Raw genomic sequence first — 56,122 nt, 5'->3', positions numbered from 1 at the left:
GGACTCGGCGTGCAGCTCGTCGACCTTGTCCCGGGCGTTGGCCATGAGCCGCTCATCGCTCAGGCCCCAGTCCGGGCGGAAGCTGTCGGCCGGTTCGCCGGCGGCCCGCCAGTCGTTCAGGCCCTTCACCTCGGAGTAGCCGTGGCTGGCCAGGAAGGTGTCCTTCGCGGCGAAGGAGGAGCTGGCGCCGCCCAGGAACACGTTGGTGTAGCCGTGCTCGGCCAGCACGTCGCCCAGGCACGTGGTGCCGCCCATGTAGGTGTCGACGCCGCCGACGCCGCGGCCGCCGTCGCCGCCCGCGCTTTTCAGCGGCACCCCGCACTGGGTGGAGACCAGGCCGGCCATGGTCCAGCCGCCGCCGGCGTACTGCTGGAAGTTCTCCACGCTCTGCCAGCCCTCGGCGGCCGGGGTGGCCTCCTTCAGCGGCAGGAACGCGTCCTTCTCGAACAGCTCGTCATCGGCAAGGGTGCCCTCGCCGGATTCGAGGTAGATCAGCACCAGGTTCCGGGCGCCGTCGGCGCTGGTGACGGTCGGCTCCGCGTAGTAGTCGCCGACGTCGTACTTGGAGTTGCCGGACTTGATGTAGTCGGCCATGTTCACGGTGGTGGCGAAGGCGGTGGTGCTGCCCACCACGAGCGCGGACACCGCGACCGTGGAGACGGCCCGGGTGATCCACTTGGTGCGCGGCGACGGACCCTCGCCCCCGCGGCGGCGCCGGCGGCGGCGGTGCTGCCAGTACGCAAGCGCCAGGGTGACGAGCAGCGGCGCCACGCCGATGCCCAGGATGCCCTTCCAGACCAGGTCTCCGCCGCCGCCGTCGGCCTCCACCGAGACCAGGTTCAGCAGCATCTGGCCCACCGAGATCTCGCCGAAGTAGAAGCGGATGCCGACGGCGGCCACCAGCAGCGCGAGGGACAGCCAGATCAGGGCGTAGACCAGGACGTGTCCCAGGACGACGCCGCCCCGCCGGGCCGTATGCAGAAGCCGACCGGACATTGGCAATACCTCACGTTCCGGGCCCCGCGTTGGCCGGGCACCCTTGACATCCACCCCGTTTTTGGGTCCGTAGAAGAGTAATACCGATACGTTACCCGTTCAACCTGCGTTCATCGCCGTGTAACCCGCCGCGGCGCCCGGCCGGACGCAACGCGGCGGCGTGTCCCCGGCGGAGGTCGGCGCGCAGCGGCCGGGCGGGGTCCGGTGGCTGAGTAGGCTGGGAGGATGCGCAAGGAAACCCTCTGGGAAGCCAAGAAGAAGCAGAATCCGGGACACTCCGCCTGGTACATCCAGCGGTTTGAGCAGATGCGCGAGCAGGGCGCGGACCTGCACGGGGAGGCGAGGATGATCGACGCGATGGTCCAGCGCGGGGCGCGGATCCTCGACGCCGGTGGCGGGCCCGGCCGGGTGGGCGGGGAGCTGGCGCGGCGCGGTCACGCCGTCGTCGGCGTCGACGTCGACCCGGAGCTGATCGAGGCGGCCCGGAAGGACCACCCCCAGGCCACGTGGCTGGTGGGGGACCTGGCGGAGCTGGACCTGCCCGCCGAGGGCATCCGTGAGCCGTTCGACGTGATCGTCTGCGCCGGCAACGTGATGACGTTCCTGGCGCCCGGCACCGCCGGCGAGGTGCTGGCCCGGATGCGCTCGCATCTGGCGCCGGAGGGCCGCGTGGTGATCGGCTTCGGCGCCGGACGCGGCTACGACTTCGGACAGTTCTTCGCCGACGCCGAGGCCGCGGGGCTGCGCGTGGACCTGCAGCTGTCCACCTGGGACCTGCGCCCGCTCACGCCGGAGTCAGGGTTCCTGGTGGCGGTGCTGTCGGCAGCGTAAGAGGGCGCCGCCTGGCCGGCGTGCGGGCTGGGTCGCCGGTTCCGTGACGCAGCCGCTTGACCTCAAGCGCGCTTGAGCTTGTTCAGTGAGGACATCACTCACCCGAACAAGGAGCAGGCATGGGACACAGGGACCGGCAGGAGAAGAACAGGCGCCGAAGCCGGCGCGGTCAGGCGGAGGAAACCCGGCGGCTGCCGCCGACCCCGAGCGTGTGGGAGGAGTTCCTGCCGGAAAGCCGGCACCTGATGTTCCCGCCGCGGTAGGTGCAGTAAGGAGATGCGTTTTTAGGTTCGCCGTCTGGTGGGAACCGGGCCGGCTAGCAGCGCGACGGTGCCGTCACGCGAAAGCCTGATCGGGGGTTAGGCATGACGCTTCGGGAGCAGGGGCGAAGCGCCTAGCTGGGACGCAGTCCCACCTAGGCGTAGAGTTCGGCTGCGAGATCGATCATGGCGGCCACGCTTTGCGACGGCCGGACGGCGGCCGGCCAGACGATCGAGACCGGAACGGTACGGACAGCCGGCCGGATTGGCCGCACCACCAGCGGCCGGCCCTCATAGGATTGGTTGCCCACCGGTTGCTGGACCAAAATGGCGTACCCCATCCCGCGGCCGACCAACGAACGGGTGACTTCATAATCCGTGGTGCGAAAGCGGATATGAGGTTGCAAGCCAGCCGCGTCAAACATGCTGATCGTGTTCTCCCTGCTGGGCGGCACATCGAGCAGGACCATTGGCTCGCCCGCCACCTCTGCCAGGGACAGCTCCGGGCGTGCTGCGAGGGGGTGGTCTGCGCTCAGCACGATCGATGGCTCTGCCTCATACAGCCGGTGGCGGTTGAGGCCTGCAGGCACGGAGAGGTCATAGGCGATTGCGACGTCGAGCTGCCCTGACGCCAGGCGGTCCTGAACCTCGGTCTGGGAGCCGTCAAAGAAATCCAGCTCTACCAGCGGATACCGCCGTCCGTAATGGTCCATCAACCGGGCCAGCACGGTGGGTGCCAGTGTCAAATAGCAACCGAGCGTCAGAGACCCGCGGATCTGTTCACCTGCGTCAACGGCATGCAGCTCCAGGTCGGAGGCCTCAGTGAGCAGGTTCCGTGCACGGTCCAGCACATAGCGACCGGCCGCGGTGAGCGTCACGCCGTGGGCCTTGCGCCGGATGGTCAGCTGGGCGTCGAACACCCGTTCCAACCCGTTGAGCGCGCCCGACACCGCAGACTGGGACACGTGGAGCCGAGCTGCTGCCGCCGCGATACTGCCGCTTTCTGCAACGGCAATGAACGCCTCCAGCTGCCGGAGGGTATACCGGGCCATTTAAACCTCACAATAACCGTGGATGTACGGCGAATAATTGTTCTTTTCCTGATGATATGGCACGGGTCACACTGGCTGGGCACGCTTTCCCGAGTCAGGAGATCAACGATGACCGCCCCTGAGACCACACCGCCCGCCGCCTGTCCGTTCAGCGGCGCGGCCCCGGCCGCCTCGGCCGCCGAGCCCCAGGCCTCCCCGCCGTCGACGGCATCCGCAGGAGCGGTGCGCGAGGCTCCGGTGGCGGACTGGGTAACCATCGCGGACCTCTACCGCAACCCCTTTCCCTTGTACCAACGGATGCGGCAGGAGGCTCCGGTGCACTGGGTGCCGGCTGTCAACCGCTACATGGTCACCAGCTACGCGGCATGCCATCAGATCGAGCAGGACGCGGAGACCTTCAGCGCCAATGAAAACGGCTCCCTGATGAAGCGCTCGATGGGTCATTCCATGCTGCGCAAGGATGATCCGGAGCACGCCGTCGAGCGGGATTCCTACGGCAGCACCCTGCGGCCAGGCACCATCAAGAAGCACTGGAACGCCATCTTCGCGGCGAACAACGACACCTACCTTGCCGAGCTGCAGGCCAAGGGCCCCCGCGCGGACTTCATCTGGGACTACGCTGCCCCTTACGCCGCCGAAAACCTGCGCCTGATCTGTGGTTTCCACAACGCCACGCAGCAGGACATGCAGCGGTGGAGCCAGACCATGATCGACGGGACCGGCAACTACGCCGACGACGCCGAGATCTGGGCCAAGAGCGCCCGATCCTCCGCCGAGGTGGATGCTGCGATCGATGAGATGCTGCCGTACCTGCGGGCCAACCCCGACCATTCGCTGCTCTCCGGGCTCGCATCGCTGCCCATTCCGCTGGAATCAGTGCGTGCCAACCTCAAAATGACCATCGGCGGAGGCCTCAACGAGCCGCGCGACGTGCTCGGCACCACTGTCTGGGCGCTGCTGAGCAACCCGGAGCAGCTGGCCGACGTCCTGGCGAATCCCAAGCTGCACGCCGTCGCCTTCGAGGAATCCGTCCGCTGGGTGGCGCCTATCGGCATGTACCCGCGGGAGACCACCCGGGACACCGTCCTTGAGGGTGTACATCTGCCGGCCGGGTCGCGGCTGGGCGTGGTCCTCGGAGCGGCCAACCGTGACCCGGCAGTGTTCGAAGACCCTGAGACCTTCAACATCCATAGGCCGAAGAAGCCCCACCTGGGCTTCGGCGGCGGGGCGCACTTCTGCGCCGGCACCTGGGTGGCCCGCGCCCAGGTGGCCCAGGTGGCGATGCCCGCCCTGTTCGAGCGCCTGCCCAACCTGCGGCTGGATCCGGACAACGCCGCCGTCGACGCCGGGTGGGTCTTCCGCGGCATGACCAAGATGCCCGTCCTCTGGGGCTAGTCCGACCTTCAAGGAGAAAACATGAACACTGTTACCTTTGTCCAGCCGTCCGGAGCAGCCAAGGCCGTCACCGTGGAAAGCGGCACCTCGCTGATGCGCGCCGCCGTGACCAACGGCATCGACGGGATCGTGGGGGAGTGCGGCGGCCAGGCCATGTGCGCCACCTGCCACGTCTATGTGCGACCCGAGTACGCCTCCGCGCTGCCGGACATCAGCGAAGACGAAGACGAGATGCTTGACTGCACCACCGCCGACCGGACTGAACGGTCGCGGCTTGGCTGCCAGATCCGCGCCGCCGCGGACCTGGACGGCATCGTCGTGGACATCCCGTCGGAGCAGGTCTAGCCATGGGTGTCGTCATCATCGGCGGCGGGCACGCCGGGCTGCAGGTAGCCGACTCGCTGCGCAGCGGCGGCTATGCAGAGGGCATCACCGTGGTCAATGAGGAACCGGGGCTGCCCTACCAACGGCCGCCGCTGTCCAAGGACTACCTGCTGCCGGGCAAGGACCCTGCCAGCCTGCCCCTGCGTGGCGCGCAGTTCTACTCGGAAAAGGGCATTGACCTGTTGGACGGCGTTGCCGCGCTCCGCATCGACCGCCGGGCGCGGGAGGTCGCCCTCAGCAACGGGGCCTTTCTTTCCTATGACCATCTGGTGCTGGCCACCGGGGCGGCCAACCGGGTGCTGGCCTGCCCCGGGGCGGCCCTGCCGGGCGTTCACGGATTGAAAACCCTGGGCGACGCCGAGGAGCTCCACGGCGAACTGGCCGCCGCTCGCAACGTGTTGGTGGTGGGGGCCGGATTCATCGGACTGGAGTTCGCCGCCGCAGCCCGGGCACACGGCTGTGCCGTTACCGTGCTCGAGTTCGCGCCCCGGCCGATGGGGAGGGCTCTGAGCCCTGTCATGGCGGACTTCTTCGCCGCCGCGCATTGCGAGAGGGGCGTGCAGCTGAGACTGAATGAAGGCATCGAGGCCTTCGAAGCGGCGCCGAACGGACGGGTGGGCGCCGCCGTCTCCACGGCGGGAACCCGCTACCCGGCCGACCTGGTGGTCGTCGGCGTCGGCGTGGTGCCCAATGACGCCCTTGCCGCGGCGGCGAACTTGGACACGGGCAACGGGATCCTCGTGGATGAAGCCCTGCGCACCTCTGACCCGGCCATCCTCGCGGTCGGCGACTGCGCTAACTTCGTCAGCCCCCACGCCGGGGGGAGGATTCGCTTGGAGTCGGTCCAAAATGCCACGGACCACGGGCGTCATGCCGCCCGGACCATCCTCGGCGCGCCGGAGGCCTACTCCGACCTGCCTTGGTTCTGGAGTACCCAGGGCGGCCTCCGGCTGCAGATCGCCGGGCTGTCCGCACCGGGCGACCAGACAGTGGTCCAAGGGGACCCTGCCTCGGGCCGGTTCTCCGTCCTGTGCTTCCGAGGGGGCCGGCTGGCGGCGGTGGAATCTGTTAATTCCCCGGCTGACCATATGGGCGCCCGCAAAGTGCTCGCCTCCGGTAAGGGCCCCAAGCTTGAGCAAGCGGCGTCCCCGGACTTCAGTCTTAAGGCTCATGCTCGCCACGTGCTCCCAAGTTTTGCCTAATCCAGTGCCCGCCTAGGGACACTATTCCACCTCCAGGAGAAATCATGAGCACAGCACTCTCCGACACCAAGGTAGGAAGCACGCAGCGTCGTGTGGCCTTCGCTACCATTGTCGGGACAACAATTGAGTGGTACGACTTTTTCATATACTCAACAGCGGCAGGGCTCGTATTCGCTCACTTGTTCTTTGCCCCTGCAGGCGAGTCGATCGGCCTTTTGCTGGCGTTCGCATCGGTAGGCATCAGCTTCCTCTTCCGCCCGTTGGGAGCCTTCCTTGCGGGGCATTTCGGAGATAAGCTTGGTCGGCGTCCCATGCTGGTTTTCACGCTTATCCTTATGGGGATTTCCACCTCGCTCATCGGTGTTCTGCCCACCTACGAAACCGCCGGGCTGCTGGCACCAGTCGTACTGCTTTTGCTGAGGATTCTCCAAGGAATCTCTGCCGGCGGTGAGTGGGGCGGCGCCGTACTGATGTCCGTGGAGCACGCTGCCCCGGCCCGTCGTGGACGCGCGGGTGCCCTCCCGCAACTAGGCGTCCCTCTGGGGATGCTCCTCGCCTCGGGTGTCACTGCCGTTATGACCGGCTGGATTGCCCCTGGGGAAGCGTTCGTCGAGTGGGGGTGGCGTGTGCCGTTCCTGCTCAGCATCGTCCTGGTGGGGGTCGGTTATCTGGTGCGCCGGGCCGTCGACGAGTCACCGGTCTTCATGGAGATTGCCGAGAAGAAGAAGCAGCCCAAGGTCCCGGTCGTAGAGTTGTTCCGCAGGCACTGGCTGTTAGTACTCCTAGCCGGGCTGGTATTCGCTGGCAACAATGCTGCTGGTTATATGGCTACGGGTGGATTCATACCCAGCTATGCAACCGGGGACGCAGTAGGCCTCGACCGCACTGACGTGCTGCTGAGCATTACCTTCGCCGGAGCCATGTGGTTTGTTTTTACCCTGCTCAGCGGTTTCCTCGCGGATATGATTGGCCGGAAGCGCACCTACCTGATCGGCTTCGCGGCGCAGGCGTTGATGGTTTTCCCGCTGTTCTGGCTTATCAATACAGGTTCCTTGCCGCTGCTATATCTGGCACTAGGACTGTTCACCTTCGGGCTGGGAATGAGTTACGGTCCGCAAGCTGCTTGGTACAGTGAAATCTTCCCCGCCTCAGTTAGGTTTTCGGGTGTCTCCATCTCCTATGCGCTTGGAGCCATCCTTGGAGGTGCGTTCGCCCCCACGATTGCCCAAGCGCTTCTCAATGCGACGGGCACGAGCACAGCGGTCTCGCTATACCTGTTGGTCATGACCCTCATATCGATCGCGGCAGTCCTGATTCTGCGGGATCGGCCTGGAATCGACCTGTCTGTCAGCAACCAAGCTGAACAGGAAGTGGGCGCAACCATCTTCGATAAGCGGGGGACGTCCACCTTTGACCGGGCGCTAGCTGAATGACAGAAGAGGTCCTGCGTTTCTCAGAGCCTTCATGAAAGCCTGAGCGACCTAGGGGCCTCGAACAAACAAACACGACGGCGCCGCCCGGCTGAACAGCCGGGCGGCGCCGTCGCACTGTGTGAAAGGCTCTGACCCTACTTCTTGGTCAGCAGGTGCGGGTGGTGCAGCTCGGCGACCTGCGGGTGCGCACGCAGCCAGCCCTTCAGGACGTTGTTGCCGTAGGAGGCCAGCATCGGGTTCTCCGGATCATCGGTGATCCCGCGGGACTGCTCGGCCAGGGCCGGCGGCAGCTGTACCGGGTCGATGACCGAATCCAGGCGCGGGGACCAGAAGAACGGGATGGCGTACCGGTCCACGCCGGGTGCCGGCGCCAGCACCCGGTGGATGGTGGCGGACAGGTAGCCCTGCGTGGCGACCTCGAGCATCTCGCCGAGGTTGACCACCAGGGCGCCCGGAATCGGTTCCACCGGAATCCAGGTGTCGGTGCCGTGCGGGCGCACTTCGAGGCCGCCGACCTCGTCCTGCAGCAGCAGGGTCACGAAGCCGTAGTCGGCGTGCGAACCCACGCCCTGGGTGCCGGCCTCCTGCACGACGCCGCCGACGTAGTGAATCAGCTTGGCCATCCAGGCCGGGGTGCCCTCGAACGGTTCGCTGAAGTGGTCTTCGGGCAGCTCCAGCGAGACGGCGATGGCGCTCAGCAGCTCCGCGCCCACCCGGCTCATCTCCTCGGCCCAAGCCATGGACGCCTCTCGCAGCTCCGGCAGCTTGGTGTCCGGGAACAGGTTCGGGCCCTGGACCAGCCAGTACGGCTGGTCCGCGGGGTACTCGGCCACCGGCTCGCGCTCCGGGCCGAAGTCCACCTGCTCGCGGGCGTCGGGGCGGCCCTGGGTGATTTCGGTGCCGAGGCGGGTGTAGCCGCGGAAGTGCGGCGAGCGGCGGTTGTCCAGCTCCAGGCGGTCCTCCAGCGGCAGGTCGAAGAACCGCTTGGTGACCTCGAACAGCGGCTCCACCATCTGCTCGGCGGGGCCGTAACCGACCAGCTGGAAGAAGCCGATGCGGTGCGTGGCCTCACGCAGCTGGTCAATGAAATCCGGGTTGAACGTGCCGTCGGGGCGGCGGGCGGTGCTCAGGTCAAGGACAGGGATCGACTGGGGAATCGCGCTCATTCCGGCAACGTATCACCGGGTGAAATCAACTATGAAGCGAATGTTACGAATTGCTGTGCCGCGCGGTTTCGGCCTTCTCCAGCGTCTCCGGCGGGGCACCCAGCGGGCCCAGACCGGCGTCGTCGTCCGCCTCCCCGGCCGCGACGGCGGCCCACCGGGCAATGAACACCGCGCCGGCGTCGTCGTGCACCAGCTCCCCGGCGGTGAGCACCGGATACGGCACCGCGGGCACCCCGTCCGCCGGGCGCACATCCACGTGCGCGACGTCGAAACCCCGGGCATGCAGTTCATCGGCCATCGCGTAGTCGGTCCGGGAATCGCCGATGGTGCGCCACACCGCCGGCACCGGCGCCCCGGCCTGCTCCAGCAGCTCCAGCACCCGGCGCACGCCGAGGTCCTTGCCGGCCTCCACCGCCTCGATGTCGGTGGAGATGATCGTCGGATCCACCCGGTAGGGCACCGAACCGTCGACGGCGGGCAGCACCTGCCCGAGCCGGCGGATGCCCAGGCCGCGGCGGGCGGCAAGGCCGAGGACGGCGAGTTCGAAGTCCTCCTGCACAGCCAGATAGTCGGCATTGGCCACGTCCACCCGCTGCTCCACGGAGAGCATCGCGAGCTTGGTCTCGTCGAAGAACATCCGGTCCGCGAACCGCTCCGCCACCAGGACCCGCACGTCGGCGGCGAACTCGCCGGGCAGCCGGTGCCCGGGATCGACCTGCGGCTGGTCCGGGCCGTCGCCGGTGAACGTGAACCACACGCCGCCCTTCTCGCACACCGCGAGCACCCGCACGTCAGCGGGCAGCCCGGCGGCGATCATGGGGTTCATCACCTGCTCCACGATGAAGTCCACCGAGCGTCCCGTGTTGAAGGCCACCGGCCAGCCGGCAACGGCCAGGCGGACCAGGTTCTCGATGATCTCCGGCCGTACGGTCCGGGACTCGGGGCTGGCCACCGGCCCGTCGACGTCGAGCAGCAGGCCCCAGGTGTTCGCGGAAGTCATGCCTCCAGTATTCCCGGTTTCGTCCCGGGGCTGCGACGGAGGCCAGCGCCGGAGCCCCGGGGGATGGCGCGCGGGACGGCGCGGGCCGTGTCCGCTGGGTCTGCGGGCGGTTCGTCTCGTACTCTTGATTGGTGATCTTCAAAGCTGTTGGCGATGGCCGCCCCTACCCCGAGCACGGATACGAGACGCCCAAGGACTGGGCGTCCGTTGCCCCGCGGCAGGTCCGGCTCGATGAGCTGGTGACCACGAAGTCCACCCTGGATCTCGGGGCCCTGCTGGCCGAGGACTCCACCTTCTTCGGTGACCTGTTCCCGCACGTGGTGCAGTGGAAGGGCACCATGTATCTCGAGGACGGGCTGCACCGCGCCGTGCGCACCGCGCTGCACCAGCGCACCATCCTGCACGCCCGCGTGCTGGTGCTCGACGAGTAGGGCACGCACCGCTTAAACATCGGAGGGCCGTGCAGGTGCACGGCCCTCCGGCGTTTAAGCTCCCGGCTGCTCCGGCTCAGCAGCCGTCCGGCCCGCAGGCGGGTCCGTCGGTGCCGGGCGCGACCATCTGCAGCGGGTTGGCGTCCTGCCAGGCCTTCTCCAGCGCGCCGGTGAACACCTCCGCCGGCTGGGCTCCGGAGATCCCGTAGCGGCGGTCGATGACGAAGAACGGCACCCCGCTCACGCCCAGCGCCCTGGCCTCGGCGATGTCCTGCCGGACGTCGTCGGCGTAGTCGTCGCCGGCCAGCGCTGCCCGCACCCGGCCGGCGTCCAGCCCGGCGTCGACGGCGATCGCGGCCAGCACCTCGACGTCGCCGATGTTCCGGCCCTGCTCGAAGTGGGCCGAGAGCAGCGCCTCCTTGACGGCGTCGGCCGCCGCGGGGCCGCCCAGCTCCCGGGCGGCGTGGATCAGCCGGTGCGCGGTGAAGCTGTTGGCCACCACGAGGTTCTCGAAGTCGTAGGCCAGGCCCTCGCCGCGGGCCTGCTCGGCCACATGGGCGAGCATGCCCGACATCTGCTGCGGGTCCATGCCCTTGCGCTCGGACAGGTACTGCAGCTCGGTGCCGTCGTAGTGCTCCGGCAGCGACGGGTCCAGCTGGTAGCTGCGCCACTGCACGTCCACTTCGTCCTTGTGGGCGAAGCCCTCCAGCGCCGTCTCGAAGCGGCGCTTGCCGATGAAGCACCAGGGGCAGGCGATGTCGGACCAGATCTCGATTCTCATGCCGGAAAGAACCTCCGCCGGGCCCGAATCATTCCGCCGCGGAGCGGGCCGGAGCGGCCGCGGGCGCCGCGCCGTCGTCGGCTCCGGTTTCATCCGCGAGCTCCGCGCGGAGCCGCCCGTCCCCGCGCACCCAGAGGCGGTAGGCGACGAAAAGCAGCGCGATCCAGGCCGCGCCCACGATCAGGGCCACCCGGGTGCCGGGCATGACGCCGAGCAGCACCACGATAAAGACCATGAACGCCAGCGCCGCGTAGGAGGCCACCGGCCAGAACGGCACGCCGAACTCCGAGGCGGGCAGGCCGCGGCGCTTGATGTCCCGCTTCATGGCGATGTGCGAGAGCAGGATCATCACCCACACCCACACCGTAGCGAAGGTGGCGATCGAGGCGATGATGGTGAACAGCTCTTCCGGCAGCAGCGCGTTGAGCACGACGCCGACCAGCAGCACCACCGCCATGACGGAGACCGTCAGCCACGGCACCCCGTGCCGGGACACCCGGGCGAAGGCGGCCGGGGCCTGGCCCTGCCGGGCGAGCCCGTACATCATGCGGCCGGCGCCGAAGGTGTCGGCGTTGATGGCGGACAGGGCCGCGGTGATGACCACCGCGTTGAGGATGTGCGCGGCGGCAGGAATGCCCAGCGAATCGAAGATCTGCACAAACGGGCTGGTGGAGCCGTCAATGTCCTGCCAGGGGAAAATCATCATCAGCACGGACAGCGCACCGACGTAGAAGATCAGGATGCGCAGCGGCACCGTGTTCACGGCCGCCGGGATGGCCTTCTTCGGCTCTGCGGCCTCGCCGGCGGTGATGCCAATGGTCTCGATGCCGCCGAAGGCGAACATCACGATGGAGAAGGAGGCCAGCAGGCCCCAGAACCCGTTGGCGAAGAAGCCGCCCGAGCCGAGCATGGTGTCCAGGCCCGGATTGGCGCCGTCCTCCAGCCCGAAACCGAACAGGATGATCGCCGCGCCGCCGAGGATCATGGCGATGATGGCGCTGACCTTGATGATCGACAGCCAGAACTCGGTCTCGCCGAACACCTTCACCCGCATCAGGTTCAGCGCGCCGATCAGCAGCACGACGGCGAGGATCCAGATCCAGCGCGGCACGTCCGGGAACCAGAAGCCCATGTAGATGCCGAACGCGGTGACGTCGGCGATGGCCACGATCGCCATTTCGAAGGCGAAGGTCCAGCCGGTGATGAACCCGGCGAACGGGCCGAGGTAACGGCTGGCGTACTGGCCGAAGGAGCCGGAGACGGGATGCCGGACCGCCATTTCACCCAGGGCCCGCATGACCAGGAAGACGGCGGCGCCGCCGATCATGTACGCGAGCAGGACGGCGGGACCGGCGGACTGGATGGCGGAGGCGGATCCGTAGAACAGGCCGGTGCCGATGGCCGAACCGAGCGCCATGAAGCGGATGTGCCGGACGTTCAGCCCGCGGGCCAGTGCCTGGGCGAAGGAGGACTTCAAGAAAAACGCACCTTGGAGATCGGGGAAGGGCAGCTGAAGAAGCGGCCAATCCATGGTACGCCTGCGCGGCGGGGCGGGCTGTTCGGGGAGGATTGGGGGGGCCCGACCGACCGTCCGGAAAGCCGCGTACTAGGATGGCCGGGTGGAGGTACATAAGGCGGCTGCTTTCCTCGCCGTAGCCGAGGAACTGCATTTTGGGCGGGCTGCCCAGCGCCTGCACATGGCCCAGCCGCCGCTCAGCCGGCTGATCCGCCAGCTGGAGGCCGAGCTGGGGGCCGACCTCTTCATCCGGAACACCAGGCACGTCACCCTCACCCCGCAGGGCAAGGCTCTGCTGGATCCGGCCCGGGAACTGGTGCGCCTGGCCAAGCAGATGAAGGACGTGGTCCAGAAGTCCAAGAACGGGGAGATCGGGCACGTCCGGCTCGGTTTTGCCGGGGCCTCCGTCAACCAGGCGGTGGGAGAACTCGCCCGCCGCATCAAGCGGCAGCGGCCTGGAATATCCCTGGAGTTGTTCAGCTCGCAGTTCTCCCACCTGGGCCTGCAGAAGGTCCTCGACACGTCCCTGGACCTCGTCATCGGCCGCTGGGACTTCCTGCCGGCTGAAATCGACTCCCGTCTCCTCGCCCACGAGGAGCTGCTCATTGCCCTGCCGGAGAGCCACCGGCTGGCGGGCCAGGAGGATGTGGCCGCCGCGGACCTGGCCGAGGAACCGTGGCTGGTCCTGCCCGGCGGTGCCGGCGCGACCCTGCCAAACCGCCTGAACACACTGGCCATGACCGCCGGCTTCGTGCCGCGGATCGTGCAGGTGGCGCCCGACTCGTCGACCCAGGTGGTCCTGGTCGGCGCGGAAATGGGTGTGGCGCTCACGCTCTCCAGCGTCCGGGAACACGTGCCCTCGCGGGGCGTGGTCTACAAGCCGCTGCGGCAGGAGCAGAAGCCGGTGGAGGTCAGGCTGATTTGGCGGCGGGGAGATCCCAACCCGGCCCTCCGCGCGGTGATCGATGTGTCCCGCAGCGTTTTCCCCGCCGAGCAGGTGCCGGCCCCGGCGGCGGAACCGCCGGGGCCGGGACCGGCTTAGGGCCGCTCGAGCAGCAGCGCGGTGCCCTGGCCGACGCCCACGCACATGGTGGCCAGGCCCTTTGAGGCTCCCTCGCGCTCCATGCGGCCGAGCAGCGTCACCACCAGCCGGGACCCGGAGGATCCCAGGGCGTGGCCCAGGGCGATCGCGCCGCCGTCGCTGTTGACCACCGCGGGATCCAGCCCCAGCTGGCGGACGCAGGCGACGGACTGGCTGGCGAAGGCCTCGTTGAGCTCCACCGCACCCAAGTCTTCGACCTTCCAGCCGGCCCGGTCGAGCACCTTGCGGGTGGCCGGCACCGGGCCGATGCCCATGACCTCCGGGCGGACACCCACCGAGGCGCCCTGGACAATCCGGGCCCGGGTCGTCAGTCCGTACTTCGCTGCGGCGCGCTCCGAGACCACGAGGATCGCTGAGGCGCCGTCGTTCAGGCTGGAGGAGTTGCCGGCGGTGACCACCGAGCCGCCCTCCACGACCGGCCGCAGCCGGGCCAGCACCTCGGCGGTGGTGCCGGGGCGCGGGCCTTCGTCCGTGTCGACGACGCGGGTGCTTCCCTTGGGGCCCGGGACCGTGACGGGCACGATCTCGTCCCGGAAACGGCCCGCCTCGATCGCGGCCAGGGCCCGTTCGTGGGAGGCGACGGCAAACGCATCGGCGTCCTCGCGGCTGACTCCCTCGACCTCGGCGACTTCCTCGGCGGTCTCCGGCATGGAGTAGGTCAGCTTGTCCCGTTCGAAGAACCGGGGGTTGGTGAAGCGCCAGCCGATGGACGTGTCGTACATCCGGCCCGGCTTCGCGAACGCCGTCGTCGGCTTCGACATCACCCAGGGCGCCCGGGACATGGATTCGACGCCGCCGGCCACCACGATGTCCGCGTCGCCGCTGCGGATCATCTGCGAGGCGAGGATGATCGCGGACAGCCCCGACGCGCACAGCCGGTTGACCGTGATGCCGGGGACCGTGTCGGGGAACCCGGCCAGCAGCCATGACATCCGCGCCACGTTGCGGTTGTCCTCGCCCGCGCCGTTGACGTTGCCCATGATGACCTCGTCCACGTCGGCGGGGTCCACCCCTGCGTCCTCGACGGCCCGCCGGATCACCAGGGCGGCCAGGTCATCCGGGCGGACGCCGGACAGGGCGCCGCCGTAGCGGCCCACCGGGGTGCGGACGCCGCCGGCCAGATAAGCTTCCTGCATTTTCGTTTCCAATCCGTGGGTTGGCCCGATGCGTGCGCCCGGGGCTTAGTTGAACGCGGAGATGCCGGTGATGTCCCGGCCGACCAGCAGCGACTGGATGAAGTCGGTGCCCTCGTAGGTGGAGACGACTTCCATGTCCGTCAGGTGGCGGGCGACGTGGTGCTCCAGGAGCATGCCGTTGCCGGCCAGCAGGTCCCGGGCCTCGTTGCAGATCCACTTGCCCTTCTGGGCGGTGGCCATCTTCACCATCGAGGCCTGCGCGCCGGTCAGCTGCCCGCGGTCGGCCAGCTCGGCCATGCGGTTGCAGAGCAGCTGCATGGCGGTGAGTTCGCTGAGCATGTTGGCCAGCCGGTTCTGGACCAGCTGGTAGCTGCCGATCGGGTGGCCGAACTGCACCCGGCTCGCGGCGTAGTCCCGGGCGATTTCGAAGGCCGCCATGGCGTGGCCCACCGCTTCCCAGGAGGCACCGCCGCGGGTTGCCTTCAGTACCCGGGACACGCCCTTGAAGGACTCGCACCGCTCCAGCCGGTTCTCCGCCGGGATCCGCAGCTCCTCGATCACGATGTCGGCCTGCTGGATGGCGCGCTTCCCCACCTTGCCGGTGATGACCTCGGGCCGGTACCCCTCCGGGTGCTTCCCGTCGGCGCCCTTCTCCACCACGAAAGCGTTGACCTGTCCGTCCTCGGTGTTGCGGGCGAAGAGCACGACGACGTCGGCGGCGTGGCCGTTGCCGATCCACCGCTTGTGCCCGTTCAGGACCCAGGAGTCGCCCTCGCGGCGGGCCGAGGTTTCCAGGGCCACGGAGTCCGATCCGTGGTCGGGTTCGGTCAGGGCGAAGGCACCGGTCTTCTCCAACCGGGCCATGGCAGGCAGCCACCGGGCCTTCTGCTCGTCGCTGCCGAGCACATTGATCGCGCCCATGCACAGATTGCCGTGGACGCCAAGGAAGGTGTTGATGCTGCCGTCCACGCGGGACATTTCCCGCGCGACCATGCCGGCGGCCTTCCGGCTGAGGCCCGGGCAGCCGTAGCCTTCGATCGTGGTGCCGATGATGCCCAGCTCCGCCAGCCCGGGCAGCAGCTCCCAGGGGAACTCGGCCCGCTCCCAGTACTCATTGATCAGCGGCTTGACCTGCTCCTCGGCGAAGGCCCGCACCTTGTCCCGGATGGCCAGCTCTTCGGGCGTCAGGTCCTCGTCCAGCATGAAGTAATCGGATGTTGCAGCGCCCATACGGGCGGCAGCGGCGGCAGGTGCGGCTGCAGCGGCGGGGGTGGAAGTCATGGAAGGGATCCTTTCGTCAGGTGCAACAGAATCGGAGGGAAGCTCAGTCGGAGAAACAGTTAGGGGTGGGCGGGTGGGGCCGGGCCGATGATCCGCAGTCCCGCCAGCAGGCCGGCAGCCGCCACGGCCAGCGCCGGGAAGATCAGCAGCGGAAGGTCAGCGGCGTAGGCGAGGGACACCAGGGAGTAGCCCGCGGCCATGGCCAGGAAGCGGATCATGTTGTGGATGCCCACGGCCGTTCCGGACCCGCCGGCCGGCGAGGACACCAGTTCGGTGGCCGCCGCGCTCTGGGCGAAGGCGATGCCCGCGCCGGCGAGCACCAGGCCCGCGAGCACCAGCGGAATGGTCCACGTTCCGGCGGCGTCCGGCTGCTGCCCGGCCGGCAGCATCATCGCCGCGGCGACGAGGCCGGCGGCCGCGATCAGCAGCCCGGTGCCGGCGGCCAGCTGCCCGGAGGTGCCCACCCGGGCCCCGAGCCGGGCCGCCAGAGGGCCGGCCACGATCATGGTGAGCGCCAGCGGCAGGATCAGCACGCCGATCTCCGCCGGTTCCCGCCCGAGCTTGGAGGCGAGGAACAGTGGAACCGCCACGATGAACACGGCCAGGGAAGCCATGGACAGCCCGGCTCCGGCGGCGGCCAGGGCGAAGCCGCGCCCGCGCAGCAGAGCCGGATCCAGCAGCGGCCGCAGCGGCCCGGGCAGGGCGGTGTCCCGGCGCAGCCGGCGCCGGGTCAGGTGGGCAAAGAGCGCCCAGCTGGCCACGGCACCGAAACCGAGCAGCACGGCCGCCAGCCACACCCCGCCCTGCCCGGCCAGCACGATCGCGGTGGCTGCCGTCCCGCCGCCGGTCACCAGCCAGAACAGGGCCGAGGCATGCACCGGCGGGCGCTGCCGCCGTGCCGCCGGCACCGAAAAGGCGAGCAGCACCATCAGCACCAGGACCGCCGCGGCGTGCACCAGGAACACGGACCGCCAGCCGAACGCCTGGGTGACGAAGCCGCCAAACGGAGGCCCGATGGCCTGGCCCAGGCCGATCGCCGAGGCCCAGGCGCCCATGGTCGCTCCGCGCCGGTCCGGCCACAGATGCACCAGGGCCGCCTGCACGGCGGGAGGAATGGCGCTGCAGGCGGCACCCTGAAGCGCCCGGGCGCCGATCAGCGCCGCGGTTCCGGAGGCCAGCGAGCCCAGGACGCCCGCGGCTACCAGCACCCCCAGGGCCGTGATGAGCAGCCTGCGAGTTCCAAACCGGTCGCACAGCCAGCCGGCCAAAGGCACCGTCGTGGCCATCGCGACCGTGAACACGCTGACCGCCAGCACCGCTTCGGGCGCGCTCATGCCCAGCTCGTTCTGGATGCGGTACAGCGGCGCATTGATCATGTTGGCCGCGAGCGTGCCCATGGTCGTCGTCGCCAGCAGGGCGGGATAGGCGATGCGCCGCCTGCCCTCCTCGGGCACCCACCGGGCCGGCCGGCTCATGCACGCCGGGTCCCGGCGGGGGCGGCCGGCGCCGGGGCCCGGCTGCCGTCGTCGTCGTCCCCGCCCGGTCCCGCACCGTCATCCTGAACCAGAAGCCCGGACAATACCTCGCGCACGGTCGCGGGCAGCGGCACGGCCCGTCCGGTCTGCGGATCCATATGGACAAGCACGGTTTGGGCCCGGGCCGCGACCTGCCCGTGCTGCACCAGTTCGCAGAGCAGGGTGAAGGAGGTCCGGCCGACGCGCAGGACCGTGAGCCGTCCGGTCAGCTGCGGTCCGTGGTCCACGGGCCGCAGGTAGTCCAGGTGCAGCGAGACCACCACGCGGGGCTGGGCCGGATCCGGCACGCCGTCGGCTCCCAGCCAGTGCGCGAGCGCGGCCAGGCGCGCCTCTTCGATCAGCGTGACAACGCGCGCGTTGTTCACGTGCCGGTTCACGTCCTGGTCAGACCAGCGCACCGCCACGTCGGTGGTGAAGACCCGGTTCATGACGCCCGGGAGACGGCGGTCCGGCCGGTCCCGAGCCAGGCCAGGATCAGGTCCCGGTCCGCGTCGAGGATGGGTGGGGCCTGCCCGTAGTCCACCGGGGTCCGGCTGAAGTCCACCGGGTGCCGGACGGTGGGGATCTGGCGGTCTCCGGTTCCGGCCACGGCCACCGGGTTCAGGCCCAGGCTCTCGGCGAGGCGCACGCCCTCGTCCACGTTCAGGATCGGGGCGCAGGGAACCTGCACTGCTTTGAGCCGCTCGAACCAGTCCTGGGCGTTGCGGGTGCTCAGCTGCCCGATCATGAGCCGGCGGAGGTCGGCGCGGTTCGCGTTGCGGGCCGCGGGCGTGCTGAACCGCTCGTCCGCGGCCAGCTCGGGCACCCCGAGGCAGGCGCACAGCCGGCCGAACTGCCCGTTGTTGCCGACGGCGATGACGATGTCCTTGTCCCGGGCGGGGAACGGCTCGTAGGGGTAGAGGCTGGGGTGCTCGTTGCCCATCCGGGTCGGCACCGTGCCGCCGGCCACGAAGGCGGCGGTCTGATTGACCAGCCCGGACAGCGCCGAGGAGAGCAGGTTCAGCTCCACGTGCTGGCCCAGGCCGGACTCCTGCCGCTCATGGAACGCGCCCAGGACGCCGATGGCCGCGTGCAGCCCGGTGATCACGTCGAACAGGGCGACGCCGGCCCGGTACGGCTCGCCGTGCTGGCTGCCGGTCAGGCTCATCATGCCGGACAGGGCCTGCGCCAGCAGGTCATACCCGGGCAGCTCGGCGCCGCCGTCGGTGCCGAAACCGGTGATCGAAGCGTAGACCAGGTCGGGGCGCCAGGCGCTGACGGAGTCGTAGTCCAGCCCGTAGCGGGCCAGGCCGCCGGGCTTGAAGTTCTCCACCAGGATGTCCGCCCGGGCGATGATGGATTCGGCGATGTCCCGCTGGTCCGGATCGGAGAAGTCCAGCGCAATGGAGTGCTTGTTGCGGTTGACCGACAGGAAGAACGTGCTTTCGCCCTCCCGCTGGGGCGGGGTCCAGGCGCGGGCGTCATCCCCGGCCGGGCTTTCGACCTTGATCACGGTGGCGCCCATGTCGGCCAGCAGCATGGTGCAGTAGGGGCCCGCCAGGACGCGGGTGAAATCGGCCACCACGACGCCGGCGAGCGGGCCGGTGCCGGGCCGGCCAAAGACGGCGAACAGATCCTCTGCCGCGGAGCTGGACATGTGTGGTTCCTTCCTTCGAGCGGACGTCGGGCGCGGTTCAGGCCTGGGCCGCATACTCATACCAGCCCCGTCCGGACTTGCGCCCGTAATGGCCCTGCTCGTACAGCTTCTGCAGCGAGGGGTGGGGCAGATCGGACGGGTTTCCGGTCTGCTCGTGCTCGGCGGCCCGGACCAGGTACGCCACGTCGATGCCGACGAGGTCCATCAGCTCGAAGGGGCCCATCGGGTGACCGAGGGCTGTGCGCGCGGCGACGTCGATGTCCTCGAAGCTGGCAATGCCCGCGGCCTCCAGTTCCAGGGCCTCGTTGCGCAGGGCGCGCAGCAGCCGGTTGGCCACGAAGCCGGGAATCTCCCGGTTGAGGCGGACCGGCTGCTTGCCCAGCTTCTCGGCCAGCGCGACGGTGGTGTCCATGGTTGCGTCGGACGTCTGCGGATTGCGGACCACTTCCACGCAGGCCATGACCAGGGCCGGGTTGAAGAAGTGCATGTTGCACACCCGGTCCGGCCGCCCGGTGGCGTCCATCAGCAGCGAGGAGGGGATGGTGGAGGAGTTGGTGGCCAGGATGGCGTGTTCCGGGGCTGCGGCGGCGAGGTCCGCGAAGAGCTTCTTCTTGATGTCGAGCCGTTCAACCGCTGCTTCGAGAATGAAGTCCGCGTCCGCCGCGGCGGCCAGCGAATCCGTGGTCCAGCTCATCCGGGCCAGGGCCGAGTCGATGTCGTCCTGGCTGCGGGTGCCCTTCTCCGCCATCCGGGCCAGACGACGCCGTACCTCGTCCCGGGACCGGTCCAGTGCGGCGGTGTCGAGGTCGCTGGTGGTGACCTCGTATCCGGCCAGCGCAAAAAGCGCAGCGATCTGGGTGCCCATGGCGCCGGAGCCCACCACGAGGATGCGGTGGATGGCGTCGATGTTCGGCTGGGGATTCATGGTTCTCCTTGCAGGGGATGTGCGGGGGTGGATGCGCGGGGCGGCGGCATCAGGACGGGGGCGGGGACAGGACGGCGGTTCAGGCGGAGCCGGTGAACTGGGCCGGGCGCTTCTCCAGGAAGGCTGCGGCGCCCTCGGACTTCTCGTCGGCGGCGTAGAGCAGGGACTGGGCCAGGCGCTCCAGCAGCAGTCCCGTGCGCTGGTCGGTTTCGGCTCCGCCGCTGATGATCAGCTTGGCCAGGCGGACGGCGAGGGGGCCCTTGGCGAGGATGGTCCGGGCCGTGTCCCGGGCAGCGTCCAGCAGCTGCTCGGCCGGGACCACGCTGGTGACCAGGCCGATGCGCAGCGCCTCCTCGGCGTCGATGATCCGGCCGGTGAGGATCAGCTCCTGCGCCCGGCCCAGACCGATGAGGCGGGACAGGCGCTGGGTTCCGCCGGCCCCGGGAAGGATGCCGAGGTTCGCCTCCGGCAGCCCGAACCGGGCCGGGGAGGAAGCGATGCGGATGTCGCAGGACATGGCCAGTTCATTGCCGCCACCCAGCGCGAACCCGTTCACCGCCGCGATGGTCGGCTTCTCGAAATCCTGGATCCGGTCATACAGGCGCTGCATCCGTGCCCGGAGCCCGTCCTGCAGCGTGTACCCGGCCAGCTGGGTGATGTCCGCGCCGGCGACGAAGGCCTTCGCCCCGCTGCCGGTGAAGATGACCGCGCCGACGGCGGAATCCGCCTCCAGGGTGTCCAGCGCGGCGTCGAGGCCGTCCAGCACCGACCGGTTCAGGGCGTTGCGTACCTCGGGCCGGTTGATGGTGACGACGGCTATCCGCTCGCTGATGTCGGTGAGGACCGGGGAACTGCCCGTACTGGTCTCAGTCATGGTGGTGGGATCCTTTCGAGGGTCAGGGAACGGTGGGGGCGGGCGAGGACGGAACCGGTGCGGCGTCGGCGGAGGCGGCATCGGTGTCGGCGTCGGGACCCGGTCCGGGCGCCTTCACGGCCAGCAGGCTGAGCAGGACGCTTGCGGCCACCAGGAGGATGCCGGCGACGGCGGCGATAACCGTGGGCAGGAACAGCAGGAACCCGCCGGCCGCGGCGACGAAGCGCAGCGGCACCGGCATCCGCCGGTCAAAGCCGACCACCCAGCCCTCGATCGCGGAGGCCAGGGCGTATACGCCCACGATGCTGAGCACGAAGGCCAGCAGGATCCGCCCGGGGGAGTCCTGCGCGACCAGGGCCGGGTTGAGCGCGAAGCCGAATGGAACGATGTACTTCACCGCGCCCAGCTTCATGGCCGCGATGCTGGTGGCCATGGCGGGGGCCTTGGCCAGGCCAGCGGCGGCGAAGGCCGCCAATCCCACCGGTGGGGTGATGTAGGAGACGGAGGCCCAGTAGATGACGAACAGGTGGGCGGCGAGCGGGTTCACGCCCAGGTCCACCACGGCCGGAACCATGACGATGGCCAGGAAGACGTATGCGGCGGAGATGGTCATGCCCATGCCGAGGATGAAGCAGGTGATCGCGCCGGCAATGAGGATGAGCACCACGTTGTCGCCCACGAGGGCCACGAGCTCGCGGGCCAGGGAGAGGCTGACGCCGGTGGCGGTCAGGCCGCCCACGATCAGCCCGACGCCCGCGATGATGCCGATGATGTTGCTCAGGGTCTTGCCGGAGTCGACCAGGAAGTCGGTGAACTCGCGGAAGCCGAACTTCTGTCCCGGACGCAGGACGGCCACCAGGAGCAGGACCAGGATCACCCAGTACGGAACCTGGGTCTCCGAATTGGTCACGAACAGCATGCCGGTGAGCAGGACGAGGGCCAGCACGTAGGGCCAGCCGCGAAACAACGTCGGCAGGGTCCGGGGCAGGGTGGCCACCGGTGCGCCCTTGAGGCCCTTCCGGGCGGAGTAGCCGTCCACCTGGAGGTAGATGCCCAGGAAGTAGAGCACGGCGGGAATGGTCGCGGCGATCAGGATCTCGGTGTAGGGCACGCCCACGAAGGAGACCATGAGGAAGGCTGCGGTACCCATGATCGGCGGGGTGATGGATCCGCCGGAGGACGCAGTGGCCTCAATCCCGCCGGCGTAGGTGGCGCTGAAGCCGTTGCGCTTCATGGCCGGGATGGTCATGGGGCCGGTGGTCAGGACGTTGGAGACGGCGCTGCCGCTCATCATGCCCATGGCCGCGCTGCTGGCCACCGAGACCTTGGCGGAGCCGCCGCGGTAGCGGCCGAAGATGGACATCGACAGGTTGTGGAAGAAGTCCGCGCCGCCGGTGTGCTGAAGCGCGACGCCGAAGACGAGGAATCCGACAAGGATGGTCGCCGCGGTCTGCAGGGGCAGACCGAGGATGCCTTCGGCGCCCATGACATGGACCTGGGCGAGGGTGGGCAGGTCGTAGGTGACGCCCTGCAGGACCGGGATCGGCAGGTACTTGGCAACCAGCGGATAGAGCGAGAAGGCCAGGGCGATCAGCGTGACGACCAGGCCTCCGGTGCGCCGCAGCGCTTCGAGGACCACCAGCCACAGGATGAAGCTGGCCGCGGTGGCGGTATCAGGGGCCATGTACTCCCAGCCGAAGGTCTTGATGCGCGTTCCGTTGACCGCCAGGTAGATGCAGACGGCGGCGGTGACCAGCATCAGCGCGACGTCGAACCAGCGGACCGGGCCTTCGACGGCGACGTCGGGGTTGTCCGATCGCCGGCTTTCGACTTTCTCGGCCACCGGGATCTTCCGGACCGGGTTGACGATGAAGACCACCGGCAGGAAGACGGCGAGGATGAGGTAGAGGTAGGAGTTGGTCAGCAGGGATAGCCCGGCCACATTCCAGAAGAAGACCTGGTTCATGGTCAGCAGCACGCCCAGCACGGTGAGGACGATGACGGCGATCCGCCAGGGCGGGGTGAGGCGGGTGTCAGTTTTCATCGTCGGCCCCCTCGGCGTCGAGCTCGGTCTTCTTCCATTCGGTCCAGTTCCGTTCCAGCTCCTCCGGCTCGGAGGAGTCGAGGATGCCCGGCCACGCCTCGCGCATCCGTTCCCCGCGCTCGATCAGTTCGTTGTTCTTCCGTTCCAGCTCCTCGGTCCAGACACCCTGCTCCTCGAAGTAGCGGACCGTGCCCTCATGGAAGGGAACCACCAGCGGCTCCTTGAGGACCGCTTCGAAGGAGAACTGGCTGGTGTCCGGTGTGGTGGTTTCGTAGTGCTCGTAGTTCTCGACCATGGCCTTCACGAGGTTGTAGACCTCGTCGGCATCTTGGGACCCCATCGTGGTGAGCGGAATGGTGTATTCGAGGACCTTGACGGGCTCCCCTTCGGGCGCACCGGCCGCATCGGTGACCTCGCCGACGGTGACCATGGGCATCAGCTCCTCCCAGGTTTCGTAGCGGGCCGGGTCCGGATCGTCGAAGGTGAGCCACTTGACGTCCATCTTCGAGGCGAGCTCGTTGATGTTGGAGCCCACCACGTTCTGGTAGAGGGCATCGATCTGGCCCGATTCCAGCCCGGCGATCTGCTCGCCGTAGGCGATCGGCACCTTCTGGACGTCCTCGCCGGTGAGGCCGCCGTAGTTGAGGAAGCCTTCCATCTTGTTGTTGATCGAGGTGTTGGCCGTCAGGTTCGGGAACCGCTTGCCTTCCAGGTCCGCGAAGGTCTCGATGCCGCTGTCCTCGCGGACCAGCAGCCCGTAGTTGCCCAGCGGTGCCCAGACGAGGCGGAGGTCCTGCGGCCCCCACTCGGGGGTGGCGTACTCGTAGTCGCCCTCGAAGGCGTAGTAGTACTCGTCGCCGGCTCGGGAGTAGTCGATGGTCCCGTTGACCAGCGGAGCGAGCCGGCCGATTCCGGTATCGGCGGTCATCAGGCGCACCTGCACGTTTTCCTCGGCGGTGAGGGTGTTGGCGATGGCGGCGAGGTCGTTATATGTGCCCGTGCCGACGTTGTAGGTGGACCAGACGAGCTGCCGGGGCAGGCCGTTTTCGCCCACTTCGTCGCCGCCGGCGGCGCAGCCGGTCAGCGCCAGCAGCGCGACGGCGGCCCAGGCGCCGCGGCGGGGCTTGAATGTCCTCATATTGACCTTTCGACGGTGAAAGAGCGGTGCAAAGAATGGGGGAAACGGTTCGGGCGCAGGCGTCAGTGCCCGAAAAAGGAGGGATCACGGCGTTCGAAGAACGCCGTTTTCCCCTCGAGGAAGTCGGTGGTTTCAAACAGGGCCGGCTGCTGCTGCTGTTCGAACCGCAGGGCGGCCTCCAGCGTGCCGGACGAGTGCAGCAGCCCCCGCTTGACGGCGGACACGGACAGCGGGGCCCGGGCGGCCAGCTCCGCGGCGCAGGAGAGCGCGTGCGGCAGGACGGAGTCCGCGGGCACGACCTCGTCCGCCAGGCCCGCCTGCACTGCCCCAAGTGCGTCCAGCGTCTGGCCCTGGAGCAGGATCCGCCTGGCCCGGGCCGGGCCCACGCGCTGGCTCAGGGAATGCAGCAGGCCGCCGTCGGGCACCAGCCCCAGCCGGGTGAAGGGAAAGAGGAACCGGGCGTCGTCGGCGGCGATGACGAGGTCGCTGACGCAGGCCAGGCCGACCGCGACGCCGGCCGCGGGCCCGCGTACCGCCGCGACGACAGGTTTTTCCAGGCCGGCGAGGAAACTGATCAGCGCGCCGACGTCCGCCATGCGGGCCTCGCCCTCCTCGCGCCGGGGCGGAGGCATGGCGGCCAGGTCCCCGCCGGCGCTGAAGGCGGACCCGGCGCCGGTGAGCACGATGGCGCGCAGACCGGGGTCCGCGGCGGCTGCCTGAAGCGCCCGGTACAGCTGGTCCCTCATCTGCGTTCCGAAGGCGTTGCGGCGGGGTTCATCAGTGAGGGTCAGTACGGTCACCGGCCCTCTCGCACTGATCTCAACGCGGGGAGAGCCGGCTGGCAACGTGGGGGATGAGCCGGGCACAGAAACCTCCAGAAGGTCCGTTTGTCGTGTGGATCACATTTGCACGGCTGTTGGGAGACTTCAAATACATAATTTGCCCGCCTTTGATACTTAGAAGGTAAATATCCGCGCGCGGGCAGCCAAACGCTGAGGAAGTGCGCAATTCTCAAGAGGACAGAAGTTCCGCACAAGGAGGATTTATGACCGCCGCCATCGACCTGCTCAGCCTGGATGCAGATCTGCTGCCCGAGGAGCTGGAAACCAGGGCGGCGGTCCGCGAGTTCGTGGACCGGAGAATCCGGCCCAACATCGCCGCCTGGTACGAGAATGCGGTTTTCCCGCTGGAAATCGTTCCGGAAATGGCGGAGCTGGGCCTGCTCGGGATGCACATCCACGGCTACGGCTGCGCCGGAAAGACCGCCGTGCAGTACGGCATCGCCATGCAGGAGCTCGAAGCCGGAGACTCCGGCCTGCGCACCTTCGTCTCGGTGCAGGGATCCCTGGCCATGTCGGCGATCGCCAAGCACGGCTCCGAGGAACAGAAGCAGCACTGGCTGCCGCGCATGGCACGGGGAGAGGCGATCGGCTGCTTCGCGCTGACGGAGCCGACCGCCGGCTCGGACCCCTCCACGATGGCCACCACCGCCGTCCGCGACGGCGACTCCTGGGTGATCAACGGCGCCAAGCGGTGGATCGGCCTGGCGTCGGTGGCCCAGGTCGCGGTGGTCTGGGCGAAAGCCACGGAGGAGGACGGCACACAGCGTGTCCGGGGCTTCCTGGTGCCCACGGACACCCCGGGGTTCAAGGCCACGCCGATCGAACCGAAGCTGTCCATGCGCGCGTCCATCCAGTGCGACATTGAACTGACCGACGTCCGGCTTCACCAGGACGCGATCCTGCCGCATAACCCCGGGCTGAGGGGGCCATTCTCGTGCCTGAACGAGGCCCGGTACGGCATTGTCTGGGGTGCGCTCGGCGCCGCCCGGGACAGCTTCGAAGCCGCCCTGGCCTACGCCCAGCAGCGCGTGCAGTTCGACAAGCCGCTGGCCGCCTACCAGCTCTCCCAGGAGAAGCTGGTCAACATGGCCCTGGAAATCCAGAAAGGCCAGCTCCTGGCCCTGCGGATTGGCAGGCTCAAGGACGCGGGCCGGCTCGAAAACCACATGATTTCCGCCGGGAAGCTCAACAACTGCCGGGTGGCCATCGAGATCTGCCGCGAGGCCAGGACCATGCTGGGCGGCAACGGCATCACCCTCGACTACTCGCCGCTGCGCCACGCCAACAACCTGGAGTCAGTGCGCACCTACGAGGGCACCGACGAGGTGCACACCCTGATCCTGGGCCAGCACCTCACCGGGCACGCCGCCTTCCGTTGAGCACCAGGCCGCTGGCCGGGCAGCCCGCCTGCCCGGCCTTGACGCCGTGCGCGGGCCACCGCGCACCTGTTGCTAGGGGTCAGCCAGTTCCAGCAGGTGCGCCCGGGCGGCGGCCAGCTCGTCCGCGGTGAGGTACGGGCTGCCCGCGGAGGCAGCCAGCCCTTCGGCCGCGTGCTGCACGACGATGCTTCGCGCCGGATCGATTCCGTCGGCGGCAAACGCCTCCCGCCAGGACTTCGCGTCGCGTTCCATGAACTCCCCGATGCCGGGCAGGGTGCCGACGGCGGCCGTCAGCCCGGTGGGGGCGAATACCTGGGCCACGGTGTCACCGCCCTCGGTCAGGGCCCGGACATAGGCGCGCAGCAGCTTGCCGGGGCGGTTCTCCGCGAGGTCGACGTGGGCGCGGACTTCGGTCCACAACCGTTCGGCGGCGTCTTCGACAAGGGCCAGCAGCAGCGCGTCCCGGCCGGGGAAGTGGTGCAGCAGCCCGCTCTTGGAGATCCCGGCGGCGGCGGCGACGTCGGCGAGGGACACCCCGCCGCCCTGCTCGGCGACCAGCCGGGAGGCGGCGTCGAGGATGCCGCGCCGGGTGCGTTCCTTATCCCGGCTGCCTTCCCGGCCGCCGGCCGGTTCAGTGCCCGACATGCTGCTGCTCCTGAGCTCCGGTGGGAGACGGGATGACGCGCCAGGCAATCGCGGCGGCCAGCACCAGGATCCCGGCGGCGACATAGCTGGTCAGTTGCATGGCGCCGGTGAAGGCATGCTGCGCCTGCTCAATCAGCGCGGGGTCGGTGAGCCGGCTGCTGGCCGAGGCGAGCGAGTCCTCCAGCGCCGCGCTGTCTGCCGCGCTGAGGTCCGCAGGCGGGGTGAGGTTGGCGCGGTAGAGCGCGGTCTGCAGCGAGCCCAGCACGGCGATGCCCAGCGCCACGCCCAGCTCGTAGCCGGTCTCGGAGATCGACGCCGCGGCGCCGGCCCGTTCCCGGGGCGCGGCCGCGACGATCGCGTCGGTGGACAGGGCCATCGCCACGCCCACGCCCAGGCCGAGCACGGCCAGTGCCAACCCGATGCCCCAGTAGGTGGGCAGCCCTTCCGCCAGGCCCAGGCCGGCCAAACCCAGGGCGGCGGTACCCAGCCCCGCGCCGATGGCTCGGCCGCGGCCCAGCCGCGTCAGCAGGACGCCGATGAACGCGATCACCAGGATGGAGGTCACGGTCACCGGCATCTCGGCGATGCCGGCCATCAGGGGGCCGTAGCCGCGGACCAGCTGCAGGTACTGGGAGAAGAAGAACAGCAGGCCGGTGAACGCGAAGATGGACAGCGTGTTGGCGACCACCGCGCCGCTGAACGCCGGGATGCGGAACAGGTCGATGTCGACCAGGGGGTGCGGCAGGCGGCGCTGCCGGCGGACAAAGATGATGCCGGACAGCACGCCGGCGGCCGCCGTGGCCGGCACGGTCCAGTCCAAGCCGGTGCCGACGGCGTGTTTGACCGCGTAGACCACCGGCACGATGGCGAGCACCGACAGCACGGCGGAGAGCAGGTCCACCCGCCCGGAGTTGGGGTTGCGGGATTCGGGCAACAGGATGAGGCCGGCCACCAGGACCACCACCATGATCGGCACGTTGATCAGGAATACCGAGCCCCACCAGAACCGTTCCAGCAGCGCCCCGCCGACCAGCGGACCCAGCGCGGCGCCGCCGGTCGCCCCGGCGGACCAGACGGCGATGGCGCGGGTGCGCTGGGCCGGGTCCTCGAACATGTCCCGCACGATCGACAGGGTGGAGGGCATGATCGTGGCGCCGGCGACGCCGAGCAGCGCCCGGGCGGCGATCAGCAGTTCCGCGGAGGGGGAGTAGGCGGCGATCAGCGAGGCGATGCCGAAGGCCGTGCTGCCGATGATCAGCAGTTTCTTGCGGCCCACCCGGTCCGCGAGGTTGCCCATGGGAATCAGCAGGCCGGCCAGCACGAACGAGTAGATGTCTCCGATCCACAGCAGCTGCGTGGCGGTCGGGGAGATCTCGGCGGTCAGTGCGGGAACGGCCAGGTACAGGACGGTGGCGTCCACGGCGAGCAGGACGACGGCGAGCATCAGGACACACAGGGCCAGCCATTCCCGGCGGCCGGCCTGGCGGTAGGTGGTTGTGGGGGAGGAAGCCATGCCTCCACGCTACGGACCATTTGGTCGGTTAAGCAAACCGATCGGACGGCACAGGAACGGAAGGGGGCCCGACGCCGTTGCCGGCGTCGGGCCCCCTGGGTGCCGCGTACCCCCTACGCGGCGGCCAGCGCGCCCTGGGATTCGTGCAGGAACCGGGCGTAGGCCGGAACCGTGAGGAACGTCGGGAAGTGCTCGCCGCAGGCGACCTCCTCGAACAGCTCACGGGCGTCTTCGAAGCGGTCGCCGTCGAAGCGCTGCAGGTTGGCGAACTCCTCCTCGAGCAGTTCCTCCACCCAGTGGCGGGTGATGATTTCGCCCTCGTCGGTCACGGCCGAGCAGTGGATCCACTGCCAGATCTGCGAGCGGGAAATCTCGGCAGTGGCGGCGTCCTCCATCAGGTTGTTGATCGCCGCCGCGCCGTTGCCGCGCAGCCAGGACTCGATGTAGCGGATGCCGACCTCGATGTTCGAGCGCACGCCCTGTTCGGTGATGACGCCCTGGGTGGCCGCCACGTTCAGCAGCGCCTTGTCATCGGGCACCACGTCCTCGCGCAGCCGCTCCACCTGGTTCGGCCGGTCCCCGAGCACGGAGTCGAACACCTCACGGGCCACGGGCACCAGGTCCGGGTGCGCCACCCAGGAGCCGTCGAAGCCGTCGTTCGCCTCGCGGGTCTTGTCCGCGCGGACCTTCTCCATGGCGACGTCGTTGGCCGCGGCGTCCTTCCGGTTCGGAATGAAGGCCGCCATGCCGCCGATGGCGTGCGCGCCGCGGCGGTGGCAGGCCCGGACCAGCTGCTCGGTGTAGGCACGCATGAACGGGGCGGTCATGGTCACCATGTTCCGGTCCGGCAGCACAAACCGCGGGCCGCGGGTGCGGAAGTTCTTGATCACCGAGAAGATGTAGTCCCAGCGTCCGGCGTTCAGGCCGGCGGCGTGGTCCCGCAGCTCGTAGAGGATCTCCTCCATCTCGAACGCCGCGGTGATGGTCTCGATCAGCACCGTGGCGCGGATGGTGCCCTGCGGAATGCCCAGCAGGTCCTGCGCCAGGATGAAGATGTCGTTCCACAGCCGCGCCTCGAGGTGGTTCTCGATCTTCGGCAGGTAGAAGTACGGGCCCCGGCCTTCGGCGATCAGCCGGTGCGCGTTGTGGAAGAAGTACAGGCCGAAGTCCACGATGCCGCCGGCGATCGGGGTGTTGTCCACCAGCATGTGCTTCTCCGGCAGGTGCCAGCCGCGGGGCCGGACCACGATGGTCGGCAGGTCGCTCAGCTGCCCGCCGGAGAGCTTGTACTCCTTGCCCTCGGGGGAGGTGAAGTCGATCCTGCGCTCGAGGGCGTCGCGCAGGTTCAGCTGGCCGTTGACGACGTTGGTCCAGGACGGGGTGGAGGAGTCCTCCATGTCCGCCAGCCACACCTTGGCGCCGGAGTTCAGGGCATTGATGGTCATCTTGCGGTCCACCGGCCCGGTGATCTCCACCCGGCGGTCCTCCAGGCCCGGAGCGACCGGGGCCACCCGCCACGTGGGGTCCTCGCGGATTTCACGGGTCTCGGGCAGGAAGGACGGGTCCGCGCCGTTGGAGATCTTCTGCCGGCGGGACTGCCGCTGCTGAAGGAGTTCCTGCCGGCGGGCGGCGGTGGCCCGATGCAGTGCCTTGACGAAGTCCAGCGCCTGCGGCGTCAGGATCTCCTCCTGGCGCCGGACGGCCGGCGCGGTGAGGGAAATTCCGTTCAGGGTGATCGGGTCATTCATGGCGGTTCTCCTTCAGAAGTGCACAACGGGGGTTCCTGCCGGCGCCGGCAAGGGCAGGCGGCGCCGGCAGGAAGATGGGGTTAGTGGAACTGGGCGGTCTCGGTGGACCCGGCCAGCGCCAGGGTGCTGCCCTCGGGGTTCAGGGCGGTGGAGATGGCATCGAAGTAGCCGGTGCCGACTTCGCGCTGGTGGCGGGTGGCGGTGTAGCCGCGGCCCTCCGCGCCGAATTCCTTCTCCTGCAGCTCCACGTAGGCGCTCATGCCGCTGCGGGCGTAGCCGTGCGCCAGGTCGAACATCGAGTAGTTCAGGGCGTGGAAGCCGGCCAGGGTGATGAACTGGAACTTGAAGCCCATGGCGCCGAGCTCGCGCTGGAACTTGGCGATGGTGTCGTCGTCCAGGTGCTTCTTCCAGTTGAAGGACGGCGAGCAGTTGTAGGCCAGCATCTGGTCCGGGAACTCGGAGCGGACGGCTTCGGCGAACTTGCGGGCCATCTCCAGGTCCGGGGTGCCGGTCTCCATCCAGATCAGGTCCGAGTACGGAGCGTAGGCCTTGGCCCGGGCGATGCAGGGCTCGATGCCGTTGCGGACCTTGTAGAAGCCTTCCGCGGTGCGCTCGCCGGTGATGAACTCGGCGTCGCGCTCGTCGACGTCGGAGGTGATGAGGGTGGCGGCCTCGGCATCGGTGCGGGCGATCACCACGGTGGGCGTGCCGGCGACGTCGGCCGCGAGGCGGGCGGCGTTCAGGGTGCGGATGTGCTGGCCGGTGGGGATCAGCACCTTGCCGCCGAGGTGGCCGCACTTCTTCTCCGAGGCGAGCTGGTCCTCCCAGTGCACGCCGGACGCGCCGGCCTGGATCATGGCCTTCATCAGTTCGTAGGCGTTCAGCGGGCCGCCGAAGCCGGCCTCGGCGTCGGCCACGATCGGCACCAGGTAGTCCTCGACGGACTGGATGCCTTCGGCGAACTCGATCTGGTCGGCGCGCAGCAGCGCGTTGTTGATCCGGCGGACCACGGTGGGCACCGAGTTGGCCGGGTACAGGGACTGGTCCGGATAGGTGTGGCCGGAGTTGTTCGCGTCGGCGGCGACCTGCCAGCCCGAGAGGTAGATGGCCTTCAGCCCGGCCTTGACCTGCTGGACGGCCTGGTTGCCGGTCAGCGCGCCGAGGGCATTGGTGTAGCCTTCGTCGCCGGCGTTCCGCAGCTGGTCCCAGAGCTTCTCCGCACCGCGGCGGGCCAGGGTGTGCTCCTCCTGGATGCGGCCGCGCAGCTTGACGACGTCCTCGGCGGTGTAGTCACGCTCGATGCCTTCCCAGCGCGGGTCGGTGGCCCATTCCTGGGCCAGCTGCTCTGCGGCGGTGCTCGTCTCCTGCGTCATTTCCAACATCTCCTTGGATCTATGTCCCGGCCCTTCCGGCCGGGTTTCCCTTGCTGTGGGAACCACTTTTCGCCAAAAACAACCCCTCTTCCAGAGGTTTTCTCTGGAAAAAAACGCGATTCTTCGCGTACTGTGAAAATGTGATCAGTTCAACATGGAACCGGCCGGCGCCGGAGGCCCCCGGGCCCGACGACCGGATGGACGGCATCGCCCTGGGGCGCCGGCTGCGGCACCTGCGCAAGACGAAGGGCCTGACCCTCGAGGAGCTGGGCGCCGCCGTCGGCACCGTGCCGTCCCAGCTGTCCCTGATCGAAAACGGCAAGCGGGAGCCGAAGCTGGGCATGCTGCAGGCCCTAGCCAAGGCGCTGGGCGTGACGATTGACGCGCTGCTGGGCGAGGCTGAGCCGCCGAGCCGGCGCGCCGCCCTGGAGATCGAGCTGGAGCGCGCCCAGCGCGGCCCGCTCTATGAGTCGCTGGGCCTGCCGAAGGTGCGGATCAGCTCAAGGCTGCCGATGGACGTGCTGGAGTCCCTGGTCGGGCTGCAGGCCGAGCTGGAGCGCCGGCTGAACGAGCAGATCGCCACCCCGGAGGAGGCCCGCCGGGCCAACACCGAACTGCGCATGATGATGCGCGAGCGGAACAACTACTTTCCGGAGTATGAGAAGGCCGCGCAGGACGTGCTGGACTCGGTGGGACACACCGCCGGGCCGCTGTCCCAGCACGTCATTGCGGACATCGCCGCGCACCTGGGCTTCTCGCTGCACCATGTGAACGACCTGCCGCACTCCACCCGCTCGGTCACCGACCTGAAGAACAAGCGGATCTACCTGACCCAGTCCCAGCAGTCCGACCACGATCCGCGTTCGGTGCTGCTGCAGGCCCTGGGCCACTACGTGCTGCAGCACGAGACGCCGCAAAGCTACGGGGAGTTCCTCAGCCAGCGGGTGGCCACCAACTACTTCGCCGCGGCGCTGCTGCTGCCGGAAAAGGCGACGGTCGAGTTCCTGCAGCGGGCCAAGGCGGCCAAGGAGATCGCCGTCGAGGACATCCGGGACGCGTTCGCCGTCTCCTATGAGACCGCCGCGCACCGGTTCACCAACCTCGCCACCGAGCACCTGGGCATTCCCACGCACTTCCAGAAGGTGCATAAGAGCGGGATCGTCTACAAGGCGTATGAGAACGACGGCGTGACCTTCCCTGCCGACCACACCGGCGCCATCGAGGGCCAGCCGATCTGCCGGTACTGGACCTCGCGGGAGGTGTTCAACGTGCCGGACCAGTTCAGCGCCTTCAACCAGTACACGGACACGCCGGCCGGCACCTACTGGTGCACCGCCCGCACCGAGCGCAGCTCCGCCGGGCTGTTCTCGCTGAGCATCGGCGTTCCGTACGCGCACGTGAAGTGGTTCCGCGGCCGGGAAACCCAGGAACGGTCCAAGTCGACGTGCCCGGATCCGAACTGCTGCCGGGTGCCCCCGCAGCAGCTGGCCGCGGAGTGGTCCGGCAACGCCTGGCCCAGTGCCCGCGCCCACTCCCACCTGCTGGCGGCGCTGCCGCCCGGGGCGTTCCCCGGCGTCGACGAGACCGAGGTGTATTCCTTCCTGCAGGCGCACTCGGAGCGGTAGGGGCGGCGGCGTACGAAGGGGCCCGGTCTCCTGTGAGAGAGCTTTCCGGTTTGGTGAAAGAAAACGCTAAGCGGCACAGGGACCAGTAGGAGATGCTACCGCCCTAGCGGTTCTCCAACGCGTCTTTAGGCAGTACAGAGACCCTACTATTCGGAACTCATGACTTTCTCGCGCGAAGTCTCTTCTTGTGGTTAACGCAGGGGTTGTGCGGCAGAGTCAGTGATTTAGCGTTAGTCCGGCAAACAGCACCAGCGGGTGAGCCACAGGTAGGGCATGGGTGTGAGAGGTCCATAAGTGCGAGGAGGTCGCGCTCAAAGCCCCGATAGTAGTCGTCGGTGGAGACTTCCATGGTGCACTTGATAGCGGCTTTCACTCGTGCTCGGTTTTCAAGAAGTCTGCGATGGAAGAGCTGAGCGTCCCGATGTGCCGCCATGACTTCCGCTGCTTGGTCCCAGAGATTCCTTTGGAAGGTTGGGAAGGGGCGGGGGCCGCCGAAGTCCCCGTTCAGAAGCGCTATCCCAAGGGCCCGTGCCTCGGCTATCTTCACCATCTCGAGATAGTGAAGATCAGCACTGCTGCGGGCCACTCCCAGGACATGTTTCACAAGACCGGCTGAGCCGTGCTTTGTGAGGGCTTCCTTGATGTTAAAGCCGCTTCCGTAATACCCGGCTATGTGTTCAGGGTCTAGACGCGTGCTTTGGCCGATGTAAGACCAACCTTCTCGATCGCAGTCCGTTCGAAAGACATAACCTACGGCTCCTGAATCGATAGTCGCCCATTCGCCCATGCCTGCCCCATTTCCAGCATTTGTCCGTCTTCCTGCACCCGATACCTAACATTGTGAACCTACTATGATTGCCCGCCCGGAGCACTAACCCAACACAGCGCAGCGGCCGCCTCCCCGAAGGGAGACGGCCGCCGCTGTGCTGGACTCAGCGCGTCAGCCTACCGGCTGCACTTCACCGCCCCGAAGGGAGCCGTGAACTCGGCCTTCTCAGCCTTGCCCCCGCCGGTCCACTTGTAGTCGGCGGTCACTTCACCGGCCGCGGTGGTCAGCTTGCGGGTCTTGATCACCTCGGTACGGGTTTCGCCGGGCTGCAGCTTCTGCACCTTGGCGTTGCCGTACGGAGTGTTGATGGTGATGTCCGCCCGGCGGTCGCCCGGGTTGGTCACCGTCACCTTGAGCTCCGACTTGAACGCGTTGCAGACCGCGACGGCGCTCACCGGGTTCACCACCGGTGCGGGCACCGAGATCGGCAGGATCTCGGCGCGCCCGCCCAGGCCCGCGGCGCCGGAGAGGTCCCCGGTGCCGTTGTGCAGGTGCAGGAACAGCGCCTTGGCGTCAGTGACCTCCGCGCCGCGGTTGACGGTGAGCTTGCCGCCGTCGACGTCGGCGAACAACGCGGCATCGGGAGTCGCACCGCTGAACCACAGGGCCGGGTTGACGGCGTCGAACCCGATCCACGCGGTCTCATCCACCGGCACGTTGCGGCCGGCTTCGTTGGAGTTGTACGGGCTCCAGGTGCTGACGCGGTACTGGATCGGCAGCGCCTCCGCGGCCGGATCCAGGCCCAGTGCCTCCACCGCCACCGGCAGCGTCACCACGTTGGTGTCGAAGGTGTTGGAATCCAGTTCACCTGTCACGCCGTTGGCCCCGTACTGGTCCACGAGCTCCGGGCTGCCGCCCGGAACCAGCCGGTAGGTGGAGACCAGGACCAGGTCCAGGTCGGCGGCCCGGGTCGTGGCGACCATGAAGTCCGGCATCCCGTCGGCGTTGACGTCGATCTCCACGTCAATCTCGTTGGACCCGCCCAGAATCGGCCAGTTGGCCCAGGTGCTGACGCCGAAGTGCAGCATCGCGTCCCGCTCGTCGCCTCCGGCGGCCCGCAGCGCGGGCAGGGTGGAGGACGCGCCCACCGCCTGCAGGTCCATGGAGCGCAGCGATTCCAGGTTCACCCGGTCCAGCCGCGGGCTCTCCGCGCCGAGGACCAGCGGGGCGACCAGCGACAGGTAGCGGGAGGCTCCCTCGCCCTGCTGCAGGTCACGGCCGCGGAGCACGACGTCGGACGCGCCCGCCTCGGCGTCGGCGAACGCGACCCCGGTGCCGGCGCTCATTGCGGCGGTCGGCTTCGGCGCGGAGTACACCGGTACCCGCAGCGTCGGCACACCGTCGGCGGCCAGCTGCACGCGGCCGGAGACGTCGGCCAGGAACTGCCGGGCCAGGCCCAGCTGGTCGGTCTCGGCACCCGGGTCGATGGTCTTGGCCAGCGCCGACGGGTCGGCGATGTCCAGGGTCACCTCAACGGTGGCCTTGCCGTTCGCCGGCACGTCCACCCGCGGGCTGACGCTGACGGCCACGCCCGGCATGGTGGAGGACTCCAGGTAGGAGGCCGTGTAGCGGCGCGGGGTGTCGGACTTGTTCTCCACCGTGATGCTGCGGGTCAGCCGCAGCGCCTCGTCGCCCAGCTCCAGCACGCCGAAGTTCACACTGGTCAGCGCCTGATCATCCGTGGCGTAGGCCAGCACCTTGTTGTTCAGCGCATCGAGGGCGTCCACCCGGCCCGAGCCCACCCGGTTCGGGGCCAGGACGGTGCCCTCGGCCGAGAACAGGTCGTGGGTGGCCGTGTTCATGATCGCGGTCTTGACCTCGTACGGGTTGTAGTCGGTCGCCGCGTACATCAGCGCCGCCAGGCCTGCGACATGCGGAGCCGCCATCGAGGTGCCGGAGCTGGTCGACGCTCCGTCACCGGAACCGACCGACACGGAGCCGATCGAGGAGCCGGGGGCGGCGACGTCGGGCTTCACCACGCCGTTGGAGCCGTGGAGACCGCGGGAGGAGAAGGAGCTGATGGTGTCCTGGGACTCCGACGGCCCGGTGGCGGTCGCCATGTACTCCGGCGCCAGGCGCAGTTCCAGGGTGCCGGCGACCGCGGCGGGCCGCAGCCGGTCCGAGGAGTCGCGGTTCAGCTGGATGCCTGGGATGGCCGCGTTGCCGCCGATGCCGGCGTCGAACACCGAGCGCGGGGAGTCCAGGACGACGCCGGTGGCGCCGGCTGCCTGCGCGTTGTTGAAGCGCACGCCGGAGCCGCACGGGAACTGGCCGTTCTCCTCCCACTGGATCCACACCCACTTGCCGGCCAGCGAGCCGGCCGGGAAGGCCTCGCAGCCGAACCGGTTGTTCGCCGGCGCCATCACCACGGCGCCGGTGAGGCGTTCCTCGGTGACGGCCGGGTCGGAGTAGTTGAAGTTGGAGCTGTACTGGCCCGACGCCGTGCCCTCCACCTCGGCGGGGGCGAGCACATCGGCGCGGTCCAGGGTCACCTGGGAACCGATGCTGCTGGCCACCGCCAGCGAGGAACGGGCGTTGCCGGGCGAGCCGCCGACGTCGTACACGTCGCCGGAGTTGCCGGCCGAGGTGACGGAGAGGATGCCCAGCTCGGTGAGCTTGTCCACGATGGCGTTCTCCGGGTCGTCGTACGGGGCGTACTCCGAGCCGAGGGACATGTTCACCACCTGGGCGCGGTCTGAGAAGTCGCCGTCACCGTTGGGGTCCAGCACGTAGTCCAGGGCCTGGCCCACGACGGCGGAGGAACCCTCGCAGCCGAAGACGCGGATGCCGACCAGCTTGGCCTCGGGGGCCGAGCCGGGGCCGATGCGCATGCCGTTGACCTCGTCGGCGGTGAGCTTGGTGTAGTCGCCGCGGAAGGTGCTGCCGTCGTCGTTGGTGCCGTAGCCGGCGGCGGTGCCGGCCACGTGCGAGCCGTGCCCGCCGCAGTCCAGCGGGTTCAGGTCCGGCTTCGGCACCGGCTGGTAGGTGGGGGAGGAGGGGTCGGCGTTGTAGTCATCGCCCACCAGGTCGTAGCCGCCGATGAACTTCTCCGGATCGAGCAGGCCGGTGTCGGCCGCCGGAATCGTCTCGGAGGCCTGCGCAGCCTGGTATGCCTCCACCGTGCCGGGGCCGCCGAAGGAGGAGTGCGTGTAGTCGATGCCGGTGTCGAGCACCGCAATGGTGATGCCCTCGCCGGTTTCGCTGCGCTGCACCCAGCTGTCCAGCGCCCGGGTGTCGATGTCGGCGCCCTTGTTGTCCACGGTCTTGGGCACGATGCGGGTGATGCTGGCGACGTCGTCGCGGCCGGCGAGAGCCTTGATGGCCTCCGCGTCTCCGCGCACCGCGACGCCGGGCAGCGTGTTCGTGGTGGTGTACAGGGCCTCAGCGGAGGCCTCGGCCGCCGCGGACTGCGCCTGGGCCTCGATGTTGGAGCGGATCTGGCGGACCCGTTCACGCTTGTTGACCGGCTTTTCCCGGCCCTCCTTGACGGCCTCGGGCTGGGTCTGCCCGAACGCGCCGTCACCCTTGAACTGCACATACGCGGACACCTCACCGTTGAGGTCCCGCAGGCTGGGCGAGACCTTGAGGGCCTCGAAATCCCGAACCTGGATGCCCTGGGCGGGGGCTTCGCCGCCGTCCGTTTCCTGCGCCTGCGCCGGCAGGCCGAGGCCTGCGGTGAGGGCGACACCGGCCAGGGTGGCAACCACCCCTGCGCCGGCCCGATGCTTCGAGAGTCTCATCCTGCTCCTTGAACGTTCCGCCGCGCGTCACCGGACAGACGCTTACGAGACGTTCAAGACCGGCTGCTGGCACGCTGCGACAGCTTTCCTCAGTGCCCCCAACCCCCGAACGGGGTGCCAGCATGCACCTACGGCCCCCATTAGTCCTGCAGCCGTAGCCACACCTTAGGGGCAGCCGGAGCCGGAGCTGAGAGTAACCTCCGAAGAAGTTCGTGATTGGCTCAAAAGCCGCTCAATATCGCTCAGCACCCTTGACGCCCGGGGCTGGTGCCCTTAAGAGCTGACGCTGAAGGTGGCCCCAAACGGCTGCGGGGCCGGTGCCGTCCGGCACCGGCCCCGCAGGGAAACGTCAGGCAGGCCTAGAGGGCCGGGCCGCTGCCGGCGCCGCCCTGCCACAGGGCGTCGAACGGAGCGTTGGAGGACACGCGGTTGCGGATGCCCTCGGTGACGAACGCCTTGGCGGTCTTCGCCGCCTCCAGCGGCGAGGCGCCCTTGGCGAGCTCGGCGGTGATCGCCGCGGCGAGGGTGCAGCCGGCGCCGCTGACCGCGACGTCGCCGATCTTGGGCGCGCGCAGCACCTCCAGGGTTTCACCGTCGTAGAAGACGTCGACGGCGTCGTCGCCTTCCAGCCGGACCCCGCCCTTGGCAAGGACGACGGCGCCGCTGGCCTCGTGGATGCGCTTCGCCGCCTCCACGAGGTCCTCGACGCTCGCGATGTCCTCCATGCCGGAGAGCGAGATGGACTCAAAGTGGTTGGGGGTCACGAAGGTGGCCAGCGGCAGGATCTGCGCCTTGAGCGCCTGGTCGGTGTCCAGGGCGGCGCCGGGCTCCTGGCCCTTGCAGATCAGCACCGGGTCGAGCACGATGTTGGCCCACTCCTGGCTCTGCAGCGACTTGGCCACGGTGTCGATGGTGGCGGGGGTCCCCAGCATGCCGATCTTGACTGTGTCCAGGTCATAGGCGGTCTGGATCGCCTCCAGCTGGTTGCTGATGACCTGCGGCTCGACCGGAACGAAGCGGTGGTTCCAGCTGTCCTTCGGATCGAAGGCAACGATGCAGGTCAGCGCGGTGATGCCGTAGACGCCGAGCTCCTGGAAGGTCTTCAGGTCCGCCTGCGCGCCGGCGCCGCCGGTGGCCTCGGAACCTGCGATGGTGAGCGTTACGGCCGGTGCCGCGGCCGGATGTGTGTTAGCAGACATGGGTCTATCTTCCACCCGGAACGGCGGCTGGTGCCACCGCTTCAGTCGACTGTGACCAGCCGCCAGACGGCCGCCCGGCCGAGGGCCGCGGAGACGCCCACCGCGAGCCCCATCAGCAGCGGCACGAACACCGAGCGCACCGCCAGGGCCACCGCCAGCCAGGTCAGCAGCGCCGGCACCGCAAAGAAGGCCAGCACGTGCAACCACTGGCTGGCCACCGGCCGCAGCGCCAGCCCCAGAGCGATGCCCACGGGCACCGCCGTCGGCAGGCCGAGGCCCGCGGCGTAGAACGCCGCGATCACCGCGATCCAGGCGTAGCCCCAGAAATCCCGGCTGGTGCCCCACCCGACGGCGGCGGTGGCGATGGCGGCCAGGACCAGGGCGGCGACTCCGTAGCCGACGGCGAACGCGGTGGGCCCGAACCGGACCCGGTTCCCGGGGGCGGCGAGCCGCCGTCCGGGCAGCCGCAGCGCGGGGCGCAGGAGGCCGCCGTCGTCCGTCTGCTCCATCATCCGTGCGCCTCCTTGGGCACCTGGGCCGGCCTCGCTTCGGGTGCTGGGCCCTGGACCGGTGGCACAACAGTAGGCGCTGCGGCCGCCCGGCGGGAGGGCAATCCACAGCAGCCCGCTCCCGGACATGGCAGAATGGACGCGGCCGCATATCGGAAGGCAGATGCCACCGGCGGCGGCCGCCCGGGGCAGCGGGCACAGTGCTAATACAGCCGGCTTAGGCCAGGTGAACCACTACCGAAAACGGACCCATGCGTACAGAGACCCCCACCGAGGTACTTTCCGTCCCCGCCTTCGCCAGCCGGCGCGGCTCCCACTACGACATCCTGCTGACGGTGATGTGCGTGGTGATCGTGCTGTCGAACATCGGCGCGAGCAAGGGGGTGGTGATCGGCCCGATCTTCGGCGACTTCAGCATCATCACCGACGGCGGCTTCTTCCTCTTCCCGCTCGCCTACATCCTCGGCGACGTGATCAGCGAGGTGTACGGCTTCAAGGCCGCCCGCCGCGCCATCTACACCGGCTTCGCCATGTCCCTGCTGGCGGTGCTCAGCTTCGCGGTGCTCATTGCCCTGCCCGGGTTCGACGACGCCGGCGGCATCGCGAAGCAGGCGGCGCTGGAGCAGGCGCTGGGCCCGGTCTGGCAGATCGTCGTCGCCAGTCTGCTCGGGTTCCTGGTCGGCCAGCTGCTGAACTCCTACGTGCTGGTGCGGATGAAGCGCCGCTTCCAGGAACGCGCCCTGATCGGCCGGCTGATGGCCTCCACCGGGGTCGGCGAGTTCGCCGACACGCTGATCTTCTGCGCGGTCGCGGCGCCGGTGATCGGCATCAGCGACGCCGCCGGGTTCCTGAACTACGTGATCTTCGGGTTCCTGTACAAGACCGGCGTCGAGTTCCTCTTTATCCCGGTGACCGGCGTCGTGATCCGGCTGCTGAAGAAGCACGAGCCGAGCTACGGCACGCCTGCCGCCGACGACGCAGCCACCGCCCACATCCCGGCCGAGCCCGGCCGGGCGCCGACGGCGGGCGCCACCGAGCGGATCGACCGGATCCGGGACTAGCCGCAGTTCCGGCGGCGCCGGCGGGAACGCCTAGGCGTCCTTCGCGCCGCCGTAGTACTTGCCCAGCACCTCGGCCTTGAGCTCGAAGAACGTGCCGTCCTCGATGGCGCGGCGGGCGTCGTCGACCAGGTTCACCGTGAAGTGCTCGTTGTGGATCGAGACCAGGGTGGCCGAGAGCATCTCCTTGGCCTTGAACAGGTGGTGCAGATACGCCTTGGTGTAGTGCGTGCAGGTGTAGCAGGGGCAGCCCTCGACCAGCGGGGAGAAGTCCTTCTTGTACCGGGCCTTGAGCAGGTTGATCCGCCCGTACGGGGTGTAGAACGCGCTGGTGCGAGCCACCCGGGTGGGGGAGACGCAGTCGAAGGTGTCGGCGCCGTTCTCGATGGCCGTGAACAGGTCGTCCGGCTCGGAGATGCCCAGCAGGTGCCGCGGCTTGTCCTCCGGCAGCTCCTCGGTGCACCAGCGGATGATGGTGCCCAGGTTCTCCTTCTCCAGGGCCCCGCCCAGGCCGAACCCGTCGAAGTCCATGGCGCCGAGGTCCCGGGCGGCCTTGCGCCGCAGGTCCTCATACTGGGCGCCCTGCAGCACCCCGAACAGCGCCTGGTACGGCTTGTCCGCGCGTTCCTCGGTGAGCCGCCGGTGCTCTTCGAGGCAGCGGATGGCCCACAGCCGGGTGCGCTCCAGCGAACGCTCCTGGTAGCCGCGGGAATTCATCAGGGTGGTCAGCTCATCGAACGCGAACATGATGTCCGCGCCCAGCTGGTGCTGGACCTGCATGCTGATCTCCGGGGTGAACCGGTGCTTGTCGCCGTTGATGTGGGACTTGAACCAGACGCCGTCGTCGTCGACGTGCGCGAGGCGCTCCTTGCCGGGAGCGACGTCGTCGTCCGCCCCGGTGGCGTGCGCGGAACCGTCGGCGTTCATGTTGATGACCTTCTTGAACCCGGCACCCAAGCTCATCACCTGGAACCCGCCGGAGTCGGTGAAGGTGGGGCCGGGCCAGTTCATGAACTTCCCGAGCCCGCCCGCGGCGTCGAGCACGTCGGCGCCCGGCTGCAGGTAGAGGTGGTAGGCGTTGGCCAGCAGCGCCTGCGCGCCCAGCTCGGCCATCGCCTCGGGCAGCACGGCCTTGACCGTGGCCTGGGTGCCGACGCCGATGAACGCCGGCGTGCGGATCTCGCCGTGCGGCGTCGAGATCACGCCCGTGCGCCCCTGAAACTCACCGCCGTTGGCCGCCGTCTGCTCTTCAGTGGGCTGCGCCGTCTCGCGCAGCCGCTTGCCAAGGGTGAAGGAAAAGGAAGATGAGGAGGACACCCTCCCATTTTGCCCTACCGGCGGCGCGCCGCTTCCGGGGCGACGGCGGGCCGACGTCGGTGCCCGGCGCCGTCGGCCGGTGCCGGCACGGCGGCTGGGAGGTGCACCACAAAAGTTCGGGCCCGCCAAACCGCCGGAGTAGCGTGGACAGGCGGCGCCGTCGCCGCCACCCCACCACCCGCCTTTCCCGGGTGGATGCTGCCCCGGATCCGAGAAAGGTACCGCCGTCCCGTTGAAGCATCTGCGAGATCTGTTCGCCCTGGCTCCGGCGCACAATGACCACCACGTGGCGCTGCGCTGCGGGGTGGGCGTGGGCGTGCCGCTGCTGCTGCTGCTGGTGCTGGGCCGGGTGGACCTGGCGATCTTCGCGACCTTCGGCGCCTTCACCGGCATCTACGGACGCAACGAGGCGCACCGGGCACGTCTGGGCCACCAGCTGCGCGCCGGGGCGTTGATGCTCCTGGTGGTCACCGCCGCGGTGGCCTCCGCCCGGCTGCATCCCGACGCATGGGACATCGTGGCCGGAACCTCGCTGGTGGCGGGGCTGGCGAGCCTGGCCGCGGGCCTGTGGCGGCTGCGCCCGGCCGGTTCCCTGTTCCACATCTTCGCCTACGGCGCGATCGCCTCCATGCCGTCGCATCCGCCGGCCTGGCAGGCGCTGCTCACCGCGGTCTGCACGGTGGTCTTCGCCCTGGTCCTGGGCCAGCTCGGACTGCTCAGCCGCCGGCACCGCACCGGCTGGCAGCGGCCCGCCCGGGCCCACTTCTCACCGGCCCAGCGCCGGGCCCTTGCCGCCGACGCCGGCCTGCACCTGCTCGCGGCCGCCGTCGCCGGGTGCATCGCCACCGCGCTCGGCATCGGCCACAACTACTGGGCGATGGTCGCCGCGACCGTGCCGCTGGTGGGCCAGACCGTGCGCAGCCGGATGTTCCGCGGGGTGCAGCGGGTCCTGGGCACGTTCGCGGGCCTGCTGGTCACCGCGCTGATCCTGTGGCCCGGGCTGGAGCCCTGGCAGATGGCCGTGGTGATCGCCCTGCTGCAGTTCGCCGCGGAGATGTTCGTGCTCCGCCAGTACGCCCTGGCGCAGGTGTTCGTGACCCCGCTGGCGCTGGTCAGCACCGAGCTGGCACGCCCCTCGGCCCCGGCGGTGCTGCTGCAGGACCGTGCCGTGGAGACGGTGATCGGCGCCGCCGTCGGCATGGCCGTGGTGCTCCTGCTGCACTGGCGCGCCACGGTGCTGCGAGGCCGGGCGGCGACCGGGACCCTGCCGGAGGAACCTGTCCTTAATCACGGGAACCTCCCGGGAACGGCACGTGCAGTGCCGCTCCCGGGAGGTTCCGGGAACGCGGGTTAGAGCGCCGCGTCCTGCCGTGCCGCTTCCGGGGCCCGGCCGTAACGCTCGGCCTCGATGTCCTCCAGCGTCCTGCCGCGGGTGTTCGGGGCCCAGAGGACGCCGATGAGCATGGCGGCGACGAGCGCGCCGATCATGATCATGCCCACGAACGGCACGCCCTGCTCGGCGAGCAGCGTGGGGAACCAGTAGCTGAGCAGGCCGACCACGATGCGGGCGACGAAGAACAGCACGCCCTGGGCGCTGGCGCGCAGACGGGTCGGGAACATTTCGGCGGCCCACAGTGCGTAGAAGGCCTGGGCGCCGATGCCGGCGGAGATGCCCCACAGCGCGGCGAAGAGGATCAGCACCGGCATGGTCACGTGCGCGAAGATCAGCAGCAGCCAGGCGATGATGCCCAGCACGGCGCCGATGCCGTAGAGCAGGCGGCGGTCCACCCGGTCGCCGTACTTCATAAAGCCGAAGTAGGTGGCGGCCACGGTGAGGGTCCAGAGCAGCACCTGCAGCAGGTTCTGCTGCGTGGCGGATTCGACGCCGGCGGTCTCGTACACCCGCGGCATGAAGATGCCCATCTGCCCGGCGACGAGGTTCCAGAGGGCGTACACGCCGGTCAGGAACAGCAGCGCCTTCACGTTGGTGGCGCTGGTCAGCAGCTCGCGGTAGTTGCGGCGCTTGACGCCGCCGGCCTCGGCGGTGCGCCGCTCCTCGTCGGACTTCTTCCAGGTGGCCGACTCGGAGAGGCCGCGGCGGATCCACCAGGTGATGAAGGCGACGACGAACAGGTGGGCGAAGATGATGCGGCTGCCGGTCAGGCCCAGCGGAACCACGAGCGTGGCGAACAGGAACACCAGGGCCGGGCCGAGGGACCAGGCCAGCTGGGCGGTGCCCACGTGCTTGGCCCGGTGCTCGGCGGGCGCCTCTTCGGCAATGTAGGTCCAGGCCACGGGCACGCCGGCGCCGACGGCGATGCCGGTGAGGATCACGCCCACGATGAGCATCCACGGGGCCACCGCGAAGATGACCAGCAGGGTGCCGAGCATGTAGAGGATCAGGTCATACGTGTAGATGAACTTGCGCCCGTACCGGTCGCCCAGCGGCCCGCCGATGAGGGCGCCGATCGCCGCGCCGAAGGCGTTGGCGCTCAGGGCGGCGACCAGGCCGACCAGCAGGTTGCTGAACCCGAAGTACTCCTGCCAGAGGGTCAGGCTGGTGGCCAGGGCGATGATCGAGCCGGCCTCGATGTAGTTGGACATGGACACGGCGATGGTGGCTTTCCATCCGCCGAGCTTCGTGGTGCTGCTCATGGCGAGCCTTTCTGCAACGGTGAAGAAGGTGCTGTGAAGCGGGCACGGGTGTGCCCCGAAGAAGACAGAGTCAGGCGAGGTGGAAGTACTGCGTCAGCGTCTGCGCCGAAGTGCCTTCGACGAAGTACTGCGCCATTTCGGCCTGCCAGCGGGTGTTGACCGGGTGCGCGTCCATCCGCTCCTGGGTGGCGTCGGCGTCGTCGGCCTCGTAGTAGCCCACGACCAGGCCGTCCTCGGCGCGCAGGAACAGCGAGTAGTTCCGCCAGCCGGTCCCGCGCAGGGCCTCGAGCATCTCCGGCCAGACCCGCTGGTGGACCTCGACGTACTCGGCGAGCCGCTCCGGGCGGACGTGGAGCAGGAAGCACCGGCGGGTGCGCGTGGTCTCCGCGGGAAGCCGGACCAGCTCCTGCAGGTCAGCCGTGGATGGGGAACGGCCCATTCATCACTCCTTCGTAATGTGGCGGGTCCGGGAGGACCTTCGCACCTGTGGCGGCAGCCGGACCGGCCGGACGGGAATCCCGGCGGGGTGAACCCTGTGAGGGGGCTCTCATGTGCTGCCGGACTCATAGTATCCAAAACTTGAGACGTTTCAAGACAAAGTTTCCGGTGGTGTTGTTGTTGCTGCTGGGGTGACGTTTGACCTGGCTCACGGTTCGGGCTTAGTTTGGTGAAACGATTCAATGCGGTGTCCTTGCGTATCTGCGGCGCCGCCCGCCGGCTATCCACAGAGAAGTGATGCACATGCCTGAATTCGACGACATCGCCCCCCAGCTGGCCGCGCAGGCCATCGAACTTCCGTCCTGGGCCTTCGGCAACTCCGGAACCCGCTTCAAGGTGTTCTCCACCCCGGGCACGCCGCGCACCGTGGAGGAGAAGATCGCCGACGCCGCCCAGGTCCACCGGTTCACCGGGCTGGCCCCGAAGGTGGCGCTGCACATTCCGTGGGACAAGGTGGACGACTACGCCGCGCTGGCCCGCTACGCCGCCGACCAGGGCGTGGAGCTGGGCACCATAAACTCCAACACGTTCCAGGACGAGGAGTACAAGTTCGGCTCGCTGACCTCCGCCGACCCCGGCGTGCGGCGCAAGGCGATCGACCACCACCTCGAGTGCCTGGGCATCATGGACGTCACCGGCTCCCGGGACCTGAAGATCTGGCTGGCCGATGGCACCAACTATGCCGGGCAGCAGGACATGCGCGGACGCCAGGACCGGCTTGCCGAGTCGCTGGCCGAGATCTACGCCCAGCTGGGCGCCGAGCAGCGCCTGGTGCTGGAGTACAAGTTCTTCGAACCGGCGTTCTACCACACCGATGTGCCGGACTGGGGCACTGCCTACACCCAGGTCGCCGCCCTCGGCGACAAGGCCAAGGTCTGCCTGGACACCGGTCACCACGCACCCGGCACCAACATCGAGTTCATCGTCATGCAGCTGCTGCGCCTGGGCAAGCTCGGCTCCTTCGACTTCAACTCCCGCAACTACGCCGACGACGACCTGATCGTCGGCGCCGCCGATCCGTTCCAGCTCTTCCGCATCATGGTCGAGGTGGTCCGCGGCGGCGGGCTGGACCCGGAGGCCGGCGTCGCGTTCATGCTGGACCAGTGCCACAACATCGAGGACAAGATCCCCGGCCAGATCCGCTCGGTGCTCAACGTCCAGGAAATGACGGCCCGTGCCCTGCTGATCGACGGCGAGGCCCTCGCCGCCGCGCAGGCCGCCGGCGATGTGCTCGGCGCGCACCAGGTGCTGATGGACGCCTTCTACACCGACGTCCGCCCGCAGCTGGCCGCCTGGCGTGAGTCCCGGGGCCTGCCTGCCGATCCCATGGCCGCCTACGCCGCGTCCGGCTACCAGCAGCGCATCGCCGAGGAACGTGTCGGCGGCACCCAGGCCTCCTGGGGCTCCTAAGCCCGTCCGGCGCCGCCGCCCGGGGCACCTGAGCCCCGGGCGGCGGCGCCCGCCCTCCCGCTTCCGCCCTCCATTCGATTTCGTCCACTCCACGAGGAGACCCTTCGCATGAACGCCCCCGCCAGCACCCCGACCGCCGGGCAGACCGTCGTCGCCGACCTGATCGCCCGTTCCAACCGGCTCGGTTCGGACCCGAAGAACACCAACTACGCCGGCGGCAACACCTCCGCCAAGGGCACCGCGGCCGACCCGGTGACCGGCGAGGACGTTGAACTGCTGTGGGTCAAGGGCTCCGGCGGTGACCTGGGCACCCTCAAGGAGAAGGGCCTGGCCGTGCTGCGCCTGGACCGCGTGCGGGCGCTGAAGAACGTCTACCGCGGCGTCGAGCACGAAGACGAAATGGTCGCCGCGTTCGACTACTGCCTGCACGGCAAGGGCGGCGCCGCGCCGTCGATCGACACCGCCATGCACGGGCTGGTGGACGCCGCGCACGTGGACCACCTGCACCCGGACTCCGGCATTGCCATCGCCACCGCCGCCGACGGCGAGGAGCTGACGGCGAAGATCTTCGGCGACAAGGTGGTCTGGGTGCCCTGGCGCCGCCCCGGCTTCCAGCTGGGCCTGGACATCGCCGCGATCAAGGAAGCCAACCCGGCCGCGGTCGGCACCATCCTCGGCGGCCACGGCATCACCGCCTGGGGCGCCACCAGCGACGAGGCCGAGGCCAACTCCCGGTGGATCATCGACACCGCCGAGGCCTACATCGCCGAGCACTCCAAGGCCGAGCCGTTCGGCCCGGCGCTGCCCGGCTACGAGGCGCTGCCGGAGGCCGAACGCCGCGCCAAGGCCGCCGCGCTGGCCCCGGTGATCCGCGGCCTGGCCTCGCATGACCGCCCGCAGGTGGGCCACTTCATGGACGACCCGCGGATCCTGGACTTCCTCGCCGCCGCGGAGCACCCGCGGCTGGCCGCCCTGGGCACCTCCTGCCCGGACCACTTCCTGCGCACCAAGGTCAAGCCGCTGGTCCTGGACCTGCCCGCCGACGCCCCGGTGGAGGACAGCGTCGCCCGGCTGAAGGAACTGCACGAGGCCTACCGCGCCGACTACCAGGCCTACTACGAGCGCCACGCCGACGCCGATTCGCCCGCCATGCGCGGCGCGGACCCGGCCATCGTGCTGGTGCCCGGCGTCGGCATGTTCTCCTGGGGCAAGGACAAGCAGACCGCCCGGGTGGCCGGCGAGTTCTACCTCAACGCCATCAACGTCATGCGCGGCGCCGAGGGCATCTCCAGCTACGCGCCGATCGACGAGTCCGAGAAGTTCCGCATCGAATACTGGGCGCTGGAGGAGGCGAAGCTGGCGCGGATGCCCAAGCCGCGCAGCCACGCCACCCGCATCGCCCTGGTGACCGGCGCGGCGTCGGGCATCGGCAAGGCCATCGCCACCCGCCTGGCCGCCGAGGGCGCCTGCGTGGTCATCGCGGACCTGAACCTGGAGGCCGCCGAGCAGGTGGCCGCCGAGCTGGGCGGATCCGACGTCGCCATCGGCGTCCGCGCAGACGTGACCGACGCCGCGCAGGTCGCCGCCGCGGTGGACGCCACCGTGCTGGCCTTCGGCGGCATCGACCTGGTGGTCAACAACGCCGGCCTGTCCATCTCCAAGCCGCTGCTGGAAACCAGCGAAAAGGACTGGGACCTGCAGCACGACGTGATGGCCAAGGGCTCCTTCCTGGTCTCCCAGGCCGCGGCCAAGGCCATGATTGCCCAGGAGATGGGCGGAGACATCCTCTACATCTCCTCCAAGAACTCCGTCTTCGCCGGCCCGAACAACATCGCCTACTCCGCGGTCAAGGCCGACCAGGCCCACCAGGTGCGCCTGCTGGCCGCCGAACTGGGCGAGCACGGCATCAAGGTCAACGGCATCAACCCCGACGGCGTGGTCCGCGGCTCCGGCATCTTCGCCGGCGGCTGGGGTGCCAAGCGCGCCGCCGTGTACGGCGTCCCCGAGGAGGAGCTGGGCAAGTTCTACGCCCAGCGCACCCTGCTCAAGCGCGAGGTGCTGCCGGAGAACGTCGCCAACGCGGCCGCCGTGCTGACCGGCTCCGACCTCTCCCACACCACCGGCCTGCACATCCCGGTCGACGCCGGCGTCGCCGCCGCGTTCCTGCGCTGAGCGGCGCGACGGGCAAGAGATAAGGACAGAGCATGAGCACATCGGCAGCGGTGGCGGCCGTCGACCTGGGAGCGACCAGCGGCCGCGTCATCCTGGGCAGCGTGGCCGACGGGCGGATCCGGATGCGGCACGTGGCGCGCTTCCCCAACCAGCCGGTGCGGCTGCACGAGGGCAACGGGCCCGGCCTGCACTGGAACATCACCGAGCTCTACCGGTCCCTGACCGCAGGGCTCGCGCAGGCGCTGCGGGAGGAACCGGACGTCCGGTCCATCGGCGTCGACTCCTGGGCCGTGGACTACGGGCTGCTGCGCGGCGGGAAGCTGCTCGGCCTGCCGTACCACTACCGGGACGAGCGCACCGCCGCGGGCGTGCAGGCCGTGCACGCCGCGGTGGCGCCGGAGGATCTGTACGCCCGCAGCGGCCTGCAGCACCTGCCGTTCAACACGGTGTTCCAGCTGGCCGTGGACCGGCAGCGCGGCGACCTGGCCGCCGCGGACCGGGCCCTGCTGATCCCGGACCTGGTGGCCTACTGGCTCACCGGCGCCCAGGTCACCGAGGAGACCAACGCCGCCACCACCGGGCTGCTGGATGCGCGCACCCGGCAGTGGGACGCCGACCTCATGGGCCGGATGGGGCTGCCCGCGGACCTGTTCGCCCCGCTGGTCGCTCCGGGCACCGAAATCGGCGGCCTGCTGCCGGCGGTGGCCGCCGAACTGGGCGCGCCCGCCGGGCTGCCGGTGACCGCCGTCGGCTCCCACGACACCGCCTCCGCGGTCGTCGCCGTGCCCTTCGCCGACGAGGACGCCGCGTTCATCTCCTCCGGCACCTGGTCCCTGGTGGGCGTGGAGCTGCCCGCGCCGGTCCTCACACCCGAAAGCCACGCCGCCAACTTCACCAACGAAGGCGGCGTGGACGGGCGGATCCGGTACCTGAAGAACGTCTCCGGGCTCTGGCTGCTCTCCGAATCCATCCGGACCTGGGACGGCCCCGGCGCCACCGAAGCCCAGCGCACCAGCAACCTGGCCGAACTGATCAGCCAGGCGGCCGCCGTCACGGAGCCGATGCCGGTCTTCGACGTGATGGACGACCGGTTCACCCCGCCCGGGGACATGCCGGCGCGCATCGCCGAATGGTGCACCGAGCGCGGGATCCGGCCGCCGCAGACCCGGGCCGAGGTGGTGCGCTCGATCCTGGAGTCCCTGGCCGCCGCCTATGCGGACGTCCTGGAACAGATCGAGCGGCTCACCGGGCGGACCATCCGCACGGTCCACGTGGTCGGCGGCGGCTCGCAGAACAGCCTGCTCTGCCAGCTCACCGCCGATCGGACCGGCCGCACCGTGTACGCCGGCCCGGTCGAAGCCACCGCGATCGGCAACGTGCTGGTCCAGGCCCGCGCCGCCGGCCTGGTCAGCGGCGGGCTGGAGGAGCTGCGCCTGCTGGTCGCGCGCACGTTCGAACCGATCCGCTACGAACCGCGGGTCACCGCGGCGCGCTAGGCGCCGTCTCCGGCTCCGGCCGGAGCCCAGTCCCCGCGCGGGATCTCCGCGGGCCCGCCGGTGTCCACCCGTCCCGCCATCGGTGAGGAGGCGAGGGCATGCCGGCGGGCCGGTATCCGGCCCGCGCCGGCGGCCAGCCGGCCGGCGGCGACGGCGTGCGCCATCGCCGCGGCCATGGCAACCGGATCCTGGGCCCGGGTCACCGCGGAGGCCAGCAGCACGGCGTCGCAGCCCAGCTCCATGGCCCGCGCGGCCTCCGACGCCGTGCCGATGCCCGCGTCCAGGATCACCGGCACCTGCGCCCGGGCGCAGATCAGCTCTATGTTGTGCGGGTTCAGGATCCCCAGCCCGGTGCCGATGGGCGCCCCCAGCGGCATCACCGCGGCGGCGCCCACGTCCTCCAGCCGCCGGGCGACGGCGGGATCATCCGAGGTGTAGGCGAAGACCCTGAAGCCGCGGGCGGCCAGCTGCTCGACGGCGTCGAGCAGCTCCACCACGTCCGGCAGCAGCGTCCGGTCATCGGCGATGACCTCCAGTTTGACCCAGTCCGTCTCCAGCGCCTCGCGCCCCAGCTCGGCCGTCAGCAGCGCGTCCCGGGCGGTGTAGCAGCCGGCGGTGTTGGGCAGGATGCGGATGCCGTTGCGCTCCAGCACCTCGAACAGCGAGCTGCCCGACGCGGGGGCGTACCGACGCAGGGCCACGGTGGTCAGTGCGGTGCCCGAGGCCAGCAGCGCCTGTTCCAGCGTGTGCAGCGAGCTGAGCCCACCGGTGCCCATGATGAGCCGGGAGCCCAGGGCCACACCGTCAATGACCAGCGGATCGGCGAAGGGGTCCATGATCAGCCTCCCTGCACGGCGGTGACGAGTTCGATGCTCTGCCCGTCCGCCACCGGGGTGGTGTGCCAGAGGCTGCGCGGCAGGACGACGGCGTCCACCGCCACCGCGACGCCCAGGCGGCCGCCGTCGGCCGGCTGGCCTGCCGGGTCGAGGGCGCGTCCGAGCGCGGAGGCGACGAGCTGGGACACCGTGGTGTCCTCGGGCACGGCGCGGGCGGCGCCGTTGAAGGTAATGGCCGGCATGGAGAGTTCCTTTCAGAGGTGCGTCGGGACGGAGCGGAAACGGTCCGGAGCTGCCGCGGCCAGATACGCGGCGTCCGCGGGTTCGGCCCCGGACGTGCCGGCGATCAGGCCGGCCGTGAGCCGGGCGGCAAGCGGCGCCAGCAGCACGCCGTGCCGGAAGAAGCCGGTGGCCAGCACCAGACCGGCAACCGGGCGGCCGTCGCCGGTGCAGGGAACGCCCAGGTAGGGCAGATCGTCGGGGGTGCCGGGCCGGGCCCGGGCCATTGTCTCCACCAGCTCCAGATCGTCCACCGCGGGCACCAGTGCCCGGGCATCCCGCAGCAGGGCGAAGACTCCGCCGACGTCCACTCCCGGGCGGTTGTCCTCGCGGGCGGTGGCGCCGATGACCAGGGAGCCGTCGGCCCGCGGCACAAGGTAGACGGGAAGGCCGCGGACCAACCCGCGCACGGTCCGTTCGAGCAGGGGAGGAGCCCCTGGCCGCACCCGGGCCCGCAGGATGTCCCCGAACACCGGCCGCACCGGAGGCAGGGTGAGCCCGGGCGGAAGGTTGGCCGGTTCCGGCCCTGCTCCGGTGGCCAGCACGGTCCAGCCGGCGCGCACGGTGGTGCCGCCCGCAAGGACCAGCCCGGCCACGGCGCCGTCGGCGGTGCGGTGCAGCGCCTCGGCACGGTCCCGGAGAACAATCGCCGGCCCGCCGTCGTCGGCACCCGGCGCCACCCAGGGGCCCGCGTCGCTGCAGCCGAGGGCGCCCAGGAGCGCGGCGGCCAGCATCCGGGGATCCACCTGGTGGTCGCCCGGAATCCGGAAGACGCCGGCCAGCCGCGGGCTGAGCGCCGGCTCCACCCTGCGGGCGGCCCGCAGCGGCAGCGGTTCCACCGCCATTCCGTGCCCCTCCTGCAGACGGCGCAGGTCCTCCAGGGCGTGCCGGTCGGCGGCATCGGCTGCGCAGACGAGGGTCTCGGTGGCCCGGTAGCCGGACGGCAGCCCCGACGCCCGTTCCACGGACGCAGCGAACGCCGGGTACTCCCCGGCGGCGGCGCGCATCAGCGGAAACAGGGCCTCCTGCTGATACTGGACCTCGCTGGCCGGGGCCAGCATGCCGGCGGCGGCCCGGGAAGCGCCCATGGCGGGGGCGGGATCCACCAGCGCCACCCGGAATCCGGCCAACCGTAGCCGCCACGCGACGGCGAGGCCGATCACGCCCGCGCCGGCCACCGCGACGTCCACCGACACGGGGCCGTCAGGCGCGGTGGGGCCGCCGGGAGCGGGGAGGGCAGCGTGCATCGGAGGGTCCTTTCCTACGGCGGCATAACCCGCATCAGGTGCGGCGGTCGGCGCTTAAGCCCTCTCAGCCCCGGAGGGCTCCCGCAGAACCGCTGATCCTTCTCAGCGTGTGGCCCAGCATACATGCGCCGATGACCGGGTTCACCGCCCGGCGCCGGCGGGCCGCCCGGCCGCTCGCCGTCATCGGAGGGCAATTCCGCCCCCACGTGGGATGAGGCTCATTAGAATGGACCCCTGCACCCTGGACGGCCGCGGCGGTCCGGGCCGATGCCAGCCCGCGTGACGCACCACGACCGATGTGAAAGTGAAGGCACTGCATGGAGAGATTCCCGGTGAGCATCAAGGACGTCGCCAGGGAAGCCCAGGTCTCGATCGGCACGGTCTCCAACGTGATCAACCGGCCCGAGATGGTCTCCGAAGACCGCCGCCGCCGGGTCCAGAAGGCCATCGAGGAACTGGGCTATGTGCGCAATGACGTCGCCCGGCAGCTGAAGGCGGGCCGCTCGCGCACCATCGGGCTGGTCGTGCAGGACACCGGGAACCCGTTCTACAACGAGATCGCCCGCGGAGCCGAGGCGGCCGCGGACGCCCACGGGCAGGCCGTCATCGTGGGCAACTCCGGGCTGTCCCGCAGCCGTGAGCAGGTTTACCTGGACCTGTTCGAGGAACAGCGGGTGCGCGGGGTGCTCATCACCCCGCAGTCCCCGGAACGGCGGCGGATCGAGCGGCTGCGCTCCCGCGGCACGCCGGTGGTGCTGGTCGATGAGCAGGCGCCGGCCTCCCAGTACTGTTCCCTGGCCGTCGACGACGTCGAGGGCGGCCGGATGGCGGTCACCCACCTGCTCGAGGGCGGAGCGCGGCGGATCACATTTGTGGGCGGGCCGACGTGCCTGCACCAGGTGGCGGACCGTGAAGCCGGAGCCCGGGCCGCCGTCGACGCCGTTCCCGGGGCGTCGCTGGACGTAGCGGATACCAAGTCCCTGACCGTGCTGGAGGGCCGCCGCGTCGGCGAGGCACTGCTGGGCAGGCCGGCGGCCGAACGCCCCGATGCGGTCTTCGCGGCCAACGACCTGCTCGCCATCGGACTGCTCCAGGCCTTCGTGTTCGGCCACCGCATCCGGGTGCCGCAGGACATCGCCCTGATCGGCTATGACGACATCGACTTCGCACCCTCAGCCATCGTTCCGCTGTCCTCCATCCGCCAGCCGGCGCGGTTGATCGGGCGCACCGCCGTCGAACTGCTGGAAGACGAGCTGGCCGAGGACCACCACCACCGGCACGTCAGCTTCCAGCCGGAACTGGTGGTGCGTGATTCGACCCGGGCGCCGCGCTAGCGGCAGGGAACCGCAGGGAACCGGGACGGGCAGGGCTAGGCGGGCTGCCCGTCGCGGCCGAGGGCCCGCACCGCGGCGAGCTCGGCGTCGATGCGCCGTTCCAGCTCGCCGGCGCTGAGGGTCTGCGAGCCGCCGTGGGCGCGCAGATAGAGCAGGGTGTCCAGGCGCAGCACCCGCCATTCCCGTTCGGCGGCCTGGTCTCCGGCCTCGGCGGCGCGGTGGATCTCGCGGTCGTACAGGTTCGGCTGGTTGAGCTGGCGCTGCAGCAGCTCGGCGGCGAGCTTGGCCTTCAGCGGATCGGTTTCGGAGTCGTCCGCGGCGCGAACCGCCCGGGCGAAGGCCGCCGAGGCCTCGGGGTCGCCCTGCTCGCGGGTGATGTGGGAGGCGAGGGCCAGGGTGCCCTGGATCCAGTGCCAGCGCCCGAAGTTGCCGTCGAAGGGCAGCCCGGTGAGCAGGGTGCTGACCTGCAGCGCGTGCCGGGCGTCGGCGAGGTCCACGTACAGCAGGTGCGCCAGGTCCCGGACGTCCTGCAGCTGGCTGCCGGACTTCACGTTGAACCCGCGGCCCAGCCGGGCCGTGATCTCGCGGACGGCGGGTTCGTCGGGGTGGGCCTGAGCGGCGGCGTCGAGGACGGCGGTGAAGCTCTCCTCCTCGGTGGGCACCGAACGGACGGCGGCCGACGGCGGCCCCTCCGGAGCCGGCGCCTGGACCCGCACGGTGGAACCGTACGCCATCCGGACGGTGCGGTTGTCCTCGAGCAGGGCCACCGCGAGGGCGGGAACGCCGAAGTCATCGGTTTCAATGCTCAGCGACTCGACCGGGGCGGCGCTGCCGTCGGCGAGAACCAGGCCCTGGCCCGGGCGGAGGTGCTCCGCGTTCACCCGGAAGGCATACGTCTCCGGCTGGTTCTCTGGCATTGCTGGTTCCTTCTCCCTCGGACGGTTCCCCCAGTATATAAAGATGCGGTAACGGCGCCGCTCAGCGCCCCCAGCCGGCGGAGGCCAGGGCCTGCCGGAGCAGGTCGCCGCGGCCGCCGGAGAATTCGTTGTACACCTCGGGGCGCAGCGCCTCCTCGGGCGTCAGCCAGGACAGCTCCAGGGCATCCTGCCGGGGATTGCACTCACCGGTCACCGGAATCACGTAACAGAGCGCGACGGCGTGCTGGCGTTCATCGGTCAGCCCGGTCTGCGAGGGCGCGGGGAAATACTCGGCCACGGTGAACGGGGTCAGGCAGGGCGGCAGCTGGGGCAGCGCCATGGGCCCGAGGTCCTTTTCCAGGTGGCGCAGCAGGGCCGCGCGGATGGTCTCGCGGTACATGACCCGGCCCGAGACGAAGGAGCGCACGATCTGTCCGTCGTTGGTCCCCTGCAGCAGCAGGCCCACCTCGGTCACATAGCCCAGCGGGTCGCAGCGCACCGGCACAGCCTCCACATAGACCATGGGCAGCCGCTGCCGGGCTTCGTGGAGATCCTCCTCCGAGAGCCAGCCGGGATAAGGGTCTGGGGTACGAACGCTCATAGCAGTGTTCTACCGCAAAGCCCGGCCGGGCGTCATTCGGCACGCGGCGCTTCTGCCCGTGGCTGAACCCGGCACGGACACGGGATCAGGACGGGGCGGCGGAGGAACCGGTGCTGTCCCTTGCCCCTCCGCAGCCGAGCGGGGACGCTGGTGGCAGGCCCCGGTGCCGGCGCCACCTGCGTCCCCGGCGGGCCCCGAGGAGGAACCATGTGCCGTCTGTTTGGAATGCACACCGGCACGCCGGCGAAGGCCACGTTCTGGCTGCTGACCGCCCCGGACAGCCTGGCGCAGCAGAGCCGCCGGGAAGCGGACGGGTTCGGCATCGGGCTCTTCGATCCCCAGGGGCGGCCCAAGGTGGACAAGGCGCCGATCGCCGCGTACGAGGATGTGCAGTATGCGGCGGAAGCCCGCGAACTGGAGGGCACCCCGTTCGTGGCGCACATCCGGTACGCCAGCACCGGAGGAGACACCCTGGTCAACACGCATCCGTTCCTGCAGGAGGACCGGCTGCTGGCCCACAACGGGGTGGTGGAGGACCTGGGGCTGCTGGAGGACCGGCTGCGGCAGCTTGGGGTCATGGACCTGGTGCGGGGCCAGACGGATTCGGAGCGGGTCTTTGCCCTCATCACCGGGGAGGCGCGCGGCAACGGAGGCGACTTGGGGGCGGCGATCACCGCGGCCCTGACGTGGGTGGCGGAGAACCTGCGCCTCTACGCGGTGAACCTCATCATCGCCACCGACGGCGAACTGTGGGCTGTGCGCTATCCGGACACCCATCCGCT

48 protein-coding genes and 1 riboswitch (2 of these 49 cut by a window edge) are annotated in these 56,122 nt (G+C 69.5%); of the genes, 17 read left to right on the top strand and 31 right to left on the bottom strand.

Annotated elements, in window-relative coordinates:
* A protein-coding gene (locus AC5RUW_RS13905) for an LTA synthase family protein (protein WP_494161225.1) crosses the window boundary here: on the bottom strand, positions 1 to 996 show its 5' portion. The gene continues 540 nt to the left of window position 1, outside the view; the window shows 996 of its 1,536 coding nt (coding positions 1-996); its start codon is at positions 994 to 996; its stop codon lies beyond the left edge, outside the window.
* 225 nt (positions 997 to 1,221) lie between these two features.
* Between AC5RUW_RS13905 and AC5RUW_RS13900 the strand changes: the two genes are divergently transcribed.
* Positions 1,222 to 1,827 (top strand): class I SAM-dependent methyltransferase, encoded by a 606-nt coding sequence (locus AC5RUW_RS13900; RefSeq protein WP_494161224.1) that lies wholly within the window; start codon positions 1,222 to 1,224, stop codon positions 1,825 to 1,827.
* A 415-nt stretch (positions 1,828 to 2,242) separates the two neighbouring features.
* On the opposite strand, the gene AC5RUW_RS13895 is transcribed toward AC5RUW_RS13900, so the two are convergent.
* Positions 2,243 to 3,139: a LysR family transcriptional regulator gene (locus AC5RUW_RS13895; protein WP_494161223.1), complete on the bottom strand. Its 897-nt coding sequence runs from the start codon at positions 3,137 to 3,139 to the stop codon at positions 2,243 to 2,245.
* 108 nt (positions 3,140 to 3,247) lie between these two features.
* On the opposite strand from AC5RUW_RS13895, the gene AC5RUW_RS13890 reads away from it, so the two are divergent.
* The 4 genes from AC5RUW_RS13890 to AC5RUW_RS13875 are packed head-to-tail and all read left to right on the top strand — an operon-like array spanning position 3,248 to position 7,553.
* Complete coding sequence (locus AC5RUW_RS13890) at positions 3,248 to 4,534, top strand: cytochrome P450 (protein WP_494161222.1); 1,287 nt, start codon at positions 3,248 to 3,250, stop codon at positions 4,532 to 4,534.
* A gap of 21 nt (positions 4,535 to 4,555) precedes the next feature.
* Positions 4,556 to 4,879 (top strand): 2Fe-2S iron-sulfur cluster-binding protein, encoded by a 324-nt coding sequence (locus AC5RUW_RS13885; RefSeq protein WP_494161221.1) that lies wholly within the window; start codon positions 4,556 to 4,558, stop codon positions 4,877 to 4,879.
* Positions 4,880 to 4,881: 2 nt separating this feature from the next.
* On the top strand, positions 4,882 to 6,120 hold the full coding sequence (locus AC5RUW_RS13880; protein ID WP_494161220.1) for an NAD(P)/FAD-dependent oxidoreductase: 1,239 nt from the start codon (positions 4,882 to 4,884) through the stop codon (positions 6,118 to 6,120).
* Between the two features lie 44 nt (positions 6,121 to 6,164).
* On the top strand, positions 6,165 to 7,553 hold the full coding sequence (locus AC5RUW_RS13875) for an MFS transporter (protein ID WP_494161219.1): 1,389 nt from the start codon (positions 6,165 to 6,167) through the stop codon (positions 7,551 to 7,553).
* Positions 7,554 to 7,687: 134 nt separating this feature from the next.
* Here the strand turns inward: AC5RUW_RS13875 and AC5RUW_RS13870 are convergent, their stop codons facing one another.
* Both AC5RUW_RS13870 and AC5RUW_RS13865 read right to left on the bottom strand, forming a co-directional pair.
* Positions 7,688 to 8,719, bottom strand: coding sequence for an isopenicillin N synthase family dioxygenase (locus AC5RUW_RS13870; RefSeq protein WP_494161218.1), 1,032 nt, complete (start codon positions 8,717 to 8,719; stop codon positions 7,688 to 7,690).
* 43 nt (positions 8,720 to 8,762) lie between these two features.
* Positions 8,763 to 9,719 (bottom strand): hypothetical protein, encoded by a 957-nt coding sequence (locus AC5RUW_RS13865; protein WP_494161217.1) that lies wholly within the window; start codon positions 9,717 to 9,719, stop codon positions 8,763 to 8,765.
* A gap of 131 nt (positions 9,720 to 9,850) precedes the next feature.
* Between AC5RUW_RS13865 and AC5RUW_RS13860 the strand changes: the two genes are divergently transcribed.
* Positions 9,851 to 10,150: a type II toxin-antitoxin system VapB family antitoxin gene (locus AC5RUW_RS13860; protein ID WP_494008184.1), complete on the top strand. Its 300-nt coding sequence runs from the start codon at positions 9,851 to 9,853 to the stop codon at positions 10,148 to 10,150.
* 76 nt (positions 10,151 to 10,226) lie between these two features.
* Here the strand turns inward: AC5RUW_RS13860 and AC5RUW_RS13855 are convergent, their stop codons facing one another.
* Complete coding sequence (locus AC5RUW_RS13855) at positions 10,227 to 10,931, bottom strand: DsbA family oxidoreductase (RefSeq protein ID WP_494161216.1); 705 nt, start codon at positions 10,929 to 10,931, stop codon at positions 10,227 to 10,229.
* 28 nt (positions 10,932 to 10,959) lie between these two features.
* Positions 10,960 to 12,348 carry an amino acid permease gene (locus AC5RUW_RS13850; RefSeq protein ID WP_494161299.1) on the bottom strand — a complete coding sequence of 463 codons (1,389 nt, stop codon included), beginning with the start codon at positions 12,346 to 12,348 and terminating at the stop codon, positions 10,960 to 10,962.
* Positions 12,349 to 12,550: 202 nt separating this feature from the next.
* Here AC5RUW_RS13850 and AC5RUW_RS13845 point away from each other — a divergent pair, with 202 nt between their 5' ends.
* A complete protein-coding gene (locus AC5RUW_RS13845) occupies positions 12,551 to 13,489 on the top strand; it encodes a LysR family transcriptional regulator (protein WP_494161215.1) in 939 nt (312 codons plus the stop codon).
* Here the strand turns inward: AC5RUW_RS13845 and AC5RUW_RS13840 are convergent.
* From AC5RUW_RS13840 to AC5RUW_RS13795, 10 genes are all read right to left on the bottom strand, one after another.
* Positions 13,486 to 14,685 (bottom strand): thiolase family protein, encoded by a 1,200-nt coding sequence (locus AC5RUW_RS13840; RefSeq protein WP_494161214.1) that lies wholly within the window; start codon positions 14,683 to 14,685, stop codon positions 13,486 to 13,488. The two genes, AC5RUW_RS13845 and AC5RUW_RS13840, sit on opposite strands and share 4 nt — an antisense overlap.
* Before the next feature lie 45 nt (positions 14,686 to 14,730).
* Positions 14,731 to 15,966, bottom strand: a complete 1,236-nt coding sequence (locus AC5RUW_RS13835; RefSeq protein ID WP_494161213.1) for an acyl-CoA dehydrogenase family protein — start codon at positions 15,964 to 15,966, stop codon at positions 14,731 to 14,733.
* Between the two features lie 59 nt (positions 15,967 to 16,025).
* On the bottom strand, positions 16,026 to 17,441 hold the full coding sequence (locus AC5RUW_RS13830) for an MFS transporter (protein ID WP_494161212.1): 1,416 nt from the start codon (positions 17,439 to 17,441) through the stop codon (positions 16,026 to 16,028).
* Positions 17,438 to 17,929 carry an acyl-CoA thioesterase gene (locus AC5RUW_RS13825; protein WP_494161211.1) on the bottom strand — a complete coding sequence of 164 codons (492 nt, stop codon included), beginning with the start codon at positions 17,927 to 17,929 and terminating at the stop codon, positions 17,438 to 17,440. Before AC5RUW_RS13825 ends, AC5RUW_RS13830 begins: the two co-directional genes overlap by 4 nt.
* Entirely contained in the window at positions 17,926 to 19,137 is a 1,212-nt protein-coding gene (locus AC5RUW_RS13820) for a CaiB/BaiF CoA transferase family protein (protein ID WP_494161210.1), read from the bottom strand. The genes AC5RUW_RS13825 and AC5RUW_RS13820 overlap by 4 nt, the downstream gene beginning before the upstream one ends.
* 37 nt (positions 19,138 to 19,174) lie before the next feature.
* Positions 19,175 to 20,062, bottom strand: a complete 888-nt coding sequence (locus tag AC5RUW_RS13815) for a 3-hydroxyacyl-CoA dehydrogenase family protein (RefSeq protein WP_494161209.1) — start codon at positions 20,060 to 20,062, stop codon at positions 19,175 to 19,177.
* A gap of 79 nt (positions 20,063 to 20,141) precedes the next feature.
* Positions 20,142 to 20,936: an enoyl-CoA hydratase/isomerase family protein gene (locus AC5RUW_RS13810; protein ID WP_494161208.1), complete on the bottom strand. Its 795-nt coding sequence runs from the start codon at positions 20,934 to 20,936 to the stop codon at positions 20,142 to 20,144.
* A gap of 22 nt (positions 20,937 to 20,958) precedes the next feature.
* The gene (locus tag AC5RUW_RS13805) at positions 20,959 to 22,980 is read right to left on the bottom strand and encodes a TRAP transporter permease (protein ID WP_494161207.1); all 2,022 of its coding nucleotides are present in this window, start codon (positions 22,978 to 22,980) and stop codon (positions 20,959 to 20,961) included.
* A complete protein-coding gene (locus AC5RUW_RS13800; protein ID WP_494161206.1) occupies positions 22,970 to 24,118 on the bottom strand; it encodes a TAXI family TRAP transporter solute-binding subunit in 1,149 nt (382 codons plus the stop codon). Before AC5RUW_RS13800 ends, AC5RUW_RS13805 begins: the two co-directional genes overlap by 11 nt.
* 62 nt (positions 24,119 to 24,180) lie before the next feature.
* Positions 24,181 to 24,918, bottom strand: coding sequence for an enoyl-CoA hydratase/isomerase family protein (locus AC5RUW_RS13795; RefSeq protein ID WP_494161205.1), 738 nt, complete (start codon positions 24,916 to 24,918; stop codon positions 24,181 to 24,183).
* Between the two features lie 245 nt (positions 24,919 to 25,163).
* On the opposite strand from AC5RUW_RS13795, the gene AC5RUW_RS13790 reads away from it, so the two are divergent.
* A complete protein-coding gene (locus tag AC5RUW_RS13790; protein ID WP_494161204.1) occupies positions 25,164 to 26,339 on the top strand; it encodes an acyl-CoA dehydrogenase family protein in 1,176 nt (391 codons plus the stop codon).
* 72 nt (positions 26,340 to 26,411) lie between these two features.
* Here the strand turns inward: AC5RUW_RS13790 and AC5RUW_RS13785 are convergent, their stop codons facing one another.
* The 4 genes from AC5RUW_RS13785 to aceA form a co-directional block, all read right to left on the bottom strand.
* Positions 26,412 to 26,984: a TetR/AcrR family transcriptional regulator gene (locus tag AC5RUW_RS13785; RefSeq protein WP_494161203.1), complete on the bottom strand. Its 573-nt coding sequence runs from the start codon at positions 26,982 to 26,984 to the stop codon at positions 26,412 to 26,414.
* Positions 26,971 to 28,497 (bottom strand): MFS transporter, encoded by a 1,527-nt coding sequence (locus tag AC5RUW_RS13780; protein WP_494161202.1) that lies wholly within the window; start codon positions 28,495 to 28,497, stop codon positions 26,971 to 26,973. The genes AC5RUW_RS13785 and AC5RUW_RS13780 overlap by 14 nt, the downstream gene beginning before the upstream one ends.
* A 113-nt stretch (positions 28,498 to 28,610) precedes the next feature.
* Positions 28,611 to 30,245, bottom strand: coding sequence for a malate synthase A (aceB, locus tag AC5RUW_RS13775; protein WP_494161201.1), 1,635 nt, complete (start codon positions 30,243 to 30,245; stop codon positions 28,611 to 28,613).
* A gap of 80 nt (positions 30,246 to 30,325) precedes the next feature.
* Complete coding sequence (gene aceA, locus AC5RUW_RS13770) at positions 30,326 to 31,627, bottom strand: isocitrate lyase (protein WP_494161200.1); 1,302 nt, start codon at positions 31,625 to 31,627, stop codon at positions 30,326 to 30,328.
* A 188-nt stretch (positions 31,628 to 31,815) separates the two neighbouring features.
* Here aceA and AC5RUW_RS13765 point away from each other — a divergent pair, with 188 nt between their 5' ends.
* Both AC5RUW_RS13765 and AC5RUW_RS13760 read left to right on the top strand, forming a co-directional pair.
* Positions 31,816 to 33,243: a helix-turn-helix domain-containing protein gene (locus AC5RUW_RS13765; protein WP_494161298.1), complete on the top strand. Its 1,428-nt coding sequence runs from the start codon at positions 31,816 to 31,818 to the stop codon at positions 33,241 to 33,243.
* 400 nt (positions 33,244 to 33,643) lie between these two features.
* A complete protein-coding gene (locus AC5RUW_RS13760) occupies positions 33,644 to 33,859 on the top strand; it encodes a hypothetical protein (RefSeq protein ID WP_494161199.1) in 216 nt (71 codons plus the stop codon).
* Positions 33,860 to 34,188: 329 nt separating this feature from the next.
* Here the strand turns inward: AC5RUW_RS13760 and AC5RUW_RS13755 are convergent, their stop codons facing one another.
* The 3 genes from AC5RUW_RS13755 to AC5RUW_RS13745 form a co-directional block, all read right to left on the bottom strand.
* The gene (locus AC5RUW_RS13755; RefSeq protein WP_494161198.1) at positions 34,189 to 37,812 is read right to left on the bottom strand and encodes a S8 family peptidase; all 3,624 of its coding nucleotides are present in this window, start codon (positions 37,810 to 37,812) and stop codon (positions 34,189 to 34,191) included.
* Between the two features lie 359 nt (positions 37,813 to 38,171).
* The gene (gene thiD / locus AC5RUW_RS13750) at positions 38,172 to 39,011 is read right to left on the bottom strand and encodes a bifunctional hydroxymethylpyrimidine kinase/phosphomethylpyrimidine kinase (RefSeq protein WP_494161197.1); all 840 of its coding nucleotides are present in this window, start codon (positions 39,009 to 39,011) and stop codon (positions 38,172 to 38,174) included.
* 41 nt (positions 39,012 to 39,052) lie between these two features.
* Positions 39,053 to 39,523, bottom strand: a complete 471-nt coding sequence (locus tag AC5RUW_RS13745) for a hypothetical protein (RefSeq protein ID WP_494161196.1) — start codon at positions 39,521 to 39,523, stop codon at positions 39,053 to 39,055.
* Positions 39,524 to 39,771: 248 nt separating this feature from the next.
* Here AC5RUW_RS13745 and AC5RUW_RS13740 point away from each other — a divergent pair, with 248 nt between their 5' ends.
* Complete coding sequence (locus tag AC5RUW_RS13740; protein WP_494161195.1) at positions 39,772 to 40,581, top strand: queuosine precursor transporter; 810 nt, start codon at positions 39,772 to 39,774, stop codon at positions 40,579 to 40,581.
* 30 nt (positions 40,582 to 40,611) lie between these two features.
* On the opposite strand, the gene tgt is transcribed toward AC5RUW_RS13740, so the two are convergent.
* On the bottom strand, positions 40,612 to 41,895 hold the full coding sequence (tgt, locus tag AC5RUW_RS13735; RefSeq protein WP_494161194.1) for a tRNA guanosine(34) transglycosylase Tgt: 1,284 nt from the start codon (positions 41,893 to 41,895) through the stop codon (positions 40,612 to 40,614).
* Between the two features lie 232 nt (positions 41,896 to 42,127).
* On the opposite strand from tgt, the gene AC5RUW_RS13730 reads away from it, so the two are divergent.
* Positions 42,128 to 43,249, top strand: a complete 1,122-nt coding sequence (locus AC5RUW_RS13730; RefSeq protein WP_494161193.1) for an FUSC family protein — start codon at positions 42,128 to 42,130, stop codon at positions 43,247 to 43,249.
* Here the strand turns inward: AC5RUW_RS13730 and AC5RUW_RS13725 are convergent.
* A complete protein-coding gene (locus AC5RUW_RS13725; RefSeq protein WP_494161192.1) occupies positions 43,246 to 44,550 on the bottom strand; it encodes an MFS transporter in 1,305 nt (434 codons plus the stop codon). The two genes, AC5RUW_RS13730 and AC5RUW_RS13725, sit on opposite strands and share 4 nt — an antisense overlap.
* Positions 44,551 to 44,620: 70 nt before the next feature.
* Positions 44,621 to 44,989, bottom strand: coding sequence for an L-rhamnose mutarotase (locus AC5RUW_RS13720; RefSeq protein WP_494161191.1), 369 nt, complete (start codon positions 44,987 to 44,989; stop codon positions 44,621 to 44,623).
* Between the two features lie 302 nt (positions 44,990 to 45,291).
* On the opposite strand from AC5RUW_RS13720, the gene rhaI reads away from it, so the two are divergent.
* The 3 genes from rhaI (at position 45,292) to AC5RUW_RS13705 (ending at position 50,126) form a co-directional block, all read left to right on the top strand.
* Positions 45,292 to 46,458 carry an L-rhamnose isomerase gene (rhaI, locus tag AC5RUW_RS13715; RefSeq protein ID WP_494161190.1) on the top strand — a complete coding sequence of 389 codons (1,167 nt, stop codon included), beginning with the start codon at positions 45,292 to 45,294 and terminating at the stop codon, positions 46,456 to 46,458.
* A gap of 108 nt (positions 46,459 to 46,566) precedes the next feature.
* Entirely contained in the window at positions 46,567 to 48,630 is a 2,064-nt protein-coding gene (locus tag AC5RUW_RS13710) for a bifunctional aldolase/short-chain dehydrogenase (protein ID WP_494161189.1), read from the top strand.
* Positions 48,631 to 48,662: 32 nt separating this feature from the next.
* Positions 48,663 to 50,126 (top strand): rhamnulokinase, encoded by a 1,464-nt coding sequence (locus AC5RUW_RS13705; RefSeq protein WP_494161188.1) that lies wholly within the window; start codon positions 48,663 to 48,665, stop codon positions 50,124 to 50,126.
* Here the strand turns inward: AC5RUW_RS13705 and AC5RUW_RS13700 are convergent.
* The 3 genes from AC5RUW_RS13700 to thiO form a co-directional block, all read right to left on the bottom strand.
* The gene (locus AC5RUW_RS13700; RefSeq protein WP_494161187.1) at positions 50,123 to 50,962 is read right to left on the bottom strand and encodes a thiazole synthase; all 840 of its coding nucleotides are present in this window, start codon (positions 50,960 to 50,962) and stop codon (positions 50,123 to 50,125) included. The two genes, AC5RUW_RS13705 and AC5RUW_RS13700, sit on opposite strands and share 4 nt — an antisense overlap.
* A gap of 2 nt (positions 50,963 to 50,964) precedes the next feature.
* The gene (gene thiS, locus AC5RUW_RS13695; protein ID WP_494161186.1) at positions 50,965 to 51,204 is read right to left on the bottom strand and encodes a sulfur carrier protein ThiS; all 240 of its coding nucleotides are present in this window, start codon (positions 51,202 to 51,204) and stop codon (positions 50,965 to 50,967) included.
* 12 nt (positions 51,205 to 51,216) lie between these two features.
* The gene (gene thiO, locus AC5RUW_RS13690; protein WP_494161185.1) at positions 51,217 to 52,488 is read right to left on the bottom strand and encodes a glycine oxidase ThiO; all 1,272 of its coding nucleotides are present in this window, start codon (positions 52,486 to 52,488) and stop codon (positions 51,217 to 51,219) included.
* Positions 52,483 to 52,583, bottom strand: a riboswitch (TPP riboswitch). (Overlaps the previous gene by 6 nt.)
* Before the next feature lie 222 nt (positions 52,584 to 52,805).
* Between thiO and AC5RUW_RS13685 the strand changes: the two genes are divergently transcribed.
* Positions 52,806 to 53,822 carry a LacI family DNA-binding transcriptional regulator gene (locus tag AC5RUW_RS13685; RefSeq protein WP_494161184.1) on the top strand — a complete coding sequence of 339 codons (1,017 nt, stop codon included), beginning with the start codon at positions 52,806 to 52,808 and terminating at the stop codon, positions 53,820 to 53,822.
* A 35-nt stretch (positions 53,823 to 53,857) separates the two neighbouring features.
* Here the strand turns inward: AC5RUW_RS13685 and AC5RUW_RS13680 are convergent, their stop codons facing one another.
* Positions 53,858 to 54,739: a DUF6707 family protein gene (locus AC5RUW_RS13680; RefSeq protein WP_494161183.1), complete on the bottom strand. Its 882-nt coding sequence runs from the start codon at positions 54,737 to 54,739 to the stop codon at positions 53,858 to 53,860.
* Positions 54,740 to 54,800: 61 nt separating this feature from the next.
* Entirely contained in the window at positions 54,801 to 55,340 is a 540-nt protein-coding gene (locus AC5RUW_RS13675) for an NUDIX hydrolase family protein (protein WP_494161182.1), read from the bottom strand.
* Positions 55,341 to 55,547: 207 nt separating this feature from the next.
* On the opposite strand from AC5RUW_RS13675, the gene AC5RUW_RS13670 reads away from it, so the two are divergent.
* Positions 55,548 to 56,122: the 5' portion of a class II glutamine amidotransferase gene (locus AC5RUW_RS13670; protein WP_494161181.1), read on the top strand. 298 nt of this gene lie beyond the right edge of the window; 575 of the gene's 873 nt are visible here — the first part of the coding sequence; it begins with the start codon at positions 55,548 to 55,550; the stop codon falls past the right edge of the window.

It is taken from the genome of Arthrobacter sp. Y3222053 (genome assembly GCF_059092805.1).
Note: the sequence above shows the minus strand (reverse complement) of the source record. Positions and strands in the feature narration are given on the sequence as shown.

Coding starts and splice junctions, on each gene's coding strand:
- AC5RUW_RS13900 (WP_494161224.1), top strand. CDS start 1,222: ATGCGCAAGGAAACCCTCTGGGAAGCCAAGAAGAAGCAGAATCCGGGA.
- AC5RUW_RS13895 (WP_494161223.1), bottom strand. CDS start 3,139: ATGGCCCGGTATACCCTCCGGCAGCTGGAGGCGTTCATTGCCGTTGCA.
- AC5RUW_RS13890 (WP_494161222.1), top strand. CDS start 3,248: ATGACCGCCCCTGAGACCACACCGCCCGCCGCCTGTCCGTTCAGCGGC.
- AC5RUW_RS13885 (WP_494161221.1), top strand. CDS start 4,556: ATGAACACTGTTACCTTTGTCCAGCCGTCCGGAGCAGCCAAGGCCGTC.
- AC5RUW_RS13880 (WP_494161220.1), top strand. CDS start 4,882: ATGGGTGTCGTCATCATCGGCGGCGGGCACGCCGGGCTGCAGGTAGCC.
- AC5RUW_RS13875 (WP_494161219.1), top strand. CDS start 6,165: ATGAGCACAGCACTCTCCGACACCAAGGTAGGAAGCACGCAGCGTCGT.
- AC5RUW_RS13870 (WP_494161218.1), bottom strand. CDS start 8,719: ATGAGCGCGATTCCCCAGTCGATCCCTGTCCTTGACCTGAGCACCGCC.
- AC5RUW_RS13865 (WP_494161217.1), bottom strand. CDS start 9,719: ATGACTTCCGCGAACACCTGGGGCCTGCTGCTCGACGTCGACGGGCCG.
- AC5RUW_RS13855 (WP_494161216.1), bottom strand. CDS start 10,931: ATGAGAATCGAGATCTGGTCCGACATCGCCTGCCCCTGGTGCTTCATC.
- AC5RUW_RS13850 (WP_494161299.1), bottom strand. CDS start 12,348: ATGGCGCTCGGTTCGGCCATCGGCACCGGCCTGTTCTACGGATCCGCC.
- AC5RUW_RS13840 (WP_494161214.1), bottom strand. CDS start 14,685: ATGCAGGAAGCTTATCTGGCCGGCGGCGTCCGCACCCCGGTGGGCCGC.
- AC5RUW_RS13835 (WP_494161213.1), bottom strand. CDS start 15,966: ATGACTTCCACCCCCGCCGCTGCAGCCGCACCTGCCGCCGCTGCCGCC.
- AC5RUW_RS13830 (WP_494161212.1), bottom strand. CDS start 17,441: ATGAGCCGGCCGGCCCGGTGGGTGCCCGAGGAGGGCAGGCGGCGCATC.
- AC5RUW_RS13825 (WP_494161211.1), bottom strand. CDS start 17,929: ATGAACCGGGTCTTCACCACCGACGTGGCGGTGCGCTGGTCTGACCAG.
- AC5RUW_RS13820 (WP_494161210.1), bottom strand. CDS start 19,137: ATGTCCAGCTCCGCGGCAGAGGATCTGTTCGCCGTCTTTGGCCGGCCC.
- AC5RUW_RS13815 (WP_494161209.1), bottom strand. CDS start 20,062: ATGAATCCCCAGCCGAACATCGACGCCATCCACCGCATCCTCGTGGTG.
- AC5RUW_RS13810 (WP_494161208.1), bottom strand. CDS start 20,936: ATGACTGAGACCAGTACGGGCAGTTCCCCGGTCCTCACCGACATCAGC.
- AC5RUW_RS13805 (WP_494161207.1), bottom strand. CDS start 22,980: ATGAAAACTGACACCCGCCTCACCCCGCCCTGGCGGATCGCCGTCATC.
- AC5RUW_RS13800 (WP_494161206.1), bottom strand. CDS start 24,118: ATGAGGACATTCAAGCCCCGCCGCGGCGCCTGGGCCGCCGTCGCGCTG.
- AC5RUW_RS13790 (WP_494161204.1), top strand. CDS start 25,164: ATGACCGCCGCCATCGACCTGCTCAGCCTGGATGCAGATCTGCTGCCC.
- AC5RUW_RS13785 (WP_494161203.1), bottom strand. CDS start 26,984: ATGTCGGGCACTGAACCGGCCGGCGGCCGGGAAGGCAGCCGGGATAAG.
- AC5RUW_RS13780 (WP_494161202.1), bottom strand. CDS start 28,497: ATGGCTTCCTCCCCCACAACCACCTACCGCCAGGCCGGCCGCCGGGAA.
- aceB (WP_494161201.1), bottom strand. CDS start 30,245: ATGAATGACCCGATCACCCTGAACGGAATTTCCCTCACCGCGCCGGCC.
- aceA (WP_494161200.1), bottom strand. CDS start 31,627: ATGTTGGAAATGACGCAGGAGACGAGCACCGCCGCAGAGCAGCTGGCC.
- AC5RUW_RS13765 (WP_494161298.1), top strand. CDS start 31,816: ATGGACGGCATCGCCCTGGGGCGCCGGCTGCGGCACCTGCGCAAGACG.
- AC5RUW_RS13760 (WP_494161199.1), top strand. CDS start 33,644: ATGGAAGAGCTGAGCGTCCCGATGTGCCGCCATGACTTCCGCTGCTTG.
- AC5RUW_RS13755 (WP_494161198.1), bottom strand. CDS start 37,812: ATGAGACTCTCGAAGCATCGGGCCGGCGCAGGGGTGGTTGCCACCCTG.
- thiD (WP_494161197.1), bottom strand. CDS start 39,011: ATGTCTGCTAACACACATCCGGCCGCGGCACCGGCCGTAACGCTCACC.
- AC5RUW_RS13745 (WP_494161196.1), bottom strand. CDS start 39,523: ATGATGGAGCAGACGGACGACGGCGGCCTCCTGCGCCCCGCGCTGCGG.
- AC5RUW_RS13740 (WP_494161195.1), top strand. CDS start 39,772: ATGCGTACAGAGACCCCCACCGAGGTACTTTCCGTCCCCGCCTTCGCC.
- AC5RUW_RS13725 (WP_494161192.1), bottom strand. CDS start 44,550: ATGAGCAGCACCACGAAGCTCGGCGGATGGAAAGCCACCATCGCCGTG.
- AC5RUW_RS13720 (WP_494161191.1), bottom strand. CDS start 44,989: ATGGGCCGTTCCCCATCCACGGCTGACCTGCAGGAGCTGGTCCGGCTT.
- rhaI (WP_494161190.1), top strand. CDS start 45,292: ATGCCTGAATTCGACGACATCGCCCCCCAGCTGGCCGCGCAGGCCATC.
- AC5RUW_RS13710 (WP_494161189.1), top strand. CDS start 46,567: ATGAACGCCCCCGCCAGCACCCCGACCGCCGGGCAGACCGTCGTCGCC.
- AC5RUW_RS13705 (WP_494161188.1), top strand. CDS start 48,663: ATGAGCACATCGGCAGCGGTGGCGGCCGTCGACCTGGGAGCGACCAGC.
- AC5RUW_RS13700 (WP_494161187.1), bottom strand. CDS start 50,962: ATGGACCCCTTCGCCGATCCGCTGGTCATTGACGGTGTGGCCCTGGGC.
- thiS (WP_494161186.1), bottom strand. CDS start 51,204: ATGCCGGCCATTACCTTCAACGGCGCCGCCCGCGCCGTGCCCGAGGAC.
- thiO (WP_494161185.1), bottom strand. CDS start 52,488: ATGCACGCTGCCCTCCCCGCTCCCGGCGGCCCCACCGCGCCTGACGGC.
- AC5RUW_RS13685 (WP_494161184.1), top strand. CDS start 52,806: ATGGAGAGATTCCCGGTGAGCATCAAGGACGTCGCCAGGGAAGCCCAG.
- AC5RUW_RS13680 (WP_494161183.1), bottom strand. CDS start 54,739: ATGCCAGAGAACCAGCCGGAGACGTATGCCTTCCGGGTGAACGCGGAG.
- AC5RUW_RS13675 (WP_494161182.1), bottom strand. CDS start 55,340: ATGAGCGTTCGTACCCCAGACCCTTATCCCGGCTGGCTCTCGGAGGAG.